The organism is Lacticaseibacillus porcinae (assembly GCF_003946305.1).
In the GTDB taxonomy this organism is placed as follows: domain Bacteria; phylum Bacillota; class Bacilli; order Lactobacillales; family Lactobacillaceae; genus Lacticaseibacillus; species Lacticaseibacillus porcinae.
This window is the reverse complement of record NZ_RHNS01000004.1, coordinates 115,344-173,014: the sequence shown is the minus strand read 5'-3', so window position 1 is coordinate 173,014 and position 57,671 is coordinate 115,344. Positions and strand designations below refer to the sequence as shown.

49 protein-coding genes, 2 tRNA genes and 1 riboswitch (2 of these 52 cut by a window edge) are annotated in these 57,671 nt (G+C 46.1%); of the genes, 39 read left to right on the top strand and 12 right to left on the bottom strand.

What is annotated here, in order from left to right; translation table 11 throughout:
- Nucleotides 1-764, bottom strand: partial view of an alpha/beta hydrolase gene (locus EKM92_RS05830; RefSeq protein ID WP_125708840.1) — the 5' portion only. 169 nt of this gene lie to the left of the window's left edge; the window shows 764 of its 933 coding nt (coding positions 1-764); the start codon lies at nucleotides 762-764; its stop codon lies beyond the left edge, outside the window.
- 4 nt (nucleotides 765-768) lie between these two features.
- Nucleotides 769-1,566, bottom strand: coding sequence for a tyrosine-protein phosphatase (locus tag EKM92_RS05825; RefSeq protein ID WP_125708839.1), 798 nt, complete (start codon nucleotides 1,564-1,566; stop codon nucleotides 769-771).
- Nucleotides 1,567-1,844: 278 nt separating this feature from the next.
- On the opposite strand from EKM92_RS05825, the gene EKM92_RS05820 reads away from it, so the two are divergent.
- The 19 genes from EKM92_RS05820 to EKM92_RS05730 all read left to right on the top strand — a co-directional run bounded on the left by EKM92_RS05820 (nucleotide 1,845) and on the right by EKM92_RS05730 (nucleotide 19,135).
- A complete protein-coding gene (locus EKM92_RS05820) occupies nucleotides 1,845-2,072 on the top strand; it encodes a hypothetical protein (protein WP_125708837.1) in 228 nt (75 codons plus the stop codon).
- 256 nt (nucleotides 2,073-2,328) lie between these two features.
- Nucleotides 2,329-3,255 carry a ribose-phosphate diphosphokinase gene (locus EKM92_RS05815; protein WP_125708835.1) on the top strand — a complete coding sequence of 309 codons (927 nt, stop codon included), beginning with the start codon at nucleotides 2,329-2,331 and terminating at the stop codon, nucleotides 3,253-3,255.
- Between the two features lie 226 nt (nucleotides 3,256-3,481).
- Nucleotides 3,482-3,554 (top strand) — tRNA-Lys (locus EKM92_RS05810).
- Between the two features lie 175 nt (nucleotides 3,555-3,729).
- Nucleotides 3,730-4,488, top strand: a complete 759-nt coding sequence (locus EKM92_RS05805) for a MurR/RpiR family transcriptional regulator (protein ID WP_125708833.1) — start codon at nucleotides 3,730-3,732, stop codon at nucleotides 4,486-4,488.
- A 116-nt stretch (nucleotides 4,489-4,604) separates the two neighbouring features.
- Complete coding sequence (locus EKM92_RS05800) at nucleotides 4,605-6,272, top strand: PTS transporter subunit EIIC (RefSeq protein WP_125708831.1); 1,668 nt, start codon at nucleotides 4,605-4,607, stop codon at nucleotides 6,270-6,272.
- Nucleotides 6,273-6,282: 10 nt separating this feature from the next.
- Nucleotides 6,283-7,065 carry an HAD-IIB family hydrolase gene (locus EKM92_RS05795; RefSeq protein ID WP_125708829.1) on the top strand — a complete coding sequence of 261 codons (783 nt, stop codon included), beginning with the start codon at nucleotides 6,283-6,285 and terminating at the stop codon, nucleotides 7,063-7,065.
- Between the two features lies 1 nt (nucleotide 7,066).
- Complete coding sequence (locus EKM92_RS05790; protein WP_125708827.1) at nucleotides 7,067-7,555, top strand: PTS sugar transporter subunit IIA; 489 nt, start codon at nucleotides 7,067-7,069, stop codon at nucleotides 7,553-7,555.
- 159 nt (nucleotides 7,556-7,714) lie between these two features.
- Nucleotides 7,715-7,915, top strand: a complete 201-nt coding sequence (locus tag EKM92_RS05785; RefSeq protein WP_125708825.1) for a helix-turn-helix domain-containing protein — start codon at nucleotides 7,715-7,717, stop codon at nucleotides 7,913-7,915.
- Between the two features lie 79 nt (nucleotides 7,916-7,994).
- A tRNA-Lys gene (locus tag EKM92_RS05780) sits at nucleotides 7,995-8,067 on the top strand.
- A 188-nt stretch (nucleotides 8,068-8,255) separates the two neighbouring features.
- Nucleotides 8,256-8,681 (top strand): RDD family protein, encoded by a 426-nt coding sequence (locus EKM92_RS05775; protein ID WP_125708823.1) that lies wholly within the window; start codon nucleotides 8,256-8,258, stop codon nucleotides 8,679-8,681.
- A complete protein-coding gene (locus EKM92_RS05770; RefSeq protein WP_125708821.1) occupies nucleotides 8,668-8,952 on the top strand; it encodes a hypothetical protein in 285 nt (94 codons plus the stop codon). The genes EKM92_RS05775 and EKM92_RS05770 overlap by 14 nt, the downstream gene beginning before the upstream one ends.
- A 65-nt stretch (nucleotides 8,953-9,017) precedes the next feature.
- Nucleotides 9,018-11,348, top strand: a complete 2,331-nt coding sequence (locus tag EKM92_RS05765) for a glycoside hydrolase family 65 protein (protein WP_125708819.1) — start codon at nucleotides 9,018-9,020, stop codon at nucleotides 11,346-11,348.
- A gap of 18 nt (nucleotides 11,349-11,366) precedes the next feature.
- Nucleotides 11,367-12,641: a sugar ABC transporter substrate-binding protein gene (locus EKM92_RS05760; RefSeq protein ID WP_125708816.1), complete on the top strand. Its 1,275-nt coding sequence runs from the start codon at nucleotides 11,367-11,369 to the stop codon at nucleotides 12,639-12,641.
- Nucleotides 12,642-12,672: 31 nt separating this feature from the next.
- Entirely contained in the window at nucleotides 12,673-13,611 is a 939-nt protein-coding gene (locus tag EKM92_RS05755) for a carbohydrate ABC transporter permease (protein WP_125708814.1), read from the top strand.
- 6 nt (nucleotides 13,612-13,617) lie between these two features.
- Nucleotides 13,618-14,451, top strand: coding sequence for a carbohydrate ABC transporter permease (locus tag EKM92_RS05750; protein ID WP_125708812.1), 834 nt, complete (start codon nucleotides 13,618-13,620; stop codon nucleotides 14,449-14,451).
- A gap of 61 nt (nucleotides 14,452-14,512) precedes the next feature.
- The gene (locus EKM92_RS05745; protein WP_125708810.1) at nucleotides 14,513-15,541 is read left to right on the top strand and encodes a LacI family DNA-binding transcriptional regulator; all 1,029 of its coding nucleotides are present in this window, start codon (nucleotides 14,513-14,515) and stop codon (nucleotides 15,539-15,541) included.
- A 15-nt stretch (nucleotides 15,542-15,556) separates the two neighbouring features.
- Complete coding sequence (locus EKM92_RS05740; protein WP_125708808.1) at nucleotides 15,557-17,689, top strand: glycoside hydrolase family 65 protein; 2,133 nt, start codon at nucleotides 15,557-15,559, stop codon at nucleotides 17,687-17,689.
- A gap of 1 nt (nucleotide 17,690) precedes the next feature.
- On the top strand, nucleotides 17,691-18,368 hold the full coding sequence (gene pgmB / locus EKM92_RS05735) for a beta-phosphoglucomutase (protein WP_125708806.1): 678 nt from the start codon (nucleotides 17,691-17,693) through the stop codon (nucleotides 18,366-18,368).
- Nucleotides 18,369-18,562: 194 nt separating this feature from the next.
- The gene (locus EKM92_RS05730) at nucleotides 18,563-19,135 is read left to right on the top strand and encodes a TetR/AcrR family transcriptional regulator (protein WP_125708804.1); all 573 of its coding nucleotides are present in this window, start codon (nucleotides 18,563-18,565) and stop codon (nucleotides 19,133-19,135) included.
- A 46-nt stretch (nucleotides 19,136-19,181) separates the two neighbouring features.
- Here EKM92_RS05730 and dapB read toward each other — a convergent pair whose 3' ends face one another.
- The 5 genes from dapB to lysA are packed head-to-tail and all read right to left on the bottom strand — an operon-like array spanning nucleotide 19,182 to nucleotide 24,044.
- On the bottom strand, nucleotides 19,182-19,949 hold the full coding sequence (gene dapB / locus EKM92_RS05725; protein WP_125708802.1) for a 4-hydroxy-tetrahydrodipicolinate reductase: 768 nt from the start codon (nucleotides 19,947-19,949) through the stop codon (nucleotides 19,182-19,184).
- Between the two features lie 3 nt (nucleotides 19,950-19,952).
- A complete protein-coding gene (dapA, locus tag EKM92_RS05720; RefSeq protein ID WP_125708800.1) occupies nucleotides 19,953-20,837 on the bottom strand; it encodes a 4-hydroxy-tetrahydrodipicolinate synthase in 885 nt (294 codons plus the stop codon).
- A 14-nt stretch (nucleotides 20,838-20,851) separates the two neighbouring features.
- Nucleotides 20,852-21,988 carry an N-acetyldiaminopimelate deacetylase gene (locus tag EKM92_RS05715; RefSeq protein WP_125708798.1) on the bottom strand — a complete coding sequence of 379 codons (1,137 nt, stop codon included), beginning with the start codon at nucleotides 21,986-21,988 and terminating at the stop codon, nucleotides 20,852-20,854.
- A 3-nt stretch (nucleotides 21,989-21,991) separates the two neighbouring features.
- Nucleotides 21,992-22,702 carry a 2,3,4,5-tetrahydropyridine-2,6-dicarboxylate N-acetyltransferase gene (gene dapD / locus EKM92_RS05710; protein ID WP_125708796.1) on the bottom strand — a complete coding sequence of 237 codons (711 nt, stop codon included), beginning with the start codon at nucleotides 22,700-22,702 and terminating at the stop codon, nucleotides 21,992-21,994.
- 52 nt (nucleotides 22,703-22,754) lie between these two features.
- Nucleotides 22,755-24,044 carry a diaminopimelate decarboxylase gene (lysA, locus tag EKM92_RS05705; RefSeq protein ID WP_125708794.1) on the bottom strand — a complete coding sequence of 430 codons (1,290 nt, stop codon included), beginning with the start codon at nucleotides 24,042-24,044 and terminating at the stop codon, nucleotides 22,755-22,757.
- An 89-nt stretch (nucleotides 24,045-24,133) separates the two neighbouring features.
- Nucleotides 24,134-24,310, bottom strand: a riboswitch (Lysine riboswitch).
- 186 nt (nucleotides 24,311-24,496) lie between these two features.
- Between lysA and EKM92_RS05700 the strand changes: the two genes are divergently transcribed.
- The 6 genes from EKM92_RS05700 to dnaB all read left to right on the top strand — a co-directional run bounded on the left by EKM92_RS05700 (nucleotide 24,497) and on the right by dnaB (nucleotide 32,436).
- A complete protein-coding gene (locus tag EKM92_RS05700; protein ID WP_125708791.1) occupies nucleotides 24,497-25,873 on the top strand; it encodes an aspartate kinase in 1,377 nt (458 codons plus the stop codon).
- A 2-nt stretch (nucleotides 25,874-25,875) separates the two neighbouring features.
- A complete protein-coding gene (gene dapF, locus EKM92_RS05695; RefSeq protein WP_125708789.1) occupies nucleotides 25,876-26,868 on the top strand; it encodes a diaminopimelate epimerase in 993 nt (330 codons plus the stop codon).
- An 18-nt stretch (nucleotides 26,869-26,886) separates the two neighbouring features.
- Nucleotides 26,887-27,951, top strand: coding sequence for an aspartate-semialdehyde dehydrogenase (locus EKM92_RS05690; protein WP_125708787.1), 1,065 nt, complete (start codon nucleotides 26,887-26,889; stop codon nucleotides 27,949-27,951).
- 196 nt (nucleotides 27,952-28,147) lie between these two features.
- A complete protein-coding gene (locus tag EKM92_RS05685) occupies nucleotides 28,148-30,154 on the top strand; it encodes a DHH family phosphoesterase (RefSeq protein ID WP_125708786.1) in 2,007 nt (668 codons plus the stop codon).
- 23 nt (nucleotides 30,155-30,177) lie between these two features.
- Nucleotides 30,178-30,633: a 50S ribosomal protein L9 gene (gene rplI, locus EKM92_RS05680; RefSeq protein ID WP_125708784.1), complete on the top strand. Its 456-nt coding sequence runs from the start codon at nucleotides 30,178-30,180 to the stop codon at nucleotides 30,631-30,633.
- 414 nt (nucleotides 30,634-31,047) lie between these two features.
- Nucleotides 31,048-32,436, top strand: coding sequence for a replicative DNA helicase (gene dnaB, locus EKM92_RS05675; RefSeq protein WP_125708782.1), 1,389 nt, complete (start codon nucleotides 31,048-31,050; stop codon nucleotides 32,434-32,436).
- A 542-nt stretch (nucleotides 32,437-32,978) separates the two neighbouring features.
- Here dnaB and EKM92_RS05670 read toward each other — a convergent pair.
- Nucleotides 32,979-33,590: a recombinase family protein gene (locus EKM92_RS05670; protein WP_125572033.1), complete on the bottom strand. Its 612-nt coding sequence runs from the start codon at nucleotides 33,588-33,590 to the stop codon at nucleotides 32,979-32,981.
- A 657-nt stretch (nucleotides 33,591-34,247) separates the two neighbouring features.
- Between EKM92_RS05670 and EKM92_RS05665 the strand changes: the two genes are divergently transcribed.
- On the top strand, nucleotides 34,248-38,732 hold the full coding sequence (locus EKM92_RS05665; RefSeq protein ID WP_125708780.1) for a SpaA isopeptide-forming pilin-related protein: 4,485 nt from the start codon (nucleotides 34,248-34,250) through the stop codon (nucleotides 38,730-38,732).
- Between the two features lie 361 nt (nucleotides 38,733-39,093).
- Here the strand turns inward: EKM92_RS05665 and tnpC are convergent, their stop codons facing one another.
- Entirely contained in the window at nucleotides 39,094-40,509 is a 1,416-nt protein-coding gene (gene tnpC, locus EKM92_RS05660; RefSeq protein ID WP_125708778.1) for an IS66 family transposase, read from the bottom strand.
- Between the two features lie 910 nt (nucleotides 40,510-41,419).
- Between tnpC and EKM92_RS05655 the strand changes: the two genes are divergently transcribed.
- From EKM92_RS05655 to EKM92_RS05630, 6 genes are all read left to right on the top strand, one after another.
- Nucleotides 41,420-42,706 carry a replication initiation factor domain-containing protein gene (locus tag EKM92_RS05655; RefSeq protein ID WP_125708776.1) on the top strand — a complete coding sequence of 429 codons (1,287 nt, stop codon included), beginning with the start codon at nucleotides 41,420-41,422 and terminating at the stop codon, nucleotides 42,704-42,706.
- A gap of 99 nt (nucleotides 42,707-42,805) precedes the next feature.
- Nucleotides 42,806-43,048 (top strand): DUF3173 family protein, encoded by a 243-nt coding sequence (locus tag EKM92_RS05650; RefSeq protein WP_051975775.1) that lies wholly within the window; start codon nucleotides 42,806-42,808, stop codon nucleotides 43,046-43,048.
- Nucleotides 43,045-44,178 carry a site-specific integrase gene (locus tag EKM92_RS05645; protein ID WP_125708774.1) on the top strand — a complete coding sequence of 378 codons (1,134 nt, stop codon included), beginning with the start codon at nucleotides 43,045-43,047 and terminating at the stop codon, nucleotides 44,176-44,178. The genes EKM92_RS05650 and EKM92_RS05645 overlap by 4 nt, the downstream gene beginning before the upstream one ends.
- A gap of 122 nt (nucleotides 44,179-44,300) precedes the next feature.
- Nucleotides 44,301-45,458, top strand: coding sequence for a hypothetical protein (locus tag EKM92_RS05640; RefSeq protein ID WP_125708772.1), 1,158 nt, complete (start codon nucleotides 44,301-44,303; stop codon nucleotides 45,456-45,458).
- A 163-nt stretch (nucleotides 45,459-45,621) separates the two neighbouring features.
- Entirely contained in the window at nucleotides 45,622-46,911 is a 1,290-nt protein-coding gene (locus tag EKM92_RS05635) for an adenylosuccinate synthase (RefSeq protein WP_125708770.1), read from the top strand.
- Nucleotides 46,912-47,755: 844 nt separating this feature from the next.
- The gene (locus EKM92_RS05630) at nucleotides 47,756-48,514 is read left to right on the top strand and encodes an epoxyqueuosine reductase QueH (RefSeq protein ID WP_125708768.1); all 759 of its coding nucleotides are present in this window, start codon (nucleotides 47,756-47,758) and stop codon (nucleotides 48,512-48,514) included.
- 41 nt (nucleotides 48,515-48,555) lie between these two features.
- Here EKM92_RS05630 and EKM92_RS05625 read toward each other — a convergent pair whose 3' ends face one another.
- Nucleotides 48,556-50,289 carry an ABC transporter ATP-binding protein gene (locus EKM92_RS05625; RefSeq protein WP_125708766.1) on the bottom strand — a complete coding sequence of 578 codons (1,734 nt, stop codon included), beginning with the start codon at nucleotides 50,287-50,289 and terminating at the stop codon, nucleotides 48,556-48,558.
- The gene (locus tag EKM92_RS05620) at nucleotides 50,289-50,840 is read right to left on the bottom strand and encodes a MarR family winged helix-turn-helix transcriptional regulator (protein ID WP_125708764.1); all 552 of its coding nucleotides are present in this window, start codon (nucleotides 50,838-50,840) and stop codon (nucleotides 50,289-50,291) included. Before EKM92_RS05620 ends, EKM92_RS05625 begins: the two co-directional genes overlap by 1 nt.
- A gap of 211 nt (nucleotides 50,841-51,051) precedes the next feature.
- Between EKM92_RS05620 and EKM92_RS05615 the strand changes: the two genes are divergently transcribed.
- Genes EKM92_RS05615 through EKM92_RS13585 form a run of 6 tightly spaced genes read left to right on the top strand, consistent with a single transcriptional unit; the run spans nucleotide 51,052 to nucleotide 55,984 of the window.
- Nucleotides 51,052-51,729, top strand: coding sequence for a WxL domain-containing protein (locus EKM92_RS05615; RefSeq protein WP_125708762.1), 678 nt, complete (start codon nucleotides 51,052-51,054; stop codon nucleotides 51,727-51,729).
- Nucleotides 51,730-51,737: 8 nt separating this feature from the next.
- Nucleotides 51,738-52,391 carry a WxL domain-containing protein gene (locus tag EKM92_RS05610; protein ID WP_125708760.1) on the top strand — a complete coding sequence of 218 codons (654 nt, stop codon included), beginning with the start codon at nucleotides 51,738-51,740 and terminating at the stop codon, nucleotides 52,389-52,391.
- Between the two features lie 43 nt (nucleotides 52,392-52,434).
- Nucleotides 52,435-53,394, top strand: a complete 960-nt coding sequence (locus tag EKM92_RS05605) for a WxLIP family cell surface protein (RefSeq protein ID WP_125708758.1) — start codon at nucleotides 52,435-52,437, stop codon at nucleotides 53,392-53,394.
- Nucleotides 53,387-53,656 (top strand): hypothetical protein, encoded by a 270-nt coding sequence (locus EKM92_RS05600; protein WP_125708756.1) that lies wholly within the window; start codon nucleotides 53,387-53,389, stop codon nucleotides 53,654-53,656. Before EKM92_RS05605 ends, EKM92_RS05600 begins: the two co-directional genes overlap by 8 nt.
- Entirely contained in the window at nucleotides 53,646-55,793 is a 2,148-nt protein-coding gene (locus EKM92_RS05595) for a WxL domain-containing protein (protein ID WP_125708754.1), read from the top strand. The genes EKM92_RS05600 and EKM92_RS05595 overlap by 11 nt, the downstream gene beginning before the upstream one ends.
- A gap of 14 nt (nucleotides 55,794-55,807) precedes the next feature.
- Entirely contained in the window at nucleotides 55,808-55,984 is a 177-nt protein-coding gene (locus tag EKM92_RS13585; protein ID WP_164509908.1) for a hypothetical protein, read from the top strand.
- A gap of 179 nt (nucleotides 55,985-56,163) precedes the next feature.
- Here EKM92_RS13585 and EKM92_RS05590 read toward each other — a convergent pair whose 3' ends face one another.
- Nucleotides 56,164-57,225: a D-alanine--D-alanine ligase family protein gene (locus EKM92_RS05590; RefSeq protein ID WP_125708752.1), complete on the bottom strand. Its 1,062-nt coding sequence runs from the start codon at nucleotides 57,223-57,225 to the stop codon at nucleotides 56,164-56,166.
- Nucleotides 57,226-57,403: 178 nt separating this feature from the next.
- Here EKM92_RS05590 and EKM92_RS05585 point away from each other — a divergent pair, with 178 nt between their 5' ends.
- A protein-coding gene (locus EKM92_RS05585; RefSeq protein ID WP_125708750.1) for a D-2-hydroxyacid dehydrogenase crosses the window boundary here: on the top strand, nucleotides 57,404-57,671 show its start. Its footprint extends 722 nt past the window's final position; only the first 268 of its 990 coding nucleotides appear in the window; the start codon lies at nucleotides 57,404-57,406; its stop codon lies off the right edge, out of view.

The following is a 57,671-nucleotide window of genomic DNA, read 5'->3' as shown; positions in this document are numbered from 1 at the left end:
TTTTGACCGTGGATCACTAGCAGTGGCCGGGTGTTGCGGCGCAAAGCCGCGCGGACATCAACGCGCGAAATCGGAAAGCCTAAACGTCGGTAGTTAATGAAACTGGCCAGTGGCACCAAAGGTTTTTTAGGGAGATGAAACAACTGCTTCATTAAGTAAGTGAGTTCATCATCTAATGAGGTGTAACCACAATCTTCAACAATGGCTTTCACTTGTGCAGGTAACGTCGACTCACCTGCGACTAAGCTGACCGTGGCACCGCCCATGGAAGTGCCGAATAACAATAATTCACAGTCAGTGCCTAAATTTTTGATGATCAATTGCAACCACTGCAAATAATCTAACCGATCTAACCAACCAAATGAAATGTAAGTCCCATCTGATTGCCCATGGCCGCGGTCATCAGGCAACAACACGGAAAAGCCCATATCGTAAAACATGTGTGCGTAGTTGGCCATGGTGATACCAGTGCCTTTATAACCGTGACCGATGATCACCGCTTTGTTGGAATTCGGGTTTGCTAACCATAACGCTGAGAGATGTTGATCATCTGGGGTGTCCAAATGCCACACAGCAGGTTGTTGGTGTTCGACCCAATCGACATGATAATAGTAGTCATTGGCATATTTTTGCATCGCATCAGAGGCATCAGGCACATAATTAATGCGCTTAAAGGCGTAGGTATAAAGTTTTTCAGCTGCAGCTAAGGTGCCGGCAGTCAGTAACATTGGCAAGGTGCCAGCGACAAGGTAACGTTTTTTCATAAAATCAGTCCTTTGGATCAGGGGAGTCAGTTAAATAAATTTGCCGCAGATCTGCTAAATCGTGAGTTGATAAACGGAGTTGTTTGGTGAGGTAGGCGTCCCAGCTACCATATTGATCAGCGATCAAGTCGCGGATCGCCTCATAGTTGCTGGTTTCAGCCTCATGTCGATTCATTTGGTTAACGAATTGGTCAGCGCCATGGCGAAGGTCGGCATGCGCCATTTGATCAGGGGCTTCTAACACGAGGTTGGTCAGCAAGTAATCTTCGCGGATGGTGGCTTCAGGAACGCCGAGTGCGCCTTCGATCATCATCGCTGCGATCCCAGTGCGGTCTTTGCCGGCAGTACAGTGGAAAAGGATCGAGGCGTTAGGTTGATCATTTGCTAATAAAAGGTCGAATAATTGCCGATAAGCGGCGTTTGCGTGGCTATCAGTCAACATTTGACAATAAGTGTTGGCCATCATGTCGGTCACAGAAGGTTTGCGGAATTTTTTGGTGAGGCGTTTGAATAAACCGCCTTTTTGTTGGTCGACGAAGGGGTAAACCGGCAATTGTTGATAGGAAATACTGCGAGGAATGCGATCAGGGCGGGTCTGCACTTCGTTATCCGAGCGAAAATCGAGATCAAATACCGTGCCATAAGCTTCAAGCATGGCACCAGCCTCATCTTTTAAGTAGCCTAAAGAACCAGAACGCAACAATTTGCGCCATTTGAGATATTGTCCAGATTCAGTGGCGTAACCGCCGAGTTCGCGTAAATTGATGCTCCCAGGCAAGGTTAAAATTCGAGTGGGTGACATTTTTCCAGCTCCTTTCAACTTAGGGTTAGTATACCCTATAGGCTCTGACCTAGTTACTACTGTATTTAAAAAGCTGCAAAGCGCAGTAATATAGGCATTTTAAAAAATGTTGCATCGCTAAGATGGCCCATTCTAGTCGGTCATACTACCAAACCCATTACCAATAACATTACTAATGCGCGCAGGCAGGATAGCGTCACCTTATCGGGTGGCGTTTTTTTGAGGCGAAAGGTGCCTTTGCTTGGTATAATATCGTCAGCGAGAGGAGGCCGATTGAGATGATGTATTACACCTTGATTAGTAAGACTGGAAATCAAGAGCAGTTCCTGTTTGAAAATCCTGATACAGGATTAAGCAAGACCGGGACGTTTGATCGTGAAAATGTAGTTGCTGAGTTGGAAGCTGGAAATCTTGGTTGGCCTGCTACCGATGGGCGATTGAGGTCCATAATGTTAAATGCCGAAAATGCTGTTATCGGAGTGCGTGAACTCCTTGTGTTTGGCTGAAATTGGTCTCAACACTCGCCAATTGGTGGGTGTTTTCTTTTGCGAAAAGGCATATCCATTGACGAATGCAACTATAGAGCAAGTGCTTTAATGAGTTCTTTGTACTCGTAAGTAGACGGATATAAGGTAAAGTGATGCGGAAACAGGTCTCCATCGAATGACATGAGATGGACATCAAAATTCAGAGGTTTACCCTATTTTCAGGAAGCGCAAAGTTGCGTATAATGAAGTCAACTATAGACTTACGGAGGAAATCATGGCGGGACTGAAACTTTTCACACTGAACGGAAATAAACCACTCGCACAAAAAATCGCAACAGAGTTAGGGTTGCCACTGTCACCGGCATCAGTGAAGCATTTTGCTGATGGGGAGATCCAAATCGACCTTGATGATTCTGTCCGTGGCGCCGATGTGTATGTGATCCAACCGGTGTCTGATCCAGTCAACGAGAATTTCATGGAATTGATGATCATGGTCGATGCCTTGCGTCGCGCTTCTGCTCATCATATCAACGTGGTCGTCCCTTATTACGGTTATGCCCGCGCGGATCGCAAAGCCCGTTCACGCGAACCGATCACGGCGAAATTAGTTGCCAACATGTTGCAAATGGATGGCATCAGCCGCATTGTCACCGTCGATTTACATGCGGATCAACTGCAAGGGTTCTTCGATGTGCCAGTTGATCATTTGAAGACTGTCGCCTTGTTTGGCCGCTACTTCCGCAACTTAGACCTTGGTGAAAATGCTGTGGTCGTCGCCCCTGATCACTCAGGGACTAAACATGCCCGTGAATTAGCTGAATTGTTAGGGTTGCCGATCGCCATTGTCGACAAACGTGAAGCTAAAGCCGGCGTCATCGGGGATGTGGAAGGCAAACATGCCATCGTCATCGATGACATGATCGATACTGGCACACGGATCGCTGATTCTTGCACCGCATTGCAAGAAGCTGGCGCCTTAGATATTTACGCAGCAGCAACGCACGCGGTATTGTCTGCCGGTGCGGCAACGCGCATTGGGAAGTTGCCATTGAAGCAAATCGTTTTGACGGATACGATTGAATTGCCTGCAGAAAAGCGTCTGCCAAACATGCAGATCTTATCGGTTGGCCCAATGATCGGTCAAGCCATCGAATTGATCGCCACCAATCAATCGATCCATCCCTTGTTCGACCTCGATTAAACTGCTGCGGCAACAAGCGGTTTTAGCTTAAAGTAGAACCGCCTTGTCGAGTAGATCCTGTACTTTGGATCTGCTTGGCAAGGCGTTTTTGCGCATAAGCGTTGCTTGTTGCCGCGGATGAGCTTGTCACTGATCCATGATTTTTGAGGATTTTTTGTCGGGAACGCTTGCGCGACGCGATTTCAAGTGATATAGTATTTAAGTCGTCAAGCGACAGCACCGATATGGGTGGTTAGCTCAGCTGGCAGAGCAACGGACTCTTAATCCGTGGGTCCAGGGTTCGATCCCCTGACCACCCAGAATAGTAACCGACATCTGATTGGATGTCGGTTTTTTGTTGTCTTTAAATCATTATATATGATACAACTTAATTGCCCACCCTTAAAAAGATAAATATAAAGCATTTTCTAACATTTCCGACGCTTTTCAGATACACTAGTATTATTGAACTTGTCGAATATGGAGGATGACGCTATGAGTACATTTTTTGAACGCATTGCAGAACGTTACGAAGAATTAAGTAGTAATGAACAATTGGTGATCGATATGGTGATGCGGGCAAGAGACGTTGATCACTTGAAAATCAAAACCATTACTGACGAGTTATTTGTTTCCAGTGCGACAGTCATGCGTGCCGCTCGTAAATTAGGTTATGCCAATTTCTCACAACTCAAGTACTCAGCTGCTAGCGCTCAAGCTGAGCATACGGCGCCTTTGCCATCAGAAGACTTTGGCACGATTACTGGGCGGATCATTAGCGAATTTGATAAAACCATGCAAATGTTGAACGTCGATAAAGTCGCAGAGTTTGTGGATTACTTGAATGGGGCACGGCGGATCTTTTGTGTGGGGAGTGGGTCGTCTGTCAGCGTTGTGAGTGATTTGACCCGCAAACTTAAATTATTGGATTACTGGGTGAATGATTATAACGAATTATATTCAATTCGTGATATTGCTGATCTTGCGCAAGCTGACGATGTGATCGTGATTTTGTCGCTAGGTGGTGGCAATGACTTGGTCAATCAATTTCTAGTGCGAGCCAAAGCCACTGGCGCAAAAATTATTTCGATCACTGGCGTCGGGGCGGATTCGGTGGCGAAATTTTCTGATTGCAACATGTTAGTTTACCAAGCGCCAGTCCCACGCAAACGGATGCGCTCACGGTTGATGTTGAATGTCGCCATTGATGTGGTGTTTGAATACATTTTGTCACATCCTCGCAGTCAAAAGTAACTCGAATAGTCAAATTTAACGGATGACGGCGCTTTTGTGTAAGCGCCGTCATTTTTATTTCCTCATGATACGATGACCTTGTCATAATCGTTGAAACGAATATAGGGGGAAATCATATGGCAACCACGACTGCACCGCCAAAAAAGCGCAGTAACTTGACTAAAGGGTTTGAAATGTTTGGCCGTTCATTTTTACTGCCGGTTTCAGTTTTGCCAGCGGCAGGGATCTTACAAGGGTTAGGATCTGCATTCACGAATGGCGACACTGTTAAAATGTATCCTTGGATGCAAAACGAAGTCTTTCAGTTTGTGATGGGCTTTTTAAGCAAAATGGGTTCCGCTGCGTTTAACAACCTGCCACTGATTTTTGCAGTGGGGGTCGCAGTAGGCTTAGCGAAACATGAAAAAGGCTCCGCCGCCATTTCCGGATTGCTTGGCTTTTTGACGTTGCATACCATGTTGAACTTCTTGTTAACAGCAACCGGTAAACTCGTCAGCACCGCTGGTTTAGAAGACACTGCAGCAAAGCTTGCGTTAGCTGCTAAGATGCAAACGACAGTGCTAGGGATCCAAACCATGGACTTAAACGTCTTTGGGGGGATCATCACTGGGGTCATTGTTTACTTCGTGCATAAGCGCGCGATCAAAATGCATGTGCCCAAGGTTTTGGACTTCTTCTCAGGTCCTCGTTTAGTGCCAATTTTAATTATGCCAGTGATGGCTTTGGCAGCCGTCGCCTTCTTCTTTGTTTGGCCAACAGTGCAAGCAGGGATCGCAGCGTTGTCAGTATTGATCTTGAAGTCAGGTTCGATCGGGACCTTCTTCTACGGCGTGATCGAACGATTGTTACTGCCATTTGGCTTGCATCACGGGTTGAACTGGCCGGTACGGACCACTGAACTCGGTGGGATCTTCACAATCGCTGGGACTGAATATCATGGCACTATTGCTGCATACATGGCTTCTTTAGCTCATGGTGGTTGGATTGATCCAATGATCACCCGTTTTTCTAGCGGTAAGTTTGTTTATAACATGTTTGGGTTGTCTGGGGCAGCGCTAGCGATGTATAGCTGCGCCAAACCTGAAAATAAGAAAAAAGTCGGCAGTTTGTTATTTGCTGCTGCGGCAACGGCATTTTTAACTGGGGTCACTGAACCAATTGAATTTACTTTCTTATTTGTTGCCCCTGCATTATACGGGATCCATGCGGTATTAGCTGGGACGACAATGGCTGTAACTTCAGCGCTTGGTGCGAGTTACTTAACACCAACTGGTCATGGTTTGATCAACTATATCATTTACGGCGTTTTACAAGGACCACGTACACATTGGTGGTTGATGCCGATCGTTGGGGTATTTTGTTTCGGGTTGTACTACATGGTCTTCCGCTTTGCGATCATGAAGTTTGATTTCAAGACACCAGGTCGCGAAGATGATGGCAGCGAAATCGTCTTGCATGGTAAAGATGAAACTCGTAAGAAAATGGGTGTGCGCACCTTAAAAGATGATCAAAAAGCGGCTTCTGGGAAATTATCTGATCATGATCAAGCAATGGCGTTGATCAAAGCTCATGGTGGGCCTGATAATATTGAAGCAGTCGATGCTTGTATCACGCGTTTGCGGATCAATGTTAAAGACAAAGCCCAAGTCGACGCTCAAACCATCGTTAATGACCTTGGAGCGATGGGCTTCAATGAATCTGGCATGCAAATGCAGTCGATTTACGGTGGGCATGCCAATGTCTTGAAAATGGAGATCCAAGATATGTTAGGGATGACTGAATAGGAGGAGCAGGATGGCGAAAAACGCAATTGTGATCACCGATTTAGATGGTACCTTTGTTTATGATTCTCGGGCTTTGCGGCCAGCCGACGAAGCCGCGTTTCATCAGCTTCAAAAACAGTTTTTTGTGGGGATCGCGACTGGACGCTCGCCTAAAGAAGTTGCTTTTATTGAAACGTTAGGGCACTTCAAAGCTGATTACAAGATCTGCTTTAATGGTGCCATTGTTGAAGATGGGACTGGCCGTCGCATTGTTGATCGCGCGATCCCAGCTGTAGAGTTGCAAGCGGTGCTTGACTATCTCAAAGCGCAACACTTGACCTTTGATGCCCTTGATGGTGAGTTGCGGATCGGGAATTATCAACCAAAAGATCAAAGTCGGTTGTGGGGGATGACCTTGATTTGTCTCGACGACCCTTATGTTGCAGTGGCTGAAAAGCGCATTTATAAAATCAATGTGCGTCCAGGAGCGGAACGTTTTGCGACGGTGCTTGCTGAAATGCAGCAACTTTTCCCAGAACTCGGGTTATTTGAAAGTGATGGCAAGCGCATCGAAGTCACCGCTAAAAACACCAGCAAAGGCGCTGCGATCCAAGCCCTTAAAGCCAACTTTTCCGGCAATGTGATCGGCGTCGGCGATTCTGGTAATGATGTCCCGATGTTTGCGACGGTTGATCAAGCTTATTGCATGGCTCAGGCACCAGCTGACGTGCAAGCAACTGCTGATGTGGTGATCGACTATTTCGCTGATTTAGTCAGGCATGTGGATACTATCGCGATGAAACAGGAGGCCTAATATGTTTAACTGGTTGAAAAAATCATCGATCGCTAAACCGTTAATGGCACCGGTAAAAGGCACTGTGATCCCTTTATCTGAAAGTGCTGATCCAGTGTTTGCTGGGAAAATGATGGGCGACGGCTTTGGCATTGAACCAACTGTTGGCGCAGTGGTTTCCCCGGCTTCAGGGGTGGTCACAATGATCGCGCCAACCTTACATGGCATTGGGATCAAAACCGATGATGGGTTAGACTTGTTGATCCATATGGGCATCGATACTGTTGCCCTGAAAGGGGCCCCGTTTACCATGAACGTCGCCGTGGATCAACGCGTCGAATCTGGACAAGCGCTAGCGTTAATGGATCTTACTGCAGTTCAAAAAGCAGGTAAGCCAACGACAATCATGGTGGTGATCACCAATTCTTCAGAACGTGGGATCGAAGTCACGCCACAAACTGGCTTGATCGATGCCGGTGAAGTCGCAGCGACTTATACCGTTAAATCATAAATAAACAGGAACGACCAAAACACATGCTGATCAGCAGGTTTTGGTCGTTTTTTGTTGCGAAATGAATTGTAGACAATTCAAAACGCAGATACGCAAGTTTGCTCGTCTGCAGGGCCATTCGCCTTGATACTAAAGATACAAGGATTGGAGGTGAAGCAAATGAAGTCAGGGCAAGAACCGCAATTGGGGCAGTTTTTCCGATTGTTTCGAATGAGTCGAGGATTAACTTTGCAACAAGCAGCCGGTGAGCTCTCAGTCGCGACATTATCACGTTTTGAACGTGGCGCCTTAGACTTGGCCAGCGATAAAGCGTTGGTGCTGATGCAACGTTTAGGCGTTGAACCATTTGATCAGGCTTGAAGATTAGTGATAAAAATTCTTGCCAGCAATGGATCACTCATGATATACTAATTGAGTTGTCAAATGGCAATGCAGTCATGGGTGGTTAGCTCAGCTGGCAGAGCAACGGACTCTTAATCCGTGGGTCCAGGGTTCGATCCCCTGACCACCCAGAATAGTAACCGTCACTTCTTCGGAAGTGGCGGTTTTTTTGTGAGTTCAATTTTGGAGGCCCTTTACGCGAACAAAATTGATAGTTTACTAAGAATTTGATGAACAACGAAATAAAACACTTGACCGAAAACGTTTTCGGCTTTATAGTCAAAAAAGAAAGCGTTTTTAGGATTGGAGGTGTGAATGAATGCATGTACGCTATACCATTGTTCGAGCGTTAGCTGGCTTGATTGATTTCATCATTGCCTATGTCCCAGCTGTGGTTTTATTTACTGTGGGTTTGGGCTGCTCGATGCGCCAAGCAGACTTACTTGGTCAAGCAGTGTTTGTGCTTTACAACATTATTGCCTTAACTGGGTTTCATCACCAAACGTTTGGCAAGTACTGTGCTCGTCTGCAAGTCGACACCCATCAATTAGTCAGCCAAAATAGCTTATTTGTCGGTATTCGTGAGGCGACTAAAGTTTTATTTTTCACCCCGATCATTGGTATTGTGTTGTTACTCGTGAATTTTGTCCTTTGTTTGTTTACAAGGCGTACGATTGAAGATTTTGTCGGTCAAACGACAGTGACAGTTGTACCGAAAGGAGGGGTGCTCAATGAAGGCAAATGAAGTGATTACTCATAGCCCATTATCGCATGTGCATACCATACCATTGCTGTTGGTATTGGTGATCACCATCTGTTTTGCGCTTTGGTTAGCCCATCATTTTCGTGATAATTATGATCCTAGGCCGTTATTGAAGTGGTATGGCTGGTATGCGGTCCCCCTTACAGTAGGTGCATTACTATTACAAGTTCAAGTCGCGTTGATCATTGCGGTGTGGTTAGCAGGCGCAGGGCTATTGGCCTTTCGCTCAAATCACTATTTCTATGATCGGTAAATTTTTTTGACAATTGCAAAAACGTTTTTGTAAACGCATCCAATATTGGTAGGTGGTTAACAATTATGAAGACAACGGTGAAATATCATCAAGGCGATCCTTGGCGGTTATCTGAGGCTGCCTTTGATCCAGCGTATCTAGGCAAATATGAAGCGATTTTTACGCTGGGTAATGGCTATCTCGGCACGCGAGCAGCCACTGAAGAAAGTTATGTTGGTGAAAAGCGCGATACCTTTGTGGCGGGTACCTTTGATCGTTTCAACGAGGATGAGGTGACAGAGTTACCTAACTTGCCCGATGTTTTCGGGTTGGGGATCACGCTTGATGACAACCCGCTAAATTTAGCGGTTGGGGAGGTGGTTGATTATGACCGCAGTTTGAACTTAGCGACTGGCGAGCTCACGCGACGTTTTATTTGGGAAGTTGCCGACCATCGCTATCAATTCGAATCATCACGATTCGTCTCACTCGCCAAACGACATGTCTTAGGGCAGCGCATCCGGATCACTGCATTAGATCAGCCAACGCAACTATTGTTGACAGCTGGCATTAATGGACAAGTGACGAATACTGGGACCCAACATTTCAACGACGATGTCAAACGGCTTTATCCTGGAAATATTTTACAGCTCTCAACCAAAACAGATCAGTCGCAAATTAATTTCGTGATTACGTCAGGTCATTCACTCCAAACCGAAGCGGAAGTCGGAACCGTCAAAACTGAAATGTTGCGGCGTAAATTAATTTCAACCTATCCAGTATCATTAGCTGTTGGCCAGACAATCACATTTACCAACCTCACGACTATTTATTCATCCCGTGATCGAGACGTGACCTATCCTGATATTGCTAGCCTCCGTGAGCTAGGTCTCAAGCGAACCACGAATTTGCAAACGGTGGGCTACGATGCTTTGCTGGAAGAATCAGGGCAAGCCTGGCAAGACCAGATCTGGCGCGGGATGCCAATTCAAATTGAATCGACTGACGTCAAAGATGCGTTGGCGATGAACTTTGCCCGGTATCATTTAACCGTAATGACACCAGCGCATGATCCGCGAATGAACATTGCGGCTAAAGGGCTGTCTGGCGAAGGCTATAAAGGCCATACGTTTTGGGATACTGAATTATTCATGCTACCATATTACATTTTCACTTATCCCAAAATTGCACGTAGCTTGGAAACTTATCGCTTTTTGACCCTTGGCGGCGCAAGACGTAAGGCCGCGGATAATGGATATCGTGGGGCTCAGTATCCTTGGGAGTCGGCATGGATCGACGACGGCGAAACGACACCAGTTTGGGGCGCAACAGATATTGTCACTGGTAAAGCGACAAAAATCTGGTCAGGATTTATTGAACAGCACATTACAGCTGATGTTGCTTATGGCATTAATGAGTACATTCAGGCGACTGGCGATACTGATTTTGCTGATGCAATGGGTTATGAAGTCATTATCGATACTGCTCGGTTTTGGGCAAGTCGACTTGAATATAATCAAAAGCTTGATCGCTATGAGATCTGCGATGTGATCGGGCCGGACGAGTACAAAGAGCATGCTGACAACAATGCCTTTACCAATCATATGGCAAAATGGAACATGCAATTAGCCTTGACGCTAATTTCTGAGTTGCATGAACACCGCCAAGCAACTTATCAGAGATTAGATCAACGTTTTGATTTGGTAGCGCTGGCAGCAGAAATTCAATCTAAGCTTAGTCAATTATATTTACCAGAACCAAACGACGAAGGGGTTATTCCTCAAGATGATGCTTATCTCAGTAAGCAAACCTTGGACCTTTCAGCGTATTTAAAAGAAGATCAAGTCGGTAGTTTGTTTGATCATTTCAACTTAGAGCAAGTTGATAACATGCAGGTAACTAAACAAGCCGATGTGATTTTATTGTTATTCCTATTTGAAAAACATTTCTCTCAAGTGATCAAACGCAAGAATTGGGATTATTATGAGCCTAAAACCACTCATGATTCGTCGTTATCGTTGCTCACACATAGTATCTTTGCCGCTGATCTTGGTGATCAAGCGTTGGCATATCAATTCTATCAACGAGCACGCGATATCGACATGGGACCCAATATGTTCAGTAGTACTGATGGCATTCATGCAGCGTCGATTGGTGGTATTTGGTCGATGACAATTTTTGGTTTTGGTGGCATCCGCTACTTAGACGGGCGGTTAAGGGTATCGCCACATTTACCAAAAGCGTGGACGAAATTGGCATTTCAACTGTGGTGGCATGGTCAAAAGCTCGCATTTGAAGTGACACATCAGCAAGTGACAATTAAAAATCTTACTGGAACAAAGTCAGTCAGTGTCGATACAGATCATGGTGTGGTAGACGTACCGGAAAATACGGCGATCGCAATCAATTTGGCATAAAGCCAGGGGGTAATTCAAATGAAAAAAATGCATAAGCGGTTTATGGCGTTGGCAACTGTTGCAGTTGCAGCATTAGCCTTAGCAGCATGTGGGAATAAATCGAACTCTAGCAGCTCGAATTCAACCGATTTTAAAGGGCAGAATTTAAAAATCGGGATCTGGCTTGGCTCAGATCAAGAAAAAAAGGGTATGAGTGACATGGTCAAAGGCTTCGAAAAGAAAACCGGAGCCAAGGTCACAGAAAAAGTCTACACAGACTTCAATACTCAGATTCAAGCTGATTTAGCTGGGCATCGTGCTCCTGATGTTTGGTATATGGATTCTTCGATGTATCCATTCTTCCAAAAACAAGGGGTCTTGCAAGCATTAGATAAAAACACCATCAATACTGATAATTTCTATCCAACGTTAACTAAAGCTTTTTCGACTAAAGGTAAAGTCTATGGGGCACCAAAAGACACCTCTACTTTGGCAATTTACGCCAATAACGATATCTTCAAAAAAGCCGGTGTCGATGTTTCTAGCGTTCCAAAGACGTATGAAGATCTGATCAAATGGTTGCCGGGATTCCAAGCAAAATTGGATGCGGCATATGGCAAGAACAAAGTGAAGGCTTGGAGCTACAACCAAGATCTTGCTCGTAACTTGTATATTTTACAACACAATGGCGGCACCCCAATTAAAGCCAATGGTGATGCTAACTTAGCCAGTGATGCTGTGGTTAAAAACCTTGATATGTATAAGCAATTAGTTGCGACAGGCGCTGCAGTGACACCAAAAGATATTGGTCAAGGCGATAACGGGACTGCCTTTGGGGCCGGCAAAGTGGCTTTGATGGAAGAAGGTAACTGGACTTATCAAGTTCAAAAGAAGCAATACAAGACCAACTTTACAGTACTGCCGATGCTTAGCTATGAAGGCAAGCAAGGTGGGATGATCTTTACTGTTGGTTGGGGCGAATACGCAAACTCCAAAGTAAAGCCATTAGCTAATGCTTGGATCAAGTATGTTACCTCCAAGAATGTCATGAAGAAGTATATCGAAACGACTGGGACCTTGCCAAGTCGTCCAGACGTTGCCAAAGCAGCTAAATTAACGGCTAATGCAGCCTTGAACGTGCATTTGAATGCCAACAAGTATTCGACAGTATGGCAAGATGGGACGACGTTAGTGACCGTTAACACTTCCTATCAAAACTTTGTTGCCAAAGCATTGACTGGCCAAACTGCCTTGAAAGCAGCGATGACCCAAGCGGATAAGCAAGCCAATGCCGCAATCAGTAAGTCTAAGTAGTTAATCAGTACGTATCGGAGGTGTCGTAGATATGGAAGCTCAGACGAATCCATCAAAGAAACGCCGATTTCATTTGACTCGTGGTCAAGCAGAAGCTGTTCAAGGATATGCTTTCTTGCTACCGGCGATCATTATTGTGTTAGTGTTCTTCCTCGCGGCAATCGCATTTGCGTTGTACATGTCTTTCAATAAGGTGAACATGTATAGTCAGACTTATACATTCCGTGGATTGAAGAACTATACCAATATTTTCACAGATGGAATCGCGCTGACTGCATTAAAAAATACTGCATTGTTTTCATTGGTAGTGGTGCCAACGCAAACCTTTTTCGCGTTGCTTATCGCTTATGCCTTGAGTAATAAATCGATTAAATTTAAAAAGCTATTTCGATTGATTTACTTCTTGCCAACATTAACTTCCAGTGCTGCATTGACGTTGATCTTTATGTTTATCTTCAATATCAACGGCCCTGTCAATGGCTTCTTTACAGGGTTGGGACTTTACCATGATCCCATCAACTTTTTGCAACAACCGGAATATGCATTGAAAGTCATCATGGTGATGAATATCTGGTCAACGGTGCCAAACTTTATGACGGTTTACTTAGCATCGTTAGTTGACTTACCTGATTCACTGTATGAAGCTGCGGATATGGATGGTGCAAGTTCATGGCAGAAACTATTGAATATCACAGTGCCTTATCTACGACCAATCACGACTTACGTGCTATTAATGGGGATCATCGGCACGTTTCAAATGTTTGATCAAGCCTATATTTTCTCCAATGGGTCAGGCGGACCAGACAACTCGACTTTGACAGTTGCCTTAATGGTTTATCAATATGCTTTTGGCCAAATGAATACTATGGGCTATGCTTGTGCACTAGCAATTTTCTTGGCTATCGTCATTTATATTGTCGCCCGTTTAGCTGAAAAGCTGAACGGTGGCAACGGTTTGAAAGATATGTAAGGAGGGATGGTTGTGAAAAAAAATAAAATCGGTCGTGTCATATTGTATGTCGTGATGATCTTATACGCGCTGATTACACTTTATCCATTCCTTTGGGCTTTATCAGCGTCGTTTGAACCATTGCGCGTCATTGTGAGCGGCAATATGAGCTTGATTCCTAAAGCCTTCACCCTTGATAACTATCGTTACATGTTTGGAACCTCTGCATTATTTCCACGTTGGTTCCTCAACTCAGTGATTGTTTCAGTGTTAGGTACGGTGATCAACATTTTCTTGAACACGATGGCCGGTTATGCGTTAGCAAGATTACAATTTCCTGGACGTCAGCGGATCTACTATATGTTTTTGACCTTAATGATGATTCCAGCTCAAGTGCTTCTGATTCCGAACTACTTGATCTTGATGAATCTGGGGATGTTGGATACCTATCAATCATTGATCTTGCCGGCTGCCATTAATATTGGCAATATCTTCATGATGCGTCAGTTCTTCCTATCCTTCCCTAAGGATGTTGAAGAAGCGGCAAGTATCGATGGCCTTAGTCGCGTTCAAACCTTCTTTAGAATTGTATTTCCTTTGGCGCGACCATCCATTGCAACGCAGGCCATCTTTACCTTTATGGGATTTTGGAACAATTTTATGCAACCAATGTTGTATATTACGACACCGACAAAATACACTTTAACTTTAGGGTTACAGTCTTTTACTAATCAACAAGCAGGTGTACGATGGGATCATACAATGGCTGCAAGTATTATTTCGATTCTGCCCATTGTGCTGTTATACATTATCTTTAATAAATTCTTCCTACAAGGGATTCGGATGGATAATGAAAAATGATGCAGATCGGAAAGTCGGGATAGAAAATCATCCCGGCTTTCTTATTAATTGAGGGAAACTGATGGCAGTAAAAATTTATGATGTTGCAAAAGCTGCAGGGGTGACAGTGAGCACTGTATCACGGGTCTTTAATCACTATCAAGATATTAGTGAAGCCACCAAAAAAAAGGTGCTCGCTGCAGCGGATAAATTAGGTTATACCCCAAACGTCGCCGCTCGAACTTTATCTTCAAAATCGCTTAAAACTGTGGCAGTCATTTTGAATGACATTGTCGCCGATCGTTTTGATGGCGTTTCAATGCAAACGATATTAGGTGTATATCAATATTGCAATGAACATGGGATGCAATTTGTTTTATACCCGACGTCAACGAAATTACAGCATGAAAAAACTTTTGGTCAGTTTTGCTTAGAGCGAAATGTTGATGGTGCAGTCGTGCAAGGCATGCATATTGACGACCCTTATCTCGGACAAATCGCGGCAGGAGAGACTCCTGTTGTCATGATTGATTTAGAGATCCCTGGCGCAAATGTCGTGTCCATTTCAATTGATAACGTGGCTGCTGAGCGAGAGGCGACGCAAACCATCCTTAAGCATGGACGAAAGCATCCAGTCATGATCAATGGGACGCATGCCGCCCAAGTCAGCGCGCTACGTGAAGAAGGGTTTCGACAAGCAGTTGCTGAAGCCGGCCTAGTTTTACCTGATGACGGGGTGTTATATGCTGACTTTGAAATTGATTTGGCGACAAAAAAGCTTCAAGAAGCTTTAAAGCAACACCCAGAAATTGATGCGGTGGTGTGTGCAAGTGATGCCATGGCGATTGGTGCAATGGTGGCTTTACGGGCCGCGGGCAAGCAAATTCCACGCGACTGCGAACTGGTCGGTTTTGATAATATTGGGGCCACCGAGTATTCTCAGCCCCCGATCAGTACCATTGAACAGCACATGGATAAAATTGGTTATACCGCAGCCGGACTGGTGGACAAACTATTACAGAAACGTTTGGCGCCAAATATTGGTCATGTTTACAGTGACTATGATTTTATTCAGCGTGAAAGCACTGGCGGACTACCAATGGATCATTAATTAGGAGGTGATGAGATGCCAAAAGTGTATCAGCTTGATTTATCCAATACTAAAGCTCGTGATGATGAAACCATTGCCACATTATTTTCTCAAGGTAATGGTAATTTTGGCGTTCGCGCAACGGATCCTTTGAAACACCAAGCAGGGACGATCATCAATGGCTTTTATGTCAAAACACCAATTATTTATGGTGAAGCGGCAGTAGGTTATGCAAAGTACCATCAAACGATTGTGTCATTGCCGTCATTGCGTGATATCGAGATCCGAAATGACCAAGGTGAAGCTGCCGAAACGATTGCCTTAAAGACAGCGAACTTAGACATGCAAACAGGTGCCTGTCAGATGTTGTACCAGCTCCGCTTTCCAAGTTCTTCAGGAACTTTACAGTTACGTTTGGACACGATTGTTGGTCAAACTAAAGAAGATCTATCGGCGTTTGAAATTCGATATCAACTAACTAGTGAGGATTATTCTGGCACCGTGGTAATGCGTAAGCAACCGCTTGAAATCATTGCTGGTGAAACTGATATTGAATCAGACCCAAGAATGGTGATGAGAGCGTTAGCGGTGAAAGTCACCACCTTGAAACGTGATGAGCAATCATTGTTACAAGTTGTGGAAGCATCTGAAGGTGCAGCGCATAAATATGTTCAGATTCAATCAAAGACTCAGCTGAGTCAAACAAAAGCGCTACACCCTGGGGAAAGCCTAAAGGCCATTTATTCGGTGCAAATAGCCGACACTGCTGAGTTTGCACCGATCACCCCTGGCTTAGCAGAAAGAACGCAGCAGTACTGGCAACAATTTTGGAAGAATGCTGCGGTTGAGATTCAAGGTGATGATCAATTATCTTCAGGTTTGCATTTTAACTTATTTCAACTGACACAATCGGCAAATCGAACCGGACAATACAGCATTGCCGCCAAAGGGGTTTCTGGCCCTGGGTATGAAGGACATTTCTTTTGGGATACAGAAATGTATATGCTTCCGTTCTTTACTTTTACGCAACCTAAGATCGCTCGGCGCTTATTGGAATTTCGCTACCATCAATTGCCAAAAGCGCGAGTGCGAGCAAGAGAATTAGGCGTAAAAGCAGGGGCACTTTTTGCTTGGCGCTCAATCAACGGAGAAGAAGCCAGCGCCTTTTTCCCGGCAGGAACCGCGCAGTACCATCTAGATGCTGATATCGCTTATGCAGTGGTGCAATATTATGAAGTGACTCAAGATCAGGAGTTTATGTTGAATTATGGGTTACCGATCCTCAAAGAAACCGCTGAATTTTGGTTGAATTTTGGGGCATGGAACCAGAATTCTCAATTTATGTTACATGATGTGACTGGCCCCGATGAATATACGGCTATCGTGGACAACAACTATTACACCAACAAAATGGCTCAAGCCAACATGTCGAACTTTTTGCGATACTATCACCTGTTTAGGGATAAGACCTCAATGACAATTAGCACGGAAACTTTGAGTGCCATTCAACATGCAGCTGAACAAATGTATCTGCCACAGCCTGTCAACGGCGTGACCCCACAAGATGATACCTTTTTAAATAAACCGATTTGGCCCTTTGAAACTACGGAGAAACATCAGTATCCATTATTGTTGCATTTTCACCCACTAACGATTTATCGCTATCAGGTGAATAAGCAACCTGACGAGTTGATGACGGATCTGCTGTTCCCGGATGCCAAGTCGATGGCGCAAAAACAACAGGATTATCAATATTATTTAAAGCTGGCGACGCATGATTCATCACTTTCTAAGAGTGCTTACGCGATACTGGCAGCAAATATCGGTCATGACGAAGAGGCGTTTGAGTTTTTCATGGACTCTGCTTTGTTAGATTTGAACGATTTACAAGGTAATACCAAAGATGGACTCCACATGGCCAACTTAGGCGGGAGCTGGATGAGTATGGCCTATGGTTTTGCGGGATTGCAAGCGCAGCAAGATCATCTAGCGGTAACTAATCGGCTTCCCCAAAAATGGCAGCGCTTGCGATTTGCGATTCAATATCGTGGGCGGTCATTGATGATCGATTTACGCCATGGGACAACTAAGGTCGAAGTGACTTCCGGTCCAACGTTGAACGTGATAATTGATGGTGTTGCTAAACAAGTAGCGGGAAAGGAAGCATAGTATGGCAGATATTACTGGCTTTGTATTTGATATGGATGGTGTGATCACAGATACTGCAAAATATCACTATTTGGCATGGAAGGAGGCAGCACAGGCTAATTTTGGTGTGACAATTACGCCAGCAGTGAATGAATTGCTTAAAGGTCGTAGCCGAATGGACTCACTTGATGCAATCATTACCTTTGCGCATCAAGAAGGAAAGTACTCTCAAGCTGAGAAGCAACGCATTGCCACTGAGAAAAACCAGCGTTATCAGACTTTGATTCAAAGCATGACCCCGGCGGATATCCTACCAGGGATGGCCGATTTTCTCAATTTATTAGATCAAAAGCACTATCCATTGGCAGTTGCTTCTGCATCGTTCAATGCGCCGTTTATTATTCAGCAGTTACACTTGCAAGCCTTACTTGCCAAAGTGGTGGATCCAGGTACGCTTAAACACGGTAAACCGGCACCGGACATTTTCGAAGCGGCGGCCGATTTAATTTCTAGTCCCTATGCGTCGACCATCGGCTTCGAAGATGCAGAAGCAGGTGTCAAAGGAATCAAAGCTGCCGGAATGTTTGCGGTGGGTATTGGTGATGCTGAAATTTTACATGAAGCGGATATCGTCTTTTCATCGACCGCTGAAGTCGATTTTGATCGCATTAAAAAAGCGTTTGAAGCATGGCGACAGTAGGACTCTCCTGATGCCGTTGCGCTGTTGAAAACGTCGGCTCCAAGTAATCAAATATTGAGAGCCCATAATTTTGTTGAACCAGAAAAGGCCGTTACCGCTAAAGCAGTGACGGCTTTTCTGTTGATTAGGCCACACCCGTCAATTGTTCCCTTGTTTTCGTCGCGGTATAATAAAACGCGAAAGCAGGTGTGAAGATGCCGACGATGACGACCAAACAGGTCCTTGCGCAAACATTAAAAACCATGATGCAAACCACCAGCCTTGATCACATCACCATCGATAAATTAGCGGAAGCCGCGCATATCAACCGCAATACCTTTTATTATCATTTTGACGATATTCACTCGCTGCTCGATTGGGTATATCAACAAGATGTGATCGTGGCGTTGCGGCGGGAAAGTTCGATCGATCATTGGCAAGAAGCTTATCAGTTGATGCTGACGTATATCGCGACCAACCGCCAGTTTTGTCAAAACACTTTCCGTTCGCTGAGTCGCTCGGCCCTTGATGATGTGTTGTATCACTACGCCGGCGAAATGGTCACCGGGGTGGTTGATTCTATCGATCCCTTCACACCACCACTGTTGCGAGAAGCCATCAAGAATTTCTATGGTCACGCGATCGCCGCCCAAGTCACGCAATGGTTGGAAAATGACTTGCAAGAATCACAAGCGTCAATGATCCACAAAGCGTCGGTGATGCTTGATGGCACCTTTGCGCATATTATTAAACAAGGCAAAAAAGATCGCTTTTACGGCGATCGTTAACGATAAAACCCCGCTACGATGTGAAATTCGTAGCGGGGTTTTGACGTTATAGGAGATGTTCTAAGCCAACCACTAAGGTATCGAGTTGTTGGACTTTGCTAATGGCAACGGCGACGCCAGACATGAAGGATTCGCGATCAAATGAGTCTTGGCGAATGGTCAACGCTTCACCAGGAGCCCCGAACAAAACTTGTTCATGGGCGACATAACCTGGTAAACGGACAGCGTGCACTGGGACACCGTCGATTTTTTCACCATGGGCGGGATCGTCAGTCGTTGGACGCGGTTGGGCGGTGCGGGCTTTGGCGATCATTTCCGCAGTTGCACGGGCTGTACCTGATGGGGCATCGAGTTTGTCTTCGTGATGCATTTCGATCACTTCAGCATCTGGGAAGTACTTGGCAGCCTGGGCGGCGAATTGCATCAATAACACGGCAGAGATTCCGAAGTTTGGGGCGATCAAGCCGCCGACATGCTTTTCAGCAGCCAAAGCGATCACCCGCTTTTGATCGTCAGCGGCCATGCCGCTAGTGCCGACGACAGGATGAATGCCATGATTGATGGCGGCTTCGATGTTTTGAGCGACTGCTTTTGGGGTAGTAAAGTCGACCCAAACATCGGCAACACCGGCTTCAATTTCATCATAGGAATGCCAAACTTTGACGTCAGGATCCAAACCATATTGAGTTGGATCGAGATCTAATACTACCGGATTGAAAATTGCAGTGAGTTTGAAATCATCATGGGCTTTAAGCATATTGACGACTTTTTGACCCATGGCGCCAGGGAAACCGGCGACTAAAACGTTGATCATAAATTATGCCTCCTGTAAATGGGTGACGCCAAGGCGTTCAGCGAGTTGGGATTCTTGTTCAGTGGTTAATGGTAACAGTGGTAGGCGTGGCGCACCAACGGCAAAGCCAGTCGCATTCAATGCGGCCTTAGTCGGTGCAGGGGATGGCCAAGCAAATAAGGCACTCATCTTCGGCAATAAGTCGCGTTGCAAGCTGGCGACAGTTTGCAAGTCACCTGTTTGTAAAGCACTTAAAGCTTGTGCCATTTCGCCGCAATACAAGTGGCTGGCCACAGAGATCACGCCAGCACCACCAAGGGTTTGGACGTCAATGAATTGGGCATCTTCACCAGTCCAGACGTTGAAGTCATCAGGCGTGGCGTCAACAATCGCAGAGAAGCTGTTTAAATCGCCGCATTGCTTGATACCTTGAATGTTAGGATGTTGAGCGAGCTTAGCAACAGTTGCCACTTGCATGTTCACGCCTGTGCGTCCAGGAATATTATAGATCACTACCGGCTTTGATGCCGCATCAGCGACGGCAGTAAAGTGAGCGATCATCCCATCTTGGTTAGGCTTGTTGTAGTAAGGCACGACCACCAGCAAACCATCGACGTTTTTAATAGAAGAAACTTGTTTTGCCAGTTCAACGGAAGCTTTGGTGTTGTTGGAGCCGACGTTTGCGATCACCGCCGCACGGTCGCCGACGATTTCAGCAAAACGGGTGAATAATTCGGTTTTTTCAGCAGGGGTCAAGGTAGGGCCTTCACCAGTGGTGCCGCCGATCACAAAGCCGTCAGAGCCTTGTGCGATCAAGTGGTTGGTCAAGTGTTCCAAAACCGTGTAATCGATGTCGTCATGTTCATTAAACGGTGTGACGATCGCCGTGATCAAATGTGCCTTTAACATAGTTTTGCCTTCTTTCACTCACTCATACGATGGGCCAAAAAGCCGCAAATCGCGTTGACACCAGGAACCAGCGCCGATTCATCAGGATTTAACTCAGCCGAGTGTAATTCATGAGAATCATTGACGCCTAACCAAAACATGGTGCCAGGAATTTTATTTAATAAGTAGCCGAAATCTTCACCAGTCATCACCCCAGGGGTTTCGATGAAGTTCACGTCAGGTTGTGCTTGCATGTAAGCCATGAAGTCGCGGGTCAATTCAGGATTATTTTCAACTGGATAGTAGCCGCCTTGATTGAGTTCAATGTTGACCTCACAATCAAAACTTTCTGCCACCCCTTGTGCGACTTGTTTCAACCGCCCTTGCAAATAGATGATCGCCTGTTGAGTGAAGCCGCGTAAGGTGCCTTCAATGCGCGCATGATCAGCGATCACGTTGCGAATAGTACCAGCTTGCAACTTCCCTAAGGTGATCACCGCTGAATCAGTTGGTGCAATGTTGCGAGAGACGATAGTTTGCACTTGGGTGATGAAATATGCCGCTGCGACAACTGCGTCGTTGGCATTTTGAGGAAAAGCGGCATGACCGCCGCGGCCGATGATATCGACGTTGATCTCAGTCGTACCCGCAAACAAGGTGCCAGGGTTCGTGCCGATCGCACCAGCTGGTAAGTCTGGGCGATCATGGAGTCCGTAGAATTCATCAACGTGCCAATCATCTGCAAAAACCCCAAGATCATAAGCACGTTTGCCACCGTATTCCGCTTCTTCTGCTGGTTGGAAGAAAAAGATCAAATCATCTTTTGGTTGGTGTTTTGCAAAATGACTCAGCACTCCTAAAGCGACGGTCATATGCATATCATGTCCGCAAGCATGGGCAATGCCTGCATGCTTGGAACTAAACGGCAAGCCAGTGTTTTCAGTGACTGGCAAAGCATCGATGTCAGCACGATAGCCGATGGTACGCTTAGGCGCAGTGCCTGAGACTTTCACCAGTAAAGCGGTGGGCAGTTCTGGCACCTCGCGGATCGTCAACCACGTTTGGGGAAAACTTTTAACCGTCTTTAATAGGTAGTCGTGCGTTTGTACTTCATGAAGCGCCAGTTCAGGCATTTGATGTAAGTCGCGGCGGATCTTGATTAAATCGATCATGGCTTACAACTTCCGCAAGGCGTCAACCAACGCCGTCTTATCGCGAGTTTGATCGTTAGCGACTTTGATCACTTTAGCAGGGACGCCAGCAACCACCGCATTGGCAGGGACGTCTTCAATGACCACAGCACCTGCGGCAACCACAGCGCCTTCACCGATTTGTACCCCTTCAAGGACGACGGCGTTAGCACCGATCATCACGTTGTCGCCGACGCGGACCGGTTCAGCACTAGCAGGTTCGATGACACCAGCTAACACCGTACCGGCGCCGATATGGCAATGTTTGCCGACAAATGCGCGACCGCCAAGCACGGCGCCCATGTCGATCATGGAACCTTCACCGATTTCAGCGCCGATGTTGATGATGGCACCCATCATGATCACTGCGTTATCACCGATCGCCACTTGATCGCGAATGATCGCGCCAGGTTCGATGCGGGCGTTGTAGTTGCGAACATCAAGCATTGGGACACCGGTGTTGCGACCGGCCGCTTCAACGACTTGATCAGAGATTTTATCAGCGTTAGCGGTGAGTACTGGTTGAATGTCTGCCCAATCGCCGATCACCGTGCCAGTGTGCTTGCAGGAAAAATTGTGGACGTTAGCAGGAAATTGTAAATCAGCGAGGTCGCCTTTGAGATAAACTTTGACTGGGGTGGTTTTCTTGGCGTTGGCGATGGTGTTGATGACAGTTTGGGTATCTAAAGTTGGCATGGAAAAATTCCTTTCTTATTTAAAGACGTGAGTTGAGTTTAAAACTTGCAGCTTAGTCGTAGCTTAAATCGTTTCGGGTGAGGTCGGCGTAACTTTGGCGACGCACGACTAACTTGGCTTTACCATTTTCTGCGAAAACTACAGCGGGAATGGGATTGCGGTTATAATTTGAGGCCATTGAGTAACCGTAAGCCCCACAGCTTTTAACTGCGAGGACATCACCAGGCTGCACTTGTGGCAAATGCGCATGATCGATCAAAATATCGCCTGATTCACAATACTTCCCGACTAAATGGACATCTTGTGTGGGCGTCGCATTGGGGTCGTTTGCTTTGACCGCTTCGTATTCCGCTTGATAAAGGGCAGGGCGTAAGTTGTCGCCCATTCCACCGTCAACGGCGATGTATGGCCGCAAGCCGTCAACATTTTTGCTAGAGCCGACGGTATACAGTTGATATCCTGCAGGCCCGACGATCGAGCGACCTGGTTCGATCCACACTGCTGGTAAGGCAAAAGGTAAGTTCTGAGCGCGCAAGGTTTTCAGGATCGCTTCAACGAAGTCTTCTGCCGGGATCGGGTCATCATCTTTGGTATAGGCGATCCCAAATCCGCCGCCAACGTTTAACACCGATGGCGTGTAGTCGAGTTGTTCATGCCAATCTTTCAAAATGCCTGCAAGCTTTTGGGTGGCGCCGATGAAGCCGGCGACGTCAAAGATCTGACTGCCGATATGGGCGTGAATGCCTAACAAATTGAATTGGGGATTGGCTAAAGCTAACTTCGCCGCCTTGAAGGCTAAACCAGAATCGACGTCAAAGCCGAATTTGGAATCGGTTTGACCGGTAGAGATATAGGCGTGTGTGTGTGCAGAGATCCCTGGGGTCACCCGCAATAAAATGTCTTGGGTGCGTTCAGGGGTTTCTGCTAACAAGTTACCAAGCAGTTGCAATTCATAGAAATTGTCGACGACGATGGTGCCAACGTTTAACGCTAAGGCTTCACGTAATTCTTGTTCAGATTTGTTGTTGCCATGAAAAGAAATATCTGCCATTGGAAAGTTCGCTTGCGCGGCGGTGTATAGTTCGCCGCCAGAAACCACATCAACATGGCAAGCTTCTTGTTTTGCGACTTGGTACATCGCGATAGTGGCAAACGCTTTTGACGCGTAGCTTACGGCGTAATTGAAATGTTGGGCTTCAAAAACGCGTTTGAACGCGCGGATCTGTGTGCGGATCGCGGATACGTCATAGACATATAGCGGGGTTTGAAATTGTTCAGCAAGTTGTAAGCTATCAACGCCACCGATGGTCAAGTGGCCAGCATCATTTGTGGGATCTGACATGTTGCATTCTCCTTTAGCGAGATAAAAAAATAAGGCCCAGTTTTGGCATCTACCAAAACAAGGGTCTCATTCATACACTGGAGTCCGATTGTTTGGATAGCGCCCCGTCGATATTCGACGACAGTGTAGCCGCTTTTCGCGTCTACCCCAACAACTGACGCACCCACTGTGCCAGCGTTTCGGCGACCGCCCCTTTCACTTAAAGTCATCACAGCGTGGACTGCTCGTTTAAGTTACTGATGTTGGTCGCAACCTCTATCTCATTTATCATGAGTCTATAATAAAACTTACGTCACGTCAAATTTAATTTGTGAAAGTTTTTTGTACTAATAATGCCAGAAAATTACGCATTTAATTCAAAAACTGGTGCTAGGATTACCGAAGAATGTGTGATAGACTTCAACTCAAATCACCAGGTTCACATTGTTTTATCATGAAAGGGCGTTTAAATCATGCGCGTAGTTAAGTTTGGCGGCTCCAGTTTAGCCGATAGCAAGCAATTTGAAAAAGTCGTGGCGATCATGCAAGCAGACCCACAACGTCAAGTCGTTGTGACTTCAGCTCCTGGTAAACGCGACCATGGCGACACTAAAGTCACTGACTTGTTGATCCGCTACTGCGACCAAGTCCAAGCGCACGCCGCATTCTCTGATACTGTCGCTGAAATCGTCAGCCGTTATGCTGAAATTGCTGATCATTATCAATTAGCTGCTGGGGTGTTAAAGCATATCCAAGCAGAACTAGAATCCTTAGCCACTGAGAAATTTCCTGATGCTGATTATCAAATGGCAGCATTCAAAGCGCACGGCGAAAAGCTCAACGGTTATCTGTTGACGGCGGTGTTGAACGCCGCTGGCAGCCATGCTGTTTATGGCGAGCCGAAAACGATCGGCTTAGTGGTTTCTGATGTGCCCAATGACGCTGAAGTTCAAAATGAAACTTATGCGAACTTGGCCAAGTTCGATCGACCTGATGGAATCTTGGTGGTACCGGGGTTTTATGGGTATACTGAAGCTGGACGGATCGCGACCTTTTCTCGCGGGGGCTCAGATATCACCGGGGCGATTTTAAGTCGCGGCTTCAACGCTGATTTGTATGAGAACTTCACTGATGTTGATGGGGTGTTTGCCGCAGATCCGCGGGTGGTGAAAAATCCTGCCCCAATTGCCAAAATGACTTATCGGGAAATGCGAGAACTGTCTTATGGCGGCTTCGGTGTGTTCCATGATGAAGCGATTTTGCCAGCAATCGACGGTCAGATCCCGATCAACTTGAAAAACACCAATCATCCTACTCACGCTGGCACCATGATCGTGCCGGAAGCTGGGTTCACACCACAACATGCGGTGACTGGGATCGTGTCGTCGGATCATTTTTCCGCGATTTACTTGCACCGCTACTTGTTGAACAAAGAAGTCGGCTTCACCTTGAAATTGTTGCAGATCTTTTATGACCACGGCATCAACTATGAACATATGCCTAGTGGGATCGATGATTTGACCATCATTTTCGACAATCGCCAACTGACACCAGAGTTGCGGACGACGCTTTGCCAAGAGATCCAAGCGAAAATGCATCCAGATGTGTTGCAATGGATCGATGATTACGCGATCACCATGGTTGTTGGCGAAGGGATGGCCAAGCGCATCGGGTTGATCCAACGCGTCCTCACGCCGCTGGTCATGGCCAATGTGCATGTGACGATGATCAACGAAGGCGCCAGTCAAATTTCGTTGATGTTAGGCACGTCTAAAACACAAGCCAACACCGCCGTTCAAGCAATTTATAACGCCTTTTTCATTCCAGTCAATCAACAAATGGAGGGTTAGCCATGGCACAGTTGTTAAAAGTTCACGGCTCGATGAATCACTTCTTCTTGCTAGATCAAAGTCAATTCGATACGCCGCTTCCAGCGGATACCTTGGTGAACTTAACCAAAACCATCACCGCTAAAGACGGTTTGCTGGATGGCGCTGACGGTTTGTTGGTGGTATCACCTGACGAACATGCGGCAGGGCGGATGACGGTGATCAACGCCGATGGCACCTATGCCAAAATGTGTGGCAACGGCTTGCGGACCGTATCACGGTACTTGGCTGAGCAAACTGGTGACACCGAATTCGTCGTCCAAACTGCAGAAACGGCTTTGCGGGTTCATCAAAGTGCCGACCTTGCTAAAGGGGTGCCAGCCTTTGGCGTTGAGATCTCACCAGTCAGCTTTAAAGCGGCGGACTTGCCATTTGCACAACTGGGACATGATGAGATCATCGATCAAGTATTGCCAGAAATTCACCCCAGCTTTAAATTCACTGCCATTGCCGTACCTAATCCACATTTGATTGCTTTTGTGTCAGAGGAAGAGTTGAATGGTGAAGCGATCGGTGACATCGGCAAACGGTTGAACGCACCAAATCCTTATTTCCCAGAAGGGGTGAATGTGACCTTTGCTGCGATCATGGGACCACAAACAATTTTTGCTCGGACTTATGAACGTGGCGTCGGCTTCACCAATGCTTGTGGGACTGGGATGTCGGCGACGAGCTTAGCGTTAGTGCTGACTCATCCTGAAGTTGCAGCGTTAGATCAGTTGATCACCGTTTATAACCCTGGTGGCAAAGTGCAAACTAATGTCCATCAAGAACAAGGCGAGTATTGGATCGAATTGATCGGCAATGCCACAGTAACGCATACGATTGAAATTCCAGAAGCTAGTTTACAAGCCGGGAATTTTGACGGGGCTCAAGCAACAGATACTGGTGAACAAGCCGATTACGATCGTTTTGTCGCCGAATTACCGGTACATGGATTAGTGAAAACAATTTAAATTTTGGAGGAAATCATCATGAGTGGATATCACGCAGCAGTTGTTGGGGCAACCGGGGCCGTTGGGACGCGGATGTTGAAAATGGTCGAACAATCACCACTACCAATCGTCAGTGTCAAAGCGTTGGCTTCTAAGCGTTCTGCAGGTAAAAAGTTGCCTTATGGTGATACTGAATTGACTGTTGAAGAATTGACTGATGATTCCTTTGCAGGGATCGACATTGCATTGTTTTCTGCCGGTGGTTCCGTATCCAAGCGGTTTGCGCCTAGTGCTGTGAAAGCTGGTGCGATCGTGGTGGATAACACCTCGGCATTTCGAATGGATCCAGAAATTCCGTTAGTTGTACCAGAAGTGAACCCTGAAGCCTTACGCACCCATCATGGCATCATTGCCAACCCGAACTGCTCCACGATTCAAATGGTCGTGGCCCTTGAACCAATTCGCAAAGCATTCGGCTTAAAGCGGATCATGGTATCGACTTATCAAGCCGTCGGTGGTGCTGGCCAACGTGCGTTAAACGAATTAGCTGCTGAATCCCAAGCTTATTTAGACGGCGATGTCGCTAAAGTTACCCCAGAAATTCTGCCAGTGTCTGGCGACAAGAAGCATTACCAAATGGCGTTCAACTTATTGCCTCAAATTGATGTGTTTGAAGACGACGCCTACACCCATGAAGAATGGAAAATGATCCATGAAACCAAGAAAATCATGAAAGGCGACATGGACGACCCAGAACTGAAAGTCACTGCCACTTGTGTTCGCGTCCCAGTCCCGGTTTCACATGGTGAAGAAGTGTACTTTGAAGTCGACGATCAAAACGCTACTGCCGATGACATCCGCGCAGCATTGACTGGGGCCCCTGGTGTGATCGTCCAAGATGATCCTGCACATCAAATCTACCCACAACCAGCGATCGCTGAAGGAACGCGTGACGTGTACGTCGGCCGCATTCGTGAAGATGCTGAAAACCCAGGCTTTTTCCACATGTGGAATGTTTCAGACAACTTGTTGAAAGGCGCTGCTTGGAACTCCATGCAAATCGCTGAAACCATGGATGCCATGGGGTTGATCCAACCTAAATAAGTGTGATCGCAAGTCATCTACGGATGGCTTGTTTTTGTGGTTTCAAATCACTTCCACTACGTAGCCCACGGTTTTTCGAGTCGAAAACACACAATGGATATTTTGAAGCGCTATCAGGCGATAAGTTGAGGACTGTGGTAAAATAGCTTAAGAATTGGTTAATCCAGATCACGTTTTCGAAAGGCAGTTTGTGCGCATGAAGAATTTTCTTGCTAAGATCAAATTCCCAGCATTTCTAGAAGACATCCGCCTGCGCTATGCCGCAGGGGTGATGGTGGTGCTGGCCGTCTTAGTTGTCGTCATCGCCAGCTTTATTAAGCCTGGCTTGGCACTGTTAATGTTACTGTTTCTGCTAGGCCTGGTGGTATCCGTATTCTACGGCTTAGTGACGATCTCGAACAATACAAATAAATATATTTCTAACTTGGCTTACCGCATTAAACGTGGGGAACAAGAAGCCTTGATCAAAATGCCAGTGGGGATCTTGTTGTATGACAAAGACCTCACAGTCGAATGGGCGAACCCTTACTTGCAGCAATATTTTGATGACACTGAATTGCTTGGCCAAAAGCTCGGTGACATTGATGCAGATTTGGGGAAATTGGTTGCCGATAATCTCGACACCAACACTTTGCAAACGATTCGCTGGGCCGATCATGATTTTGAAATGATCATTCAAAAGTCCATTGGCGTCGTGTATTTGATGGATATCACCCGTTATGCCAAAATCGAAGCCCGCGCGGAAAATGAACGTGTTGTGATCGGGCAGATTTTCTTGGATAACTATGATGAAATCACCCAAACACTTGATGATCAAACGGTGACGAACCTAAATTCTTATGTCACCAACCAATTATCTGATTGGGCCAATGACTATGGGATGTTCGTTAAGCGCATCGCCAATGATCGCTTTTTGATGGTGGCGTATGTGCAAGCCTTGCAACAAGTTGAAGCCGACAAGTTCAAGATCTTGGATACGATCCGAGTGGAAACGTCCAAGCAGAACTATCCACTGACCTTGTCTGTCGGGATCGCTTATGGCGATTCTGATTTAGCACGGTTGGCAGTGACCTCACAATCTAACTTGGACTTAGCGTTAGGTCGTGGTGGTGACCAAGTGGTGGTTCGCGCTAAAGGCGAACAAGCCCGTTTTTACGGCGGGAAAACCAACCCGATGGCCAAGCGGACGCGGGTGCGTGCGCGGATGATCTCCCAAGCGTTGCAAGAATTGTTCAAACAAACGGACAAAATTTTTGTCGTCGGTCATCAACGTCCAGATATGGATGCGGTTGGTGCCGCGTTGGGGATCCGGCGCATTGCTCAAATGAACGGCAAAGAATGTTATGTCGTGATCAATCCTGAACAATTGCATTCAGACGTCGAGCGGTTGATGGGCCGCGTTGGTCAAGATCCAGAAATTGCCAATGCGATCGTGACACCGGAAGCAGCGTTAGCCCAAGCGACGAGTCAAAGCCTGTTGGTGATGGTCGATCACTCCAAACCTTCGATCACCACGGCGCCACAATTGTATGATCGCTTAGCAGCACGTACCGTGATCATCGACCACCATCGCCGTGGGGAAGAGTTCCCAGAAAATCCGATGCTGGTGTATATTGAACCTTATGCGAGCTCCACTTGTGAATTGATCACCGAAATGTTTGAGTACCAGCCGACGAATACTAGCGGCGTATCCAAACTTGAAGCCACGGCGATGTTAGCGGGGATCACCGTCGATACCAAATCATTTTCACTGCGGACTGGGACGCGGACCTTTGATGCCGCCAGTTATTTGCGGTCTGTCGGCGCTGATGGCTTGTTAGCCCAGAACTTGTTGAAAGAATCAGTGGAAAGCTACATTCAAAAGAATCACTTGATCGATAGCGTTGAAATGATCAGTGACAATATGGCATTATGTATTGGTGAAGAAAGCACGCCTTACGACCCTGTGATCGCTGCCCAAGCAGCAGATACCTTGTTGTCGTTAAGCGGCATCGATGCGAGTTTTGTGATCACTCGCCGGCCTGATTCACGCGTGGGGATCTCTGCGCGGAGTCTTGGCGATATCAATGTGCAAGTGATCATGGAACAACTCGGTGGCGGCGGGCATTTGTCCAATGCCGCGACGCAAATCGAAGGTCAATCTGTCGCCCAAGTGAAAGCGAAGTTGATGGAGACGATCAAGAACGTCGAAGCGCAAGATTAAGCGTGCTAAAAGGAGGAACCAACATGAAAGTTATTTTTACTCAAGATGTTCGTGGTAAAGGCAACCGCGGTGAAGTTAAAGAAGTCCCAGATGGCTATGCCCAAAACTTTTTGATCAAAAACGGCAAAGCCAAAGCCGCAACGCCGCAAGCAATGAGTGCTTTACGCGGCCAGCAACGTTTAGAAGATAAAAAGGCGGCTGAACATAAAGCCGAAGCCGAAAGCATCAAGGCCTTGCTTGAAGACGATAAGCATATCGTTGAGATCCAATCGAAAGCCGGCGAAGATTCTCGTTTGTTTGGTTCGATCCCTTCAAAACAAATCGCTCAAGCCTTAGATCGTCAATACCAAATCAAAGTTGACAAGCGCAAGATGGACTTGCCAGAACCGATCAAGACTTTAGGCTACCGCAACGTGAAGATCAACTTATATCCAGGCGTTGACGCCACTATCCGCGTCCACATCACCCAACAAAATTAATTTTTTACCACAAGAGGTTCAGACAGTTGTCTGAACCTCTTGTTGACTATTCATGTTGGCAATCAAGGTAAATTAACATCACGAGTTTCAACGCAACCGGTGCGACGCGACTAGTGCAGTGGGAGTGATTTGAAATTGAGGCGGAAGCTGACCATCGTCGCATCGTGAGATTTGCGTTAGCGATTTATCGCTTAGGCAAAGCCGCAGGAGGAAATCCGGCTGGTGGCGAGCATAGCGAGACAGCCAGACTAGTTCCACCGAGGACCCTCATGATGCGCCAGCTGGAGCCTCAATTTCAACGCACTGAAACAAGTTGTCACCGGCGTCAGAACTCGTGAGTTGTCTAGTTGCGCAGGGACACTTTCTAACGTAAACTGGATGGGACTAATCGATTCGAAAAAGGAGCGCGCATTCTTGGATAATCAGCCACAGATCCGGCGGACACCGCCATTTAACAAAGAAGCTGAAGAAGCCGTTTTAGGTGGGATCTTTTTAAATCCCAAGAAATATATCGACGCTGCGGATTACATCACCGCAGACGATTTTTATATGCGCGCCCATCGCTTGATTTTTGCGGCGATGACCGCGTTGAACGATCGCGAATCAGTGATCGACTTGGTGACGGTACAAGATTATTTGGACAGTCACAACCAACTGGAAGACGCTGGTGGGATCGCGGCTGTCGTTGAATTAGCTGACGCAGTTCCCAGTGCGTCAAGCATTGTTTATTATGCCAAAATTGTCGCGGAAAAGGCCCAACTGCGCCGATTGATCGATACGGCAGAAAGTATCGCTGAACGCGGGTACAACGATCAAGCTGACGTGCCAGCGTTGCTGGAAACAGCGTCAGATGAAATGTTGCAAGTCGCAGACACCACCAATCGCTCAGGTTTTCGGCCGATCAAAGATATTTTGAACCAAGCGATGACAGAAATCGACAAATTGTATCAAAACGATTCCGATGTCACTGGTTTGCCGACAGGGTTTAAAGACCTTGATAAAATCACCACCGGCTTGCACGAAGGGGAATTGGTGATCATTGGGGCGCGTCCTGCCATGGGGAAAACCGCCTTTGTGTTGAACATTATGCAAAATGTCGGCACCAAAACTAACAAAACTGTCGCGATGTTTTCATTGGAAATGGGCGCTGAACAATTGATCAACCGGATGTTGTGTTCGGAAGGCTCAATTGATGCCAACCACTTGCGGACGGGCCAACTCAACGAAGAAGAATGGCAGAATTTAATGGTGGCGATGGGGAGCTTAAGCCAAGCCAGCATTTATATTGATGACACCCCAGGCGTTCGCATGGCGCAGATCCGCTCACAATGTATGAAACTGGCGCAAGAACAAGATCTCGGTTTAGTGATCATCGATTACTTACAGCTGATCGAAGGCTCTGGCCAAGAAAACCGTCAACAAGAAGTTTCTGCCGTATCTCGTGGGTTGAAGAAACTCGCAAAAGAACTGGGCTGCCCAGTGATCGCGTTGTCACAGCTTGGTCGTGGTGTGGAACAGCGCCAAGATAAACGCCCGGTGTTATCTGATATTCGTGAATCTGGTTCAATTGAACAAGATGCGGATATCGTCGCTTTCTTATACCGTGATGATTATTATCGCGACGGTGGCGAAGGCGCTGACGGCGACGACGGCGATGACGGCGGCGATCAAGAAGACAGCAATGTCGGTGAAGTTGAAGTCATTATCGAAAAGAACCGTTCCGGTGCGCGAGGTACCGTGAAATTGTTATTCGTGAAGTCGTACAACAAATTCAGCACGATTGCGTATCAACCGGCACCATAATTTCCCGGGAAATATTATTCTCAAATGACTAAAGCATTAAACTGCGGTATATCACACTTTTATGCGCAGATGGATTCAATAATATTAAATAATACACCGTTGGATTGTGCCACGGATGTGCCACCTTCAAAATACAGATATAGAGCCTAATACGCTGACAAATCACTAGCGTATTAGGCTCTATATCTTTTATCACAGGTATCTTTGCCCCATACATGCTAGAGGCAAATACAAGAAGATCACTATTAATTCTCCATCTCTTTGTCGCAAGCACACATACGCTCTTACTGTACGCATCCATGATATTTACCGTGTTTGAGATTCACCGATTCATACAAATATTTCTTACTTACTGTCTTTGTCGAAACGATGAAGCTTCACACTATCTAAATGTATAGTTCGCATACACACCTCAATCTTAATAACTTCATGCTTACTTAAGCAATGATCAGCCTTAGCAGTTAAGCACTTACAAATTGGCTATTTAAGAATTGTACAACAAAGTGTGAGACTTAATTTTCAGCGAAACAATCTTGAATTAATTACTTTTTATTCGCATTGATCTCAGATCTAATTCGATAAATGGTATTGTTTGAAACGCCTAATTCGCGATGTATTTGTGAAATGGTCCATCCGTTGCATAAGTATTCAACTATCTCATTATAAGCATGTCGATACTTAGAATTGCGACTATTAGCACAGTACAAAACAGGGCGGCCATGGTAAACACCGCGTTCTTTTGCTAGTTTGATACCTTGTGCCTGTCGCTCCCTAATTGCCTGTCGCTCTTGTTCAGCGAGATATTGGCATACAGTTAAAACAATATTAGTCAACATGTTACGCAAATTTTCGTCAGGAACAGCACTAAAATCAGGCAAATCCAATGACTGAAAATTTGCACCTGCATCTTTAATTCGCTGCAGAATTAAAGAAAGGTCTTTTGAGTTGCGCCCAAGCCGGTCTAATGACTGAACGTATACGGTGTCTGACTCACGAATAAATTTTAGCATCTTAACCAACTGAAGGCGATTCGCAATCTTTGCACCAGATTCCTTTTCTCGAAAAATCTTCTCGACACCCGCTTTAGATAGAGCCTCAATTTGTCTAGCTAGGTTTTGATCAGTTGTTGAAACACGTGCATATCCAATCTTCATATACTGCCACCTCTAAACGTAGTTTCAATTTATACATCAATATTCATTTCTTATTTTGAATTAAAAACGACCCAAAAAGGAAGCTGAAACTGCATTTAAATCGCCTGTCTCTGCTTTTTTTTGGGGTGTACCACAAAAGTTGACGTTTTAAAATATCGTTTTCAAATCCGGATGTAGAATACCTGGAAAAATTCCAAAAAGAAATGCATTAGGTACGATGAAATATTGGCGATCTCCTAAAGCAAGTCACTTTACCGCAATAGCAGCTGTTCTTGCCGTTGCCGTCGATGAGACCGAGGGTGTCGTTTACAAACCGTTCTTCTTCAACCGTGACGACAGTAAGTTTAGATGCGAGGGCGGGCGCAGAGATCCAACGACGAACTTATTGCTAGCACGTTGCCCAGAATTTCCTATTGGCAAGATGCGTTCACTACTCGAATTGATAGATTGAGCTTTTTTTGGGGTACACTTCTAAAGTGTTATGGGTGGAAATTTATACATTGAGTGACTCTAAATTTTACCCGCCTATTTCAAGTATCAAGATATTGTAATGATGAGGAAAGTCAGCTCTATTCCAACCGCAGTTTACGCGGACGCAAATAGTATGGTGATGTTCTTAATTATATTGGACAGTGAATTTTTGGGAGGCTATAAGTTATGAAAAAAAGGAGATTACTTCAGAAGACGTACTCTTGTATTCTGATATTATTGCTCTTCTTACAATCATCAGCCCAAGTTGTGGGAGCTGTTACATCCACATCCAGTGCGGCCGGTGACGCTACTGAGGTTCAACTTCTGGGGGCAACCCAGGAAACTGCTGGTTCACGGAACATTGATTTGAAACTTTCATTAAACAATTCGACGGATGAAAGTATTCATAAGGATGTTTCCGTATCTTTTTCTAACAATCAGCAACTGAAAGAGACGAGCAATTCTAATATTCTTGATGCTAATCAAAAAGTTGTCGGAAAATATACCTATTCGGCCAACAAATTACAGTTAGAGGTTTTAGGCAATATTTCTGGAACAGCAACGATCCAACTAGGCCTCACAGATACTTCATCCTTAGAAGGATCTGTCAATTTCTCAACGGATGGTCAAAACGTTACTGCAAAACTGTCTGATACTACTTCAGTAGCAAAATCTGATAAACCTTCAGCCAATGTTAGCAGCAAGGCTGCATCTAGTGTTGCGTCGAAGAGCCAAACCGCAAAGACAATTTCTGAGAGTGCTGAGGGCAATGATATCTCACAATATTTGCCAGATGACTCCAAAGGAACAATCATTACCGGAGCAAATATTGAATTCACAGATAGCAAAGGTAATACTGTTGATCCCACACAAGTGATAAAAGATACCAATCTTAATTTTCAATATACGTGGGCAATTCCGGATGAGCTGAAAGACGGATACCAAGTAAAAGATGGTGACTATTTCTCATTTAAGTTACCTGAAGGAGTTACCTATAAACCAGGTACGGGAACCCTCGGTGACTATGGAACTTATAGCATAGCTGCTGATGGCACAGTTAAGTTCACCTTTAACAGTGATGTTGAAAACGTGAACCACATTGAAGGGACATTTAGTTATACTTCTACCATCAGCAGTGACTCATCGTCTGGCAAAGAAGGCATTGTCATTGACACGACTACTGGACCGGTAACGATACCAATCGTTGTTCAGCCATCAGGTGGTAACGACATCGCAAAGACTGGTCAACTAACTGGCGCTAACACATCTGGAAATAATCCAACCGGGATTACGTGGAACGTCACAATTAATACCAATGGTCAAGAGCTAAAGAATGCAACAATTTCTGACCCAATGCCAAGTGATACTACCAACACTGTGCCAACCACGCTGAAATCGGTTAGTGTATATCCCTTGACAGTTGATCTGAATGGGAATGTGACTAAAACTGGCGATCCTCTTAAAGAAGGTACAGATTACAAGGTTGAAGATGGAAAAATCACGTTTATTGGTGCATATGCAGATACCTATCAGGCTTTTAAGGTTGAATACACTAGCGATATTGATTCGAGTAAATTGCCAGATAATGGTGGAAAATTAACCTTTACGAACAACGCTACCTTAACTAACGGTGATAAAAACTATCCAGCTAGTGCGACAGTAAACGCTAACTACGGAAAACTTTTAACCAAGAATTTTGACGGTCAGGATAATAATGGTAGTCAAAAGTATAATTGGCATATTGACTACAATTATGGTGAAAAGGCACTTCCCGCCAACACCAAATTGGTAGATACGTTATCGGAGGGTCAAACATTCCCTGTTGACGACAAACAACCTTCATTAACTGATGAGGCTGGCGTGCCTATCGGTACTGATCAGTATAAAGTGACTTACAACACTGATAGAACGGAAATGACTATTACTTTCCCCAATGGTTTGAACAAGGGAGTCAAAATTTCGTATCAGTCACAAGTAACAGACCCAATTGGTGATAAAGGCCAAAAGATTAGTAACTCGGTAGATAGCAACGGCCAAAAATCGAATTCTGGAGATCATTCAGTCGGACAGCAGGGGCTAACTAAGTCTCTAGGGGCCGTTGATTACAACACCAAGAATGTTACGTGGAACTTTGATATCAATATGGCTCGGCAAGATATGAGCAATTGGTCAATGACCGATCCAGTCCCGAATGGGCTGACCGTAGACTATGATTCCTTTATTTTAAAGGATAAAGATCATAATACAACTCTCAGTGAAGGAACGGACTATGTGATTAGCAAGCAGGGAAACGGGTTTACCATATCCTTTGCTAATGCTTTAAAGGAACATGCCACAAGTTGGTATACACTAAGTTATAAAACTGCCTTTGAAACGAATAGCCTCCCAGATGGGGGCAAGTGGACTAACACTGCGACGGCAACTTGGACTGACAAAGACGGTCACGATCATACAAACAAGGGACAGGCAGATTTCACTCCTAAGACTGACTTTAAAAATGATGGCAGCAAATCAGGAAGTTACAACGCCGTTTCGAAGACAATTACTTGGACCGTGGTTGCTAACTATAATCAACGTCAACTTAGCAACGCTTCCATCACTGATCCAATCATTGGTGACCAAGACTATGTAGCAGATAGTGCCAAGTTGTATGAGGCTTCTATTAACAAAGATGGCTCATATGTTTTGGGGACACAAGTTGCTTCCGCTAATATTTCCTTTGACAGTGCTAAGAAACAACTTACTGCGAAATTACCAGACAATAGTTCTAAAGCTTATGTATTGAGTTACCAGACTAGCCTCTCTGGTAAGGTCATTGATCAAAAATCGTATGACAATACAGCAATCTATACAAACAACCAAGAGTCCAGTAATTTAACAGCTCAAGTGTCGGTACCTTATAGCGGCAATGTTTTAGATAAGACTGGCGAACAGGATCCAACTAACTCTGCTTATGCGTTATGGACAATATGGGTCAATAAAGCACAGTCAACTTTCAGCAATGCAGTTGTTACCGATGAGCCTTCTGACAATCAGATTATTGATCAGAGTTCTATTGTGATCTATCCAGGGAAGGTAGATCCTAATGGTGAATTTACCGAAGATAAGAGCAAGCCATTAGTACTTGGTAAGGATTACTCTGTGGATTTGCAGACTGATAATGCAACTGGTAAGCAAACGATGAAGATTTCCTTTACAAATGAAATCAGCTCGGCTTACTCGATACACTATCGCTCACTGATCAATTCGTCAAAGATTAATGATACGCTGACAAATACAGCTTCAATATCAGGAAAAGGCGAAAAAGATGTTGATAACAATACCAGTGGATCGACGGCAGTAGTAAACAATAGCGGGTCGGCAACTGGTAAGAACACCAATCTTGTTCTCACCAAGAGTGATGCAGATACCAAAAAGTCAATTGCTGGAGCTTCTTTTGAACTTTGGTCTGATGTTTCTGGACAAAAGGGACAGTTGCTTCGCAAAGGCACAACAGATGCATCTGGCAGTATTACTTGGAACAATCTTAAATCTGGGAAGTATATTTTAGTTGAAACAAAGGCCCCAGATGGGTATGTAATCTCTACCATTTTGGCCAATGGTAAGGAAATTAACCTTCAGTATAGTGATGCAAACGATGATAATAACGTTTCTATTTCGGAAACTAATCAAAAAGGAAAAGTTACGGTTGAGAAGTCTGATGCTGATGGCTCAGGCCCTTTAGCTGGAGCGGTATTTGATCTTTACAAGAAAGATGGGACTAAGGTTGCTTCAGATCTTAAGACAGAATCAGATGGCACTGTAAGTTACACTGGTCTTAATTCTGGTGACTATTATGTTATTGAGACAAAGGCACCTGCTGGATATAAGCTAGATGCAACACAGCATGCTTTTACTATCGATGGAAACAATATCCAAGTAAAGGTTTCAATAACGGATGAGAAAGCATTGGGAAGCGTTCTTCTAACAAAGACCGATGGTGATACAGGTAAAGCCCTGGCGGGCGCTGTGTTTGATCTTCATAAGAAGGACGGGACGAAGGTTGCTAGTGGCTTGACCACCGATGCCAAGGGTCAGATTAAAGTTGCTGACCTGAAGCCAGGCGACTACTACTTTGTTGAAACTGCCGCCCCTGCTGGTTATGAACTAAATGACAGTCAGCTGAGCTTCACGGTTGAACTACAAACAACCACCAAGGTCGCGACCGTCTCGGCCACAAATGCCGAAAAGACCGGTTCCGTTGTTCTGAATAAGACGGACGGTGATACAGGTAAAGCCCTGGCGGGCGCCGTGTTCAATCTGTATAAGAAGGACGGGACGAAGGTTGCCAGTGGCTTGACCACCAATGCCAAGGGTCAGATTAAAGTTGCTGACCTGAAGCCAGGCGACTACTACTTTGTTGAAACTGCTGCCCCTGCTGGTTATGAATTGAATGATGGTAAGCTTTCATTTACTATCGACCTACAAGTTAGTGGCAAACAGTCTGTAGTTACGGCTAAGAATTTTAAGAAGAGTTCATCACAAAGTAACAACGATAAGCACAAAGGCGACCAAAACATGCCTGCTACAGGAGATGGCAATAGTTTAGTAACGACACTGATGGGAGTGGCTTTGTTGCTCAGTATGTTCACCTACAGTCTTTTCAATCTTTACAGACGAGAACGCCAGTAGAGATAGAAAATAAGGGCCTCCGGTGCTGAAGGATTGTTTTAGTGAAGTAAAAGAACTGCGACTCAAATTTTTAGAGCGTCAGTAAACCGCTAACAATTAGTAATCACCTAATATTCGACCATACGAAGGAACCCCACAAACTTGTTTTTTGAGATTGTGGCTCTTCGTCAAGTAGAGTTGATAATTTTTTTATGAAGCACTTGGGCCTTAACTGGTCTAGGTGCTTTTCTTATGCCCTTTCATTCGTAAGCACCCAATAACTGACCGCATATGAATCCCGCTCGTAAGGTAGGCACCTAGTAATCGACCGCTGAAATAGGCCCGCAATCTCGTCTTTTGAGATTGCGGGCCTTCGTATTCTTTAAACGATTGATTCTACGTTTGAACTGTTAGTCTTTAAATTCCATGGCAAACACGCCTCCAACGATTCCGTTTTTGCGAATGTTGGTAGCTGTGAGACAATCTCTAACAGTTGTGTGATGTAGTTCCGCGGATCGATCCCATTGGCTTTCGCGGTTTCAACCACGGTCATCCAGATGGCGTTGGCTTCGGCACCTTTTGGACTAGTGCTAAACAGCCAGTTTTTCCGGCCAATCACATAACTCTTCATGTTGCGCTCAGAAGCGTTATTACTTAAATCGATTTCCCCAAATTCTAGGACGCGATTTAATGCGACACGTTGCCCCTGCGCATACGCCAATGCTTTACCTAGACGATCTTTTGGTAAAGTCTCGACATGATCACACCACTCCCAAAAGTGCTCGATCAACGGTTTAAGCACCACTTGACGCTTTTCCAGGCGTGATGCGCTATCTAAGCCTGCCCAATTCCGTTCGAGTTCAAACATCTGATTGAGTAGCTTCAAGCCCAGCGTCATCTTCTTAGTGTTCTTGAAATCATCGAAGAACTTACGCCGTACATGCGCCCAACAACCAACGCGAGTGATTGAATCACCCAGAAGATTGTAGCCGGCGTAGCCGTCGCATTGTAGGACACCAGGAAAGCCACTGTATAAGTTCTGAGCGAATTTCCCGGAGCGAGTATTCGCATAGGCATACATGACGACTGGCGTTTCGCACCGCGTGATACTACGGGCTACCCAAATATACGACTTGCTCTGCGCCGACTTGCCAGGCTCTTGAAGTACCTGATAAGGGGTCTCATCGCCTTGGAGAAAACCTTGGCTCATCAAGTGGCTACGCATCAGGTCATAAACTGGCTTCACTAACTCGGCACACTTGATGACCCAATTTGAGATTGTGGTCTCACTTAATAAGACGCCTGCACGCTGCCAATCCTTTAATTGGCGATAGAGCGGTGTCCCGAGAATGCATTTTTGATGCAAAATCGACGCGATCAACGAAGGCGTCGCAATGCTGTGGGCAATTAATGCCTTCGGCGCGTTACCACGATAGATATGACTACATCCATCTTCAAGTTCGCAAGTCGAGCACTTGTAGGTCTTCTCATAGATTTTCTCGACAAACAAACGCCCTGGGATTCGATGAACGACCTCGCGAACAAAGTGAGTGCCTACCAATTTCAATTCATGACCATGTTCACTGTGTTCATCGGTTTTGGAAACAAAGGTGGTTCTTACCGGTAGATCATTCGCCAACAACTGCTGCCGAGTAGATTTCGGCTTTCTTAGCTGCTGCGGTTCATCATCTGTTACTGCTTCGCTTTGTTGCCCAGTTTGCGACAATATCACCGATATTGTCGTCCGAATCCCCAACATCAATGTAGTTGACAGCGTTGTCCACCGATATAAAGGCATTACCGATTGCTTGCTCCATGTTCCCTTTTCCACAAATCGTAATTTTAGTCATTATACTTCGTCTCTTTCTTTTAGTGAGTTAGGAATATCCTGATTGGCTTATTTAGTCAAGGCGATATTTCGTCAACACCCAAACAACCAGCTTGGAAATTAAATCAATAAGAAGATTTCAGAAGGCTTCGAATTTCCGGCAACAAGTAGTTGTGGCGTCATACCTTAATTGCCTTACATTGGGCCTCACAATACAAATAGCGGGTCTTCCATATGCTTGCCAAATCCTTAATAGTCTGAACTTGAACGGACCTAGGTTGACCTCAACAGCGTCAAATCCGTGATCCGAATCTCTGGTCACTGACTAGAGCAGATAAAGAACGCCGAGCACTTGTTACGAAAAGTGGTAGTAATAAAGCCTTTTAATCCATGTTATTCACTTCGAATGCGTTATAGGACTTACATTCCGTGTATATGTAAGCAGAAATTTGAATTGGCATAAATCGGAATTGCTTACGAGGTGTTCTACAAAGACGGTTAGTGACTTGGTGATTAGTGGAGGCTCAGAATTTTTGAGGAGCGTAAAGTGCCTTAAATATTAGGAAACCATTACATTTCAGAGCTTTGGTTTCAAATACGCTGTAAAAGCTGTCTGTATATGGTGAGAGCAAAAGTTCTCAAATCTTTTTGAAAGGAGGTAGCCTTGCCGCCGTGCGCGGCGTGCAGCGCGAAAGCCGCTAGCGCGAGCGGCGGCGGTCGGCGTTAGCCGGCCGTCATCAGCCCCCAGTGTCTAATAGGGGGGCGATAGTATGACAGAATAAACCTGCTAGGCAGAAATAAACCGCGCAAGACCGGCGTTTTGCTAGAAATATTACGCAAAATTAGCGCCCGATTAGTTCACATCGAAAGGAATGACAAAATGCAAAAGGATTTAACGCTTGTTAATCCACAAAGCTTCTCGTGGTTAGACGAGCTGGAAGAATTCAAAGATGCCTATGGCATCACACAGCAACAATTAGCCGATACAACGGGATATCGTCGCGAGTACATCAACGCCTTAATCAGAGGCCGAAAACAGCTCACAGCGCAAGCTAAGGCCAAATTAACGACCGCAATGCGCGTACTGACCAAACGGAACAACCTAGATTGCTGTATCGACTACTTCCGCGTCACCTTTAAGTCACACGATGCCGAAAACATCATTCAAAAGATATTTCAGATTAGGCCAGAGCACTTCTATCATGAGGACTGGGCGTTTTACGGCTACACGCATAAGCTGATCTGTGGTGAGCTAACGGTGATGCTCTCACAACAGCCAGAACGCCGTCACGGTGAATCAGAAGAAGCGTGGCTAAAACGAGACAAGGGCACGATGATTGAGTTGAGCGGCAAAGGCTGTCGCTATCTGGAAAACTACCTTAGCGGGCAAAAACGCTCGTGGTATGACGTCTTCGTGGCCTGCAAAGAACTACATGGTCACTTCAAGCGAATTGACCTCGCGATCAATGACCGTCATGGCGTCCTCGACATTCCAGAATTGATTGAGAAGTATCGAAACGACGAATACCGCTCGCGTTTCAAAGGTGGCAAAATTCATCGCTCGGATCGTGACCACAAGGAGGGAAACACCTTAGAGTTAGGCTCACGCCAAAGTGGTGTCCACATGGTGATTTACGAAAAGGACTTTGAGCAGTGGCAAAAGCAAAACGTGTTACTAGAAGACAAGTTACCGATTGAAGAACAACCAATTAAGAATCGTTTTGAAGTGCGGCTAACTGATGAACGGGCTGATTCAGGTATTGAGGCGTTACTGTCAACTCGCGACCCTGAAAAGGTTATCTTCGGCATCATCAACCATTATATTTGCTTTCTCACCCCTACCAAAAGTAAGAGTAAGCAAAGCTGGCCGATTGACCCACGATGGGCAACCTTTATTGGTGCTAATCGGGACAAGTTATCCCTAACCGTTGACCCGCAACCCTTCGACTTTACGACAACTGTTGGCTGGCTCAAGAAGCAAGTGAGTTCCTCGCTGAAACTGATTGTGATTTTAGACGAGATGTTAGGAACGCACACGCTTGATGAAATTATTGACGCTGGCAAACTAAGTCCACGGCAAATCGATTTGATTCAGCATTATCAAAATGGCAACTGTGGCGCCTACCTAGACGATTTTGAAGCAAAAGAAAAACAAAGCAACGAATGAACGCGATTGCCGCGCTGACCCGAAACTTTGCCCTAGACAAGCTAAGTATATCATGGTCAGTAAAATGCGGCGATCTCCAATTTGAAAAAGGAGAATATTATGCCAGCATACCTGACCCTGACACGGGCTGATTTAATCAAGCTGGGATACAGTCCAGCGCAAGCAAGCCGTATCATCAAAATGGCAAAAGAGTTGTTGCTCAAACGTGGCCTTGGATGGTACGGTAAGAAAGGCGTAGACCGTGTTCCAGTGGAAGCAGTAGACGCAGTATTAGGCTTGAAACTAAGCCAACTTGAGGGTGCACCAAGTGGCCTTTCCGCAGTTAAGGAGGAACTATCTTGACTACGAAAGACCATATTACAAAACAAGCGGACGGCACTTTTAGCTTCCGCGTGAGCTTAGGAACTGACAAACGGACTGGCAAGCGAATTCAAAAACGCGCCAGCGGCTTCAAAACGAAAACGGAGGCGAAAAAAGCAAGAGTTGCAATGTTGGCAGCTGGGGTCGACGATGATGAGGACATCAAGAAGACGAAGTTTGGCGAGTTTATGGAGGACGTGTTCAAACCTTGGTACAAAACCCAAGTGAAACCACGCACCTACCGCCAACGGTTAGTTTTGATGAACACCGATTATCTGACTAGGTTCAACGACATTATCATTGACCAAATTCGGCCGATTGATGTGCAACATTGGCAAGTCAGCGTACTCAAAGACTGTAAGCAATCCTATGCGCGTACCATCAACATTATGTTAGGCCAAGTGCTTGAACGTGCTAAGGCGCTTGGTATCATCACTGAAAATCCCGTGCGGGTCGTTGGCCTCATCAAAAAGAAGAAAGCAAAAATCAAGTTCTGGACGCAAGCTGACTTCCAAAAGGTACTCGCCAAAACGAATACCGATACGTATACAGGACGCTTTGATCACACGATGTTGTGGTTCATGTTTATGTCTGGCTTGCGAAGCGGTGAAGCACGGGCATTAAAGTGGACAGACGTTGATCTCGAAGCTAAGACCGTGAACGTCAATAAGACGATGGACTATCACAACCGCAACTGGTTTGAAACGCCCGCGCCAAAGACTGCCGCTAGCCGCCGCACCGTGGCGCTTGATGACGATACCGTTACGGGCTTAGGCGCGTGGCAGGACGCACAAGCGGTAATGGTGAATTCCGAGTGGGTATTCTCACTTAATGGAATTCCGTGCTCTGACCAGCAATTTATCGCCATTGTGGACACTTACAGCGATGCGGCCAAGGTTCAGCGGATTACCGTGCACGGCCTCCGCCACTCGCATGTGTCGCTGTTGATCAGCCTTGGTGAAAATCCACTCCAGATTAAAGAGCGTCTGGGGCATGAGGATATCGAAACGACACTCGGTACTTACGGTCATCTCTACCCAAACAGTAACTTTGAAGTCGCAAAAAAGCTCAACGGGATATTCTCCAAAGAGGTGCTCGATGAGCCAAAATAATTTGAAAAGGGTCAAAACTGTGCCACCGTAAAATCGATGGTGCTAGAAACGTTGATACCACGGGACGGGCGCGAAATGCGCGATTGTTCCCGGGAAATATTTTGAAAGGTGGCGAGCCACATTTGGATGCCATATTAATGAGTTTAATGACCGCGTTGAACGAAGGGCTGATGATCAATGTTTATCAGCGGGATACCGATGACTTTTATACCGGTTATGTTCGCGCATTAGGCAATAATGCGGTGATTTTAGCCACATATAACGATGCCGGGATCGCCGATGGTTCCGTGTGGTTAAATTTTGCGGCGATCGCGCAAGTTGAATTTGCCGGCGTTGACCTCGATGACATGCAATTTCGTATCAGCGTCGCAGAATCAGAACATTTCCTGTCGTTAGCCGGGCAAGAAAAACCGTTGAAGTTTGATACCACTAACGACTTGTTGGTGCAATTGGTGACGCAAGTGCAAGCTAGTCAACAAGTGGTGATGGTGATTTTAGCTGATGACGATGCCTACTTGGAAGGTCAAGTGGTGAGTGTCTCAGACGACCATTTCCAATTCAACGTTTTTAATAAGTTCAACTTTACCGATAAGCGGGAAATGGCAGTCGACTACTCTGATGTTTTAGTGGTTGAGTTTCAAGGTCTCGATTTACGTCAAGAAACGGCGCTGGTCAGCAAACGTAACACATTAAAGCACGTGAAGTCGGCGTTGATCCCTAACGATGGTCAACTTGGTGAGATCTTCACTGAAGCGATGGCGACTGGTCAAATGCTAGCCGTGATGCCTAAAGGTCAAGAAGACCAGTTCTTCGTCGGGATCGTTAAAGCACTAAACGCTGATACCGTGGTGTTGAGTTTAAAAGATATGGCCGCACAATTCGGCGGGTATGTGGCGATCCGCTTACCTGAAATTCAAAGTATCACCACCGCTAGTGACTACCTGCAAACCGTCAAATTCTATGAACAATGGGATATCGACCATGCATTCACCCAACAGCCAGTATTAAACGCGGATCGTGAATTTGATTCCTCAGATGATTTGATCCAAGGTTTAATTGCTTCTGCCGCAGCCTTTTCTCGTGTGATCCGCATTCGCGTGGCGGATACTGATGAACATTTGCTCGGCTATCCCACACAATTAACTGCCACTGGATTTGTGATGAACTTGGTGAATGAAGAAGCAGGGGAGCAAGTCCCAGTGCGTTTTGATGACGTGTTGGAGCTAGCCTTTGGCCATATTTATGCTTACTTGCAAGAAGCGTTAGATCATCGCGAGTGATTCGGCAATTTCAAGAATAACAACAACTCGAACAATTTTTGTTCGGGTTTTTGTTTATAATTAAAAAATCGTCAATATAATATTCGGGTTTTGCTTGTATCCGTTGCTCAGACTTGGTAGAATAGCCAATGGCAGTTAGTCATACTCAAAGGAGCGAACACACATGGGAACAGTAGTTGTTGTAGGCACACAATGGGGCGATGAAGGTAAAGGGAAGATCACTGATTTTCTCAGCCAAGGCGCCAAGATCATCAGTCGTTATCAAGGTGGTGACAATGCGGGGCATACCATTCACTCTGAAGGCCAAGTGTACAAGTTACGCCTGATCCCAAGCGGCATTTTGTATCCACATCAGTTGTCCGTCATCGGCAACGGCGTGGTGGTCAATCCTAAGAGTTTAGTCGAAGAATTGGCTTACCTTAAAGAAAAAGGCGTTAACGGCAAAAACTTGCGGATCTCTGATCGCGCACATGTGATCTTGCCTTACCACATTGCCTTAGACAAATTACAAGAAGCCGCTAAAGGCGACAACAAAATCGGTACCACCAACCGCGGGATCGGTCCAGCTTACATGGACAAAGCCAGCCGTGTGGGGATCCGGATCGCTGATTTATTAGACAAAGAAATTTTTGCCGAACGCTTGCAAGCCAACTTGGATGAAAAGAACAAAGAATTCACCAAGCTTTATGGTGCAGAGCCAATGAAGTTCGACGATATTTTTGAAGAATATTACGGCTATGGCCAACAAATCAAACAATATGTTACCGATACTTCTGTGGTATTAAATGATGCCATTGATGCAGGCGACAACGTGTTGTTTGAAGGCGCACAAGGCGTGATGTTGGATATCGACCAAGGGACTTACCCATTTGTCACCAGTTCAAACCCTGCTGGTGGCGTGACCATCGGTGCTGGGGTCGGCGCTTCTAAAATCGATCGCGTTGTTGGGGTCGCTAAAGCTTACACCTCTCGTGTTGGTGATGGCCCATTCCCAACTGAACTTGATGATGAAGATGGCAATTTCATTCGTGAAGCTGGCCATGAATATGGCACTGTCACTGGCCGTCCTCGTCGCGTCGGCTGGTTTGACGCGGTGGTCGTGCGTCATTCTCGTCGCGTCGCCGGCGTCACTGACTTATGCTTAAACTCCATTGATGTGTTGACGGGCTTGAAGACTGTTAAGATCTGCACCGCCTACGAACGCAATGGCGAAACCATTTATCACTACCCAGCTTCCTTGAAGCAATTAGCAGAATGCAAGCCAGTTTATGAAGAAATGCCTGGTTGGGATGAAGACATCACTGGTGCTAAGACCCTTGAAGATCTCCCAGAAGCAGCCCGCAATTACGTTAAGCGCATCGCTGAACTGATCAATGTGGACTTATTGACCTTCTCTGTCGGCCCAGATCGTGATCAAACCAACATTTTAGCTAACATTTGGGACAAGTTCTAATTTAGAATTGAATCGCCTCACACAGTCAAAAAGCGGGCTGGGTGAGGCGATTTTTGTATACAGTTTTTTGAGTACCTCGGCATTGGTTGATGGCACAAAAACCACGGCCCAGCAATTTCAAAACTGGCCCGTGGTTCCAAACTTGTCTACTTTGATCCTTCAGCGCGTAGTAAACACGCCTTAGGGTAATGCGGTATTATATCGAGGATTTCGTTCCCCGCCGGATCAGTCAGGCAGAATCGCCAGCTGCGCGAACTTGGATGGCTACCAAATATTATCCAAGCCTGTGGGCGGACTCCCACATGTTGCTCACTTACCCTGTGTTACCGTAGCTCGGATCGCGGTTTCGTCATGCGCACTCTGGGTAGTAGGACTTTGACTGCTGTCACCAACAGCCAAGGCGAGCATACCAATGAAGGTCAAAGACTGCAAGCCAAGCTCGAGTCTCAACTACTTTGATCTTCGCGGAATTCACCATGATGGTATCATGACTTTAAAATAAATGCAACCAATTGGTCGAAAACTTTTTACACAGTGGATCAGTCCCTGATATTATCGTGATTTCACCCATTTTCATGAGGTATACCAATTTTTATCACGTTTATTTCTAACAATTCAGATGATCTGTGAAAACTGGCTGATTATCCTCATTGATGGTGTTTAGGTGCGCGAGGGACAATCAGCCCTAGCACGACGATCATGAAGCTGATGCTGAAAATCGTGATGATCAATTCCATGATGCTCCCCCCAATTTTTTTGTTTCACATGAAACACAAACGATGAATTGTTCTGAATGTTCTTTATTCTTGGCTGTGGTACACTAATGGTCTAAGGAGTGGTGACGATGCTGGAATATGATGAGATCAAAGCCCAATTTGAAGTGGGACAAAAAATCAATTTTGACCTGATTTTACAAAAGGTGATCAAAGGCTGGGACCATCGCCCCAAGATCATGTTGCATTCTTGTTGTGCGCCTTGTTCCACTTATACCTTGGAATATCTCACCCAACATGCTGATGTGACGGTGTATTACGATAATCCCAACATCCACCCACGGATGGAATATGAACGCCGCAAGCTGGTGCAACAACGCTTTATCTCTGACTTCAACGAACGTACTGGCAACCATGTGCAGTTTATGGCCTCAGACTACAAGCCTAGTGAATGGCTGGCAGTGACGAAATCATTGAAAGATGAACCAGAAGGTGGTGCACGTTGTCACGTGTGTTATCAATTCCGCTTAGATCGCGTTGCCAAGAAAGCACAAGAACTCGGTTTTGATTACTTCGGCAGTGCGTTGACCATTTCCCCGCAAAAAAATGCCCAAGTGATCAATGAAGAAGGGCTGGAGATCCAGCATTTTTACAATGTGTCCTATTTGCCTAGCGACTTTAAAAAACGCGGTGGATACGCGCGTTCTGTGCAAATGTCGAAAGACTACAATGTTTATCGCCAATGTTATTGCGGCTGTTTGTTTGCCGCCAAGCAACAAGGTATTGACTTAGCCCAAGTCAACCGTGAAGCCACAGCGTTTGTCAAAGCCCACCAACATGAAAACTTCGACCACATTCAATTCCACATTGCACAACCAGTGAACGCCTAAGTGAAAATCGGACCGCTGCTTTGAAAGCAGGGTCCGATTTTTTATGCGGCGAATTGATTTTGGACATATTCGTGATACAAGGCGTGTGATTTCAGCAATTGGTCATGCGGTCCGTGACCGGAGACGTGACCATTTTCAATGAAGTAGATCTCATCGGCGTCGACGATCGTGGATAAACGGTGCGCGATCACCAACGTGGTGCGGCCTTTCATCAGTTGGGCGAGGGCTTTTTGGACCATCATTTCTGATTCTGAGTCCAAACTAGCCGTCGCTTCATCCAACATCAACAATTTCGGATCGCGTAAAAAGGCGCGTGCGATCGCCAAACGTTGGCGTTGACCACCAGAAACTTTGATCCCACGTTCACCAACTTCAGTATCTAATCCTTTAGGCATTTGATGGACGAATTCATCGGCATATGCCAGTTTCAACACATCCCATAGTTGGTCATCAGAATAAGTCGCATCAGAACCATAAGTTAAATTATAGCGGATCGTCCCAGCCATGATTGCAGCATCTTGGGAAACTAAGCCGATTTGATTGCGCCAATCCGTTAAATTCACAGCTTGGGCGTCTTGATGGCCGATCAACACTTGTCCGTTGTCTGGTTGATAATAACGCTCTAACAAGCTGAACACGGTTGACTTCCCACCACCAGACGGCCCGACGAAGGCGACCACAGAGTTAGGTTTGGCTTCAAAGCTTAAGTCGTGAAGGATCTGTTCGCCGGCATCATATGAGAAGTCGACATGTTGCATCGAAATGGTTTGGCCATCAAGGGGTAAGTCAACGCCGTCATTTTGCAATTCTTCAGGTTCGTTCAACAATTGTTGAATGCGTTCCGTGGCACCAGAAGTTTTGGCCAAGGTGGTGAAGAATTGTCCCAGCGCCATCACCGGCCCTAGCATTTGAAATAAATACATCAAAAAGCTCAACATCGTTCCGATGGTCATTGACTCTGCTAAAACGCGATGGGCACCATAAGCGAGAACGCCGATGATCACCGCCATCATCGCCCCAGTCATTAAAGGTCCGGCGATGGAATCGTAAATCGCTTCTTTTAACCCGATGTGATAAAGCTTGTCGATTTGTTCACCGCCGGCGCGACTTTCTTGGGCTTCAGCGTTGGAAGACTTCACCAACCGCACTTCACTGAGAATTTCGCCGGCTTCACCGTTGAAATCAGCAAGGGCATCTTGGCGAGCACGACCAACTTTGTGCGAACGCCGACCGACTGGCATCATCACGAGCATCACCAATGGCACAGCGATAAACATGATCGCAGTCATCCGCCAATCCATCACCAACATCAACACCAAAGCACCGATCAACTGGAGCAAACTGGTCATTAAGTTCGGCAAAGTGTTGGCAAGCAGTTGTTTGACCTGGCTGGAGTCATTGACTAGCCGCGACGATAACACGCCAGACTTTTGCGTATCAAAGTAACTGACTGGTAAGTGTAACAACTTATCCCAGAGTTTGCGTCGCAATTCAGCGACCACATTTTCTCCGAAAAAGCCTAAAATCGTCCCAGAACCCGCTGAGATCAATGCACTGACGATAAAGATCCCGACCACGGCGATCATTAATCCAGCATTGATGTGTTGACCCAGTTGATTGATCAAGCCTTTGGCAAACTGTGGGACGATCAAGTTCCCAGCCGTGGCGATCATACCGAGGATGATCCCGACGACGAGTTGCCAATATTTTGGTTGAATGCTTTTGATCAACGTCATAAACGCTTGGCGATCAAAAGTTTTAGGTTTTTGTGTCATTAATGCCTCCGATCAAACCAAGGACCACCGAAGCTTTGACCAGAGAAATGATCGAATTGGTGATGCCAGCGGTGCGCTTGTTGCATTAAGTCTTGCCAATCGTCGCCAGATTCATCTAAACCGGCGATCAGCTTGGTCAACAATTCCCGTAATTGCGCTTGTTCAGCGTCAGTTAAGCCGTTGAAGCAAGTTTGAGAAAAATCATTTTGTAAACGACTGGCGCCTTTAAGAAAAGCGCGGCCGTCGTCAGTGAGGAAAATTTTGCTGACGCGTTTGTCGTCAGGATCAGCTAAACGTTCGACGAAGTTTGCGTCGAGGAGTTTTTTAACTAACGCGGAAACGGAACTTGGGCGAATGTCGAGTTCCACGGCAATTTCTGTGTTGGTCAAGCCATCATGTTGGTTGAGTAAATGTAGTAAGCGGACTTGACCGCGGCTAGCTTGACCGCGATCTTCGCGATTGTAGCGCGTGCGCAGTGCCGCCGAGGCAAAGGTGCGATTTTCTAATAAGCGGCCAAACAAGGCCAGTAAGCTTTGGGTATCTTCTGTCATGAGTAACCTCCAGAATTTAGTTAGGTTATATTTTGTTAGACTAACAATCAACGTCGCTTAGTATAGTTAGTTAGAATTTATTTGTCAACACTAACTAATTATTTTTTTGCCCAAGTATCAAATGACCCCTTTTTCGCAAATATATATAGTGAGGGGGTGATGACGACTATTTATTGTTGATCGCGATCGCAAGTTTACGGAGGAAACAAACATGAAGAATCGCAAATGGGTATTGGCTATTGCAATAGCTGCGTTGGCAAGTGGTGCGCCAGTGGCAGTGGGTGCAGAAGTGAACGCAGGACCTGGGAACGCCACGACGAACCTGACCAATGTCAGCGGTGGCTTTGAATTGGCAGATGGAAGTAGCAGTATTGCGGCGAATTCCACGGCGCAATTTGATTTGACGGCAGGGACTTTGGCGCTGTATGCGGTGCCGAATCTGCATTTCCAGTCAGGCAGTATTGAAAAGTTAATTGATGGGGCGGTCACTCTTAATTTTGATACTGAAAAGGTGACGCCTGATGATCAGAACTTTGATGGAAACAATTTCCAACAACTCGTGGTGGAAGATTATCGTGGGACGAATGCTGGCTGGCAAGTTTCCGCGAAGTTAGGGGATTTTTCCGGCAAGAAAACCATCACCGCAGATCAAATTACTTTGGACGGACCAGTAGGCGGCAGTAATATTCAAAACGTGTCGTTTACGCAAGCTAACTTTGCTGGCACCAATGCGACAGTGCTGGATGCACCTCAAGATGCTGGCTCTGGGATAACCAATGTGGAAGTGGTAGAAGGTCAATTGGTGCTACCAAAAGATAACGCTGCTTTAGCTGGGACGTATCAAGCAACGGTCAACTGGACTTTGTTGGCGGCACCGAGCGCTAGTTAGTGAAGTCGATGAAACATTGGATGATCGGGTTATTGCTGTTGATCGGTTTGTGGCCGAATCAACCGGTATCCGCAGCTGATCCTACTGATGTCGGGCCAGCAATGCCGGCAGTAGTCGTCGATGGTAATGCCACAGCGACTAGTACCGCACAAGTTGATGTGGTCGCGCAAACCTTAGCGTTAGTGCAAGTGCCAGATCTCAGGTTTCAAGCGGTGAAGGTCAAAGACTTGATCCAAGGGCCACAAACTTTGGCGATGGTGTCGGGCAGCGTCACCAAAGATGGTGAAGGACCAGGGTTTGATGGGGATGATCAAGAGCAAATCGTAGTGGAAGATTTTCGTGGCACTAACAGTGGCTGGCAACTGTTGGTGAAACTGGATGCTTTCCAACTTGCTGATTCCTCAACGACCTTGATGCCGATGCAAGCCTCATTTGCCCCGACCAATGCGATCGGGACTAATGCGTCTGGTATGACTTTGTCAGCGACTGATTTTGCCGACAACGATGCGCCAGTGGTGGTGGCGCCAATGAATCGTGGCACTGGGACCACAACCATCCAAATTGCCACAGCGTCATTGACGTTGCCGCAAACCAAAAGTGTTTTAGCCGGTGATTATCGCGCGCCACTGAATTGGTTACTGGTCAGCGGTCCGCAACCTTGAGCGCACGCCAGTGGAGACACTGGCGTACATAGGAGGTGAACTGATGAAAAAATGGTGGTTATTCATTGGATTATTGTTCATGTTTTGGCCGAGTCACCAGGTGCATGCAGAAGGTGCAGGATTTACGGTAACGCCGCAAATGACGGCGTCGCAAATCGGTGGGGATCTCGGTTGGTTTAACTTGTTGGTGAAGCCTGGCGTTCAAGAAAAATTACCAGTGGTTGTCGCCAATCAATCAAATCAAACCAAAACCTTACGTTTACAGCTGACAAATGCTTATACCCAGCGCAACGGCCAGATTGGTTATGATCCCAACACCCAAAAGCGCATCAATGCCCAAACCAGCATCACTGCGATCGGTTCAAAGCCAGTCACTGTTGAATTGGCGCCAAAAACGGGAAAAACAGTGACCTTTACCGTCACACCGCCTGAATTTTCTGGTGTTGTGTTAGGGGCGATTTATGCTCAAGATCAAACGCCTGCTGCACAATCAAGTGCTAGTGGCTTTGCCATCACCAATCAATTCGCGATGGTGGTGGCGGTGGCGTTGCAAACGAGTGAAACCAAAGTCCCGCCGCAATTGACGTTAGCCTCAGCGGCTGCCAATACCAAACAAATCGTCGCCCATGTTCAAAATCCGCAGCCGACCCTTTTTGGTAAGCTGACTTTGAAATCAACGGTTAATTTCCAAGGTAAGGCTGTGTTGACGCAAACGGATAAAGATTTTGCCATGGCCCCAAACAGTGATCTCGCTTATCAATTGACGCCGCAGTCGACGTTGCAACCTGGTCAATATCAACTGGTGATCGATGCGACGGCTGGTACTGCGAAGTGGCATTTGACCAAAACTTTCGCCATCAAAAAAACGGTGACGCCGACAGTAACACCTGAAAAAACGGCGACGAAGCCGAATTACACTTGGTTGTTTGGGTTAGCGATCGTGTTGGCAATGATAATCGGTATTTTCATTGGCAAAAAACGTGGAGGTGGCCGTGATGTCTAAATGGCTGATAGGTTTATTGGTTGCAGGTGGATTGCTTGCTAGCACTGCCGCTCGCAGTATCGCGCAATTTGAAATTAAACCTGCAAGTTCATCCAGTCAAAAAGCGCATGTAGCAACGATGACGGCAAGCGCTGATGCGAAAACCTCGCCTAAGTTTCCCCAAGTTGGCGAGGTGACAGCACCAAATACTGTTGTGATCGGTTGGCTGATCGTTGTTAGTGGAATTTGGATCTGGCAAGGAGGACGTCGGCATGCAGCGTAAAGCTTGGGGGATGTGTTTGTTTTTGATCTACTTGGGACTTTGGCTAAGTCCCATTCACCCAAGTTCTGCCGCTGCACCAAGTGTGATCCCGCCAGCAAATATGCAAGCGGGCTTTTATCCAATTTCTCCGACGACCAATACCAGCACCTATTTCAAAACCCAACCCACCTGGTATCGCATGACGAACGTAGGGACGCCGGTGACCGGTTGGACGATCGTGCACGCCGGAGAAGACCTACAATTACGCGCAGTCGTTGCCAAAACGGGTTGGGATTGGTTTCGCACCGCATCATTGAGTATCACCATTCAAAAAGATCAAGGATCGATCGACAATTTTTCTGGGGATTGGAATGCTGTTGGTGATCCTGCGATGTTGGCTGCCACTGCACAATATGGTCTGGTGTATCAAACCGGCTATATTGCTAACTTAGCGATGAACAACGAAGACATTCGCTATGAAATGAAAGTCCCAGAGGTCACGCGACCAACGTGGTATACCTTACAGATCAACGTTAATTTAACCTTTGGCACTGACCCTTTGCGGACGATTTCGTCAAATTTGGTGCGAGTGTTAGTGATCCCAACAAATTATTCACCGACGTTGACGCCAGAAGATACTGTTTTGTTTAACGGTCAAAGTGCAACGCTTGCAGTTGAGGGACTCGATGTTTCAATTGTGCCAGACTATCAGTTCGCAAGTACGCCTGCTTTAACCACTGAAGTTGCAGGTAATCAATTGCAAACAACCGCGACTGGTGCCGTGTCCAGCACGCCGATTCAAGCACAGATCCAATTTGCACCGATGTTTGGCGGCGAGGCACCAGTCAACATCGATTCAAGTGTTGCAGTCGTCGACACCGCAAATCTCCCTGACGTGACCGTCAATGAAGACCAACCGGCGACATTTGATTTACAACTACCGTCGGGATTAACAGCCACCAATACGCGCTGGTATGTTGGAAATGTCTTACAAACTGCCAAGGCGAGTGAGCTCGTGATCTCATCAGCGAAAACCAATGCCGACGTTTATGCGATCAGTGATTTCAAGCGTGGTCAAACTACCGTTGCCCAGAATGTTCAAAGTAATCTGGCTAAGTTAACCGTAATTCCAGCCCGGCATGATTATGCGTTGAATTTCAGTGAACCCTTTTTATTTGTCAAAGATGGATCCGCTGCTCGAATGCCAACGACTGATCAGTTGAAAGCCCAAGTTAACGCGATCCCAGATGACGCTGGTCCGATCGCGTGGCACGCCTATCAACCTGACAGCAAGATCCCATCAACGTTAGTGCAAGTGACTGCGGATGGAACTGTGATCGCAGGCCCTGATCCTGGTAGCGTCGATATTGAAGCTGATTTCACCACAGCAACAACCACTCAAAGTAGTGTTCGCAGGTTGGACATTTTGAAGTTGCCTGATACCACAGCCAATGCCAATGAAGCAGTCAATTTTCGATCACCAATACCACCAAGTGGCCAATTGCTCACGAACAGTTGGTATTTTGCCGATGGTGAAGGGAATTTTGCTGACCAACCGACTGCATTTGCCGCAACGTCAACGATCCAAGGACCGGTGGTGACCAGTGCTCAAAACAATCGGCAACTACAAGTGAGCATGCAGGTTCAAGCAGACGGTCAACAATACACGTTAAATTCAAATCTCGCGAAGTTGATCGTGACCCCGCCTGCCGGTTTGGTGTTACAAGCAGTGCCAAGCTTTTATTTTACCAATAATAATGCGACACCCCCGACGGTTTCAGAGTTGATCGCAGGGGATGCCGCATTAACCCCTGCAAACGGGCCGCAACAGTTAGTGATATCAGATAACCGCGCCACTGCAGGCGCTTGGCAATTAAGCGTTGAAATGACTGATTTGAAATCGATGTACACGCAAGCCACACTGGGTGCCAACGGTGGGGTGGTATTACTCAAATTTGATGGGGAACAAGCACCAGGAACAGTGCCGATCAAAATTGGTGCCAGTCCTACCAATATCACGAGTTTGCGATCGCCTGTCGCAGTATGGAACGTCTCAGCCAAGTTGAATTTACCAAAAATTACGGCCCCACCAGCAGGGGTTTATGATGCACAGCTACATTGGACCTTGGCGGCAACACCAACACCGCCAGCACCTTGAAAGGAAGGATCATCATGTGGTGGGTCATGGGGAGTCTAAGTTTAGTGATCGTGATCATCATCGGGGGATATTTTCACAGTCACAGTGGTCGCAATGAATGGCAGATCTATAAGCACAACGTCCAACAAGATCATTTGAAAAAAGGGCGTTGGCGGCGCGCATTGACCTTGCGATTATTCGGTCACAAATAAAAAAACCGGCCTGCATGTCTGCAGGCCGGTTTTCGTGATCAGCTGCGGCGGCTTTCTGAACGCTTGCGCGCCAGTCGCTTTCACTGATCGTGGTTTGGCACCGTCAAATAGTATCGCATGTCGAAATTCTAAAGTCAAACAAAAACCCCAAGTCCGCAGACTTGAGGAATGCTAAAAAATTAGTTGTTCATGCCATCAGCGTATAACTTCAGCTTGCCGTTGACGATGCTTTCAACTAAATCAGGATAAGCGACACCTTCCGCTTCTGCTTCTTGCGGTAACAAGGAAAGTGGGGTCATCCCAGGTAAGTTGTTGGCTTCGATCACCCAAACACCGTTGTTGTCATCAACGAAGAAGTCGACACGACCATAGTTTTGCATGCCTAATGCATCCATGGTTTCAACGGCGACGCGCTTCATTTCGTCATGAACATCATCGGCTAAGTCATCAGGTGGGGTGACAAAAGTCGTGTGGCCTTCGATAAATTTATGTTCGAAGTCATACCAACCGTCATGGACCAAAATTTCGATCGCTGGGAAAGCATGACCATTGACCACGCCTAAAGAGAATTCGCGACCTTTGATAAATTCTTCAATGATCGCAGAATTATCAAAACGGAACACATCTTTTAAGCCAGATTCCAATTCAGCAGCGTCATGGGCAATGTGTGTGCCGACAGATGAGCCGCCAGAAGTCGGTTTCAAAACCACAGGGTAGGCAAATGGTAAAGTGTGACCTTTTGCGCCTTGGTCTTTGGTGATTTCCACAAAGGCAGCAGTTTTGATCCCTTTGTATAACATGATCTCTTTGCTGTAGACTTTGTTCATGGTGATGCCTGAAGCGGTGCTACCACTACCGGTGTACTTGATATTGTTCAAGTCGAGGACGGCTTGGACTTTACCATTTTCACCGTCGCCACCATGTAAGCCGATGACGACAATGTCTGCGGCTTTACAAATGGCTAAAACATTTGGACCAAACAACTGGGTGGTGCCGTCAGTACGCAATTTGTTGATGACGTCGTCGGTGAGGACAGCATCTGAGATCAACAAGTTGTCACTGGTGTTGGCTGTTTCAAAAACAGTCTCTGGGTCGCGGCCTTGTAAGTCGTACCCTAAAAATAAATCGATGAATGTGGCTTGGTGCCCCTTTTCGCGCAAGGCGTTGGTCAAGCGATGGCCACTAGAGATAGAGACGTTTCGCTCGGTGCTACGACCGCCAGCTAAAACGACAATCTTCATAGGAATGATCCCTCCGTAAGTTTATAGAACCCTAAGTGTACCACAATTTCATGAAATCTCGATAGTCTAGTAACCGTTTTCAAACATTCTTAACTTTTTTCTCTCATGACACTTTCATGCAAAAACTGCGAAATTTCGTTATGCTAAAAATTATTAAGCCAATAAGGAGGCATTCAACTTGAAAATCATCGCTTACGGCGCCCGCGTCGACGAAATCGACTATTTAAATCAGTGGGGCCAAACCTCAGGACATGACTTGACGATTCGTACAGAGTTATTGACGGAAGACACCATTCACTACGCTAAAGGGTTTGACGGGATCAACTGTTTACAAACCACGCCATACTCTGCGGCAATGTTTGAAAAAATGGGCGAATACGGGATCAAATATTTGACGATCCGCAATGTCGGCACCGATAACATTGATCTTGAAGCGGCTAAAAAAG

Coding starts and splice junctions, on each gene's coding strand:
- EKM92_RS05590 (WP_125708752.1), bottom strand. CDS start 57,225: ATGAAGATTGTCGTTTTAGCTGGCGGTCGTAGCACCGAGCGAAACGTC.
- EKM92_RS05670 (WP_125572033.1), bottom strand. CDS start 33,590: ATGAAGATTGGATATGCACGTGTTTCAACAACTGATCAAAACCTAGCT.
- EKM92_RS05715 (WP_125708798.1), bottom strand. CDS start 21,988: ATGATCGATTTAATCAAGATCCGCCGCGACTTACATCAAATGCCTGAA.
- EKM92_RS05795 (WP_125708829.1), top strand. CDS start 6,283: ATGGCGAAAAACGCAATTGTGATCACCGATTTAGATGGTACCTTTGTT.
- EKM92_RS05595 (WP_125708754.1), top strand. CDS start 53,646: ATGCAGCGTAAAGCTTGGGGGATGTGTTTGTTTTTGATCTACTTGGGA.
- EKM92_RS05740 (WP_125708808.1), top strand. CDS start 15,557: ATGCCAAAAGTGTATCAGCTTGATTTATCCAATACTAAAGCTCGTGAT.
- lysA (WP_125708794.1), bottom strand. CDS start 24,044: ATGTCAGATCCCACAAATGATGCTGGCCACTTGACCATCGGTGGCGTT.
- EKM92_RS05620 (WP_125708764.1), bottom strand. CDS start 50,840: ATGACAGAAGATACCCAAAGCTTACTGGCCTTGTTTGGCCGCTTATTA.
- EKM92_RS05610 (WP_125708760.1), top strand. CDS start 51,738: ATGAAACATTGGATGATCGGGTTATTGCTGTTGATCGGTTTGTGGCCG.
- EKM92_RS05700 (WP_125708791.1), top strand. CDS start 24,497: ATGCGCGTAGTTAAGTTTGGCGGCTCCAGTTTAGCCGATAGCAAGCAA.
- rplI (WP_125708784.1), top strand. CDS start 30,178: ATGAAAGTTATTTTTACTCAAGATGTTCGTGGTAAAGGCAACCGCGGT.
- EKM92_RS05800 (WP_125708831.1), top strand. CDS start 4,605: ATGGCAACCACGACTGCACCGCCAAAAAAGCGCAGTAACTTGACTAAA.
- EKM92_RS05745 (WP_125708810.1), top strand. CDS start 14,513: ATGGCAGTAAAAATTTATGATGTTGCAAAAGCTGCAGGGGTGACAGTG.
- dapA (WP_125708800.1), bottom strand. CDS start 20,837: ATGTTAAAGGCACATTTGATCACGGCGATCGTCACACCGTTTAATGAA.
- EKM92_RS05760 (WP_125708816.1), top strand. CDS start 11,367: ATGAAAAAAATGCATAAGCGGTTTATGGCGTTGGCAACTGTTGCAGTT.
- EKM92_RS05770 (WP_125708821.1), top strand. CDS start 8,668: ATGAAGGCAAATGAAGTGATTACTCATAGCCCATTATCGCATGTGCAT.
- EKM92_RS05690 (WP_125708787.1), top strand. CDS start 26,887: ATGAGTGGATATCACGCAGCAGTTGTTGGGGCAACCGGGGCCGTTGGG.
- EKM92_RS05605 (WP_125708758.1), top strand. CDS start 52,435: ATGAAAAAATGGTGGTTATTCATTGGATTATTGTTCATGTTTTGGCCG.
- EKM92_RS05750 (WP_125708812.1), top strand. CDS start 13,618: ATGGTTGTGAAAAAAAATAAAATCGGTCGTGTCATATTGTATGTCGTG.
- EKM92_RS05790 (WP_125708827.1), top strand. CDS start 7,067: ATGTTTAACTGGTTGAAAAAATCATCGATCGCTAAACCGTTAATGGCA.
- EKM92_RS13585 (WP_164509908.1), top strand. CDS start 55,808: ATGTGGTGGGTCATGGGGAGTCTAAGTTTAGTGATCGTGATCATCATC.
- EKM92_RS05820 (WP_125708837.1), top strand. CDS start 1,845: ATGATGTATTACACCTTGATTAGTAAGACTGGAAATCAAGAGCAGTTC.
- EKM92_RS05600 (WP_125708756.1), top strand. CDS start 53,387: ATGTCTAAATGGCTGATAGGTTTATTGGTTGCAGGTGGATTGCTTGCT.
- EKM92_RS05730 (WP_125708804.1), top strand. CDS start 18,563: ATGCCGACGATGACGACCAAACAGGTCCTTGCGCAAACATTAAAAACC.
- EKM92_RS05805 (WP_125708833.1), top strand. CDS start 3,730: ATGAGTACATTTTTTGAACGCATTGCAGAACGTTACGAAGAATTAAGT.
- EKM92_RS05635 (WP_125708770.1), top strand. CDS start 45,622: ATGGGAACAGTAGTTGTTGTAGGCACACAATGGGGCGATGAAGGTAAA.
- EKM92_RS05825 (WP_125708839.1), bottom strand. CDS start 1,566: ATGTCACCCACTCGAATTTTAACCTTGCCTGGGAGCATCAATTTACGC.
- EKM92_RS05625 (WP_125708766.1), bottom strand. CDS start 50,289: ATGACACAAAAACCTAAAACTTTTGATCGCCAAGCGTTTATGACGTTG.
- EKM92_RS05775 (WP_125708823.1), top strand. CDS start 8,256: ATGCATGTACGCTATACCATTGTTCGAGCGTTAGCTGGCTTGATTGAT.
- EKM92_RS05815 (WP_125708835.1), top strand. CDS start 2,329: ATGGCGGGACTGAAACTTTTCACACTGAACGGAAATAAACCACTCGCA.
- EKM92_RS05755 (WP_125708814.1), top strand. CDS start 12,673: ATGGAAGCTCAGACGAATCCATCAAAGAAACGCCGATTTCATTTGACT.
- dapB (WP_125708802.1), bottom strand. CDS start 19,949: ATGATCAACGTTTTAGTCGCCGGTTTCCCTGGCGCCATGGGTCAAAAA.
- EKM92_RS05785 (WP_125708825.1), top strand. CDS start 7,715: ATGAAGTCAGGGCAAGAACCGCAATTGGGGCAGTTTTTCCGATTGTTT.
- EKM92_RS05650 (WP_051975775.1), top strand. CDS start 42,806: ATGCCAGCATACCTGACCCTGACACGGGCTGATTTAATCAAGCTGGGA.
- EKM92_RS05765 (WP_125708819.1), top strand. CDS start 9,018: ATGAAGACAACGGTGAAATATCATCAAGGCGATCCTTGGCGGTTATCT.
- EKM92_RS05685 (WP_125708786.1), top strand. CDS start 28,148: ATGAAGAATTTTCTTGCTAAGATCAAATTCCCAGCATTTCTAGAAGAC.
- dapF (WP_125708789.1), top strand. CDS start 25,876: ATGGCACAGTTGTTAAAAGTTCACGGCTCGATGAATCACTTCTTCTTG.
- tnpC (WP_125708778.1), bottom strand. CDS start 40,509: ATGCCTTTATATCGGTGGACAACGCTGTCAACTACATTGATGTTGGGG.
- EKM92_RS05615 (WP_125708762.1), top strand. CDS start 51,052: ATGAAGAATCGCAAATGGGTATTGGCTATTGCAATAGCTGCGTTGGCA.
- pgmB (WP_125708806.1), top strand. CDS start 17,691: ATGGCAGATATTACTGGCTTTGTATTTGATATGGATGGTGTGATCACA.
- EKM92_RS05655 (WP_125708776.1), top strand. CDS start 41,420: ATGCAAAAGGATTTAACGCTTGTTAATCCACAAAGCTTCTCGTGGTTA.
- dapD (WP_125708796.1), bottom strand. CDS start 22,702: ATGCCAACTTTAGATACCCAAACTGTCATCAACACCATCGCCAACGCC.
- EKM92_RS05630 (WP_125708768.1), top strand. CDS start 47,756: ATGCTGGAATATGATGAGATCAAAGCCCAATTTGAAGTGGGACAAAAA.
- EKM92_RS05665 (WP_125708780.1), top strand. CDS start 34,248: ATGAAAAAAAGGAGATTACTTCAGAAGACGTACTCTTGTATTCTGATA.